Here is a 56,453-nt window from a genome sequence, read left to right as displayed (position 1 = left end):
AGGCGCAGATTGTGTTTATTGATACACCAGGAATTCATAAACCAAAGCATAAATTAGGCGACTTTATGATGAAGGTAGCGCAAAATACGCTTAAAGAAGTAGATTTAATTTTATTTATGATTAACGCAACAGAAGGCTTAGGTCGAGGCGATGAATTTATTATCGAGCGTTTAAAGGACACAAAAACGCCTGTTTTCCTTGTGATTAATAAAATTGATGAAATTCATCCAGACGAATTGTTTTCAATTATCACGAATTATAAAGACTTATATCCTTTTGCTGAAATTGTGCCAATTTCAGCTTTACAAGGAAATAACGTGGAGCGTTTGCTTGATCAAATTAAGCAGCGATTGCCGGAAGGTCCGCAATATTATCCGGCAGATCAAGTAACTGATCACCCCGAGCGCTTTATTATTACGGAATTAATTCGTGAAAAAGTACTGCATGCAACGAGGGAAGAAATACCTCATTCTATTGCCGTTGTGATGGATTCTATGCAAAGACGAGATAATGGAGCGGTTTACGTAGGCGCTACAATTATCGTCGAAAGAGATTCACAAAAAGGCATCGTAATTGGAAAGCAAGGAAAGATGTTAAAAGAGGTAGGAAGAAAAGCAAGAGCAGACATTGAAGCCCTTTTAGGTTCAAAAGTATTTTTAGAACTATGGGTAAAAGTGCAAAAAGATTGGCGAAACCGAGCTTCGCATCTCCGTGACTTTGGATTTAGAGAAGACGAATATTAATCATTTGAGTTCTTGTTTGCGTCGATTTATATCCCTTCATAAAAGAAGGTAATTTGTAAAAAATTGTGTTACATGATTTTACGTCGGAAGGCTATTCTAAACATAAGGAATTGAAATATGTATCTGATCTTTATGGTTAGAAAGGTGGGAGTTCTATGTTGAATTTTACTTGGAACATTTTTTCACAAACAGGTAGCATTGATACTTATCTCATTTTTAAGGAACTTGAAAATGAAGTGAAAGAAAGACCCGAAACATATGAGGACAACAGCGAAAGTCTCAATTCTCCCTTGTCTTAGCCTTCTGTAAGATGGCGGTGATGATGATTGTTTAAAAAGTGTGAAGGAATTGTGATTCGAACGAATGATTACGGTGAATCAAATAAAATTGTCACCATTTATTCACGTGAACTCGGAAAAGTGGGTCTCATGGCAAGAGGGGCAAAAAAGCCCAGTAGTCGCTTAGCTTCCGTCACACAATTATTTACGTATGGATACTTTTTTATACAAGCAGGTTCAGGAATGGGTACTCTCCATCAAGGAGAAGTTATCTCATCTATGAGAAGCATACGCGAAGATATCTTCACAACAGCGTATGCTTCTTATATTCTTGAATTAACGGATAAAGCTACTGAGAACAATAAGCCAAATCCATTTCTATTTGAACTGCTGCACCAAACCATTCATTATATGAACGAAGAGTATGATGCAGAGATCTTAACATTTATTTATGAAATGAAAATGTTAAACGTTCTAGGTCTTCATCCTACATTAAATGAATGTGCAGTCTGCCACCAAGGTGAAGGAACTTTTCATTTTTCCATTCGAGAAGGTGGGTTTATTTGTCATCGATGCTTAGAAAAAGATCCTTATCATTTGAAAATTAGTCCGATGACGGTTAAACTATTAAGGCTATTTTATTACATTGATTTAAAGCGGTTAGGTTCTATTTCTGTTAAGCCCGAAACAAAAAAACAATTAAAGTTCGTAATTGATCAATATTACGAAGAATATTCAGGATTGTTTTTAAAAACAAAGCGGTTTTTGAATCAGATGGAGTCTTTAAAACAATCGCTCTCTGATGAGAAGTAGAAAAGATAATCAGTGATATGCAAGGAATTGCTGTCGCTAGGGTGCCTCGTAGTGTGTAGGGGACACCCTTTTTACTGTGGAGCGAAGGTGTAGTTTCGCTTATTGTAAGCGTAATGCCTGCTTTTTTTGAGAAGCCGTGGTAAAATAAACGGCATTCTAAAAAGATAAAATGCTAAAATTAATAAGTTATAGCTTTTACTTTTGCTTAAAAAGTATATAATGTTTTATAAATAGTATGTCACATTTAATGATTAGGTGGTGAGTACAATCGAACTGAACAAACGACAAGAACAAATTTTGCAAATTGTCAAAGACGAAGGCCCTATTACAGGTGAGCATATTGCAGATCAGCTTAGCCTTACGAGGGCAACGCTAAGACCGGACTTGGCTATTTTAACAATGGCCGGTTATTTAGAAGCGCGACCGCGCGTAGGTTACTTTTACACAGGTAAAACAGGAGCACAGCTTCTTACAGATAAAATAAAAAAAATACAGGTGCAAGAATATCAGTCTATCCCGGTAGTCGTGAACGAAAATGTGTCGGTATATGATGCTATTTGTACAATGTTTCTAGAAGACGTGGGGACCCTTTTTGTAGTGGATGAGAAATCCCAGCTAGTGGGAGTACTGTCGCGTAAAGATTTATTGCGCGCGAGTATCGGAAAGCAAGAGCTCACATCTATTCCTGTTCATATTATCATGACGAGAATGCCCAACATTACATATTGCTATCGCGAAGATTTGTTGATTGATATTGCTAAGATCTTAATTGAAAAACAGATTGATGCTATGCCCGTTATTAAAGAGGGAGACGGCAATTTTGAAGTGGTGGGACGCATTACCAAAACAAATATTACAAAATTACTAGTAGCATTAGCAAATGATGAAGTATTATAAGTGAAAAAGGATTAAAAAGGGGATGCACAAAATATGAACAACCCATGTCTTTATGTCATTTCGGATTCTGTAGGTGAGACAGCTGAACTAGTTGTAAAGGCTGCATCAAGTCAGTTCAATATGACGGACTTTGTAATTAAAAGAGTACCTTACGTAGAGGACATCGCAACACTTTCAGAAGTGGTTTCAGTAGCGAAGATGAACAACGCTATTATTGGTTTTACGCTAGTAAAGCCTGAAATGAGAGAATTTTTAATTCAAGAAGCGTCCAAGAATGGGGTAGAGGTATTTGATATTATTGGACCTTTAATTGATAAAATTCAATCTTCTTATCAACTTTCTCCTCGCTATGAGCCAGGAATGGCTAGAAAATTAGACGAAGATTATTTTAAGAAAGTAGAAGCGATTGAATTTGCAGTAAAATATGATGATGGGCGTGATCCGAGAGGCATTCTTAGAGCGGATATCGTATTAATCGGTGTATCAAGAACATCTAAAACACCTCTTTCTCAATTTTTAGCACACAAGCGTTTGAAAGTAGCCAATGTTCCGATTGTACCTGAGGTTGATCCACCAGAAGAGCTTTTTCACGTATCACCTGAGAAGTGTATAGGGCTTACTATTAGTCCTGAAAAACTAAACGATATTCGTAAAGAGCGTTTAAAGTCTCTTGGGCTAAATGATAAAGCAATTTATGCTAATATTGGCCGTATTAAAGAAGAACTTGAATTTTTCCAAGGGATTGTAGATAAGATTGGCTGTGAAGTGGTGGACGTATCCAACAGAGCCGTAGAAGAAACAGCAGGTATCATTCTCAATGCCATCAAAAAGAAATAAACGATAGATCTCCTCTGTGCGTGACAGAAAGGAGATTGCTTTCTTATGTTTGTATGCTGTAAGCCTAAGAAAATATCCCAAAGATGAATATGACAGAACTTTTAAAAACAAGTGACTTTGGTATAGAAAATATAGGTTGTTTATATTATAATAAAAAATTGTGATAAAAAAGAATAGTTTTAGGTTTAGACTTTGTTAAGAACGAATAAACTATTTATATAAAAGTCAAGTCAGAATCGAAAAAAGTATTCGACAAATGCCATCTACAGGAAATAACAAATTGTTAGAAGGAATCTCTGGAGGGATGTAGAATACAGAGTTATAGCAAAAGAAAAAGTAAAGTTTTTGTCGATGCTGATGCATGCCCTGTTAAAGCAGAAATCGTTGAACTTACACATACATATGACATCGATCTTGTGTTTGTTGCTTCCTATGCTCACATACAAACAAATCCTACACCAGGAAAATGGGTCTATGTGGATGCAGAAAAGGAAGCCGCAGATTTATATATTTTAAATCACGCAGTCAAGCAGGATATTGTCGTAACTCAAGATACTGGCTTAGCAAGCATGTTAGTAAGTCGAGGGGTTTACGCACTGTCTCCTCGTGGAAAGTACTATAATGACGACGAAATGAATACGGTGCTTTTCTTTCGCTATGTTTCTGCAAAAGAGCGACGGTCAGGCCGTCATACTAAAGGCCCAAAGGCATTTAGTGAAGAAGATCGCCAGCATTTCATTCAAGCTTTTGAAAAAATGTTGTCGAAACTTGCAGGAATTTAGCACTTAGTGAAGAATATTATATGAAATACGGAGCTGTTACTATGGCAAATCGAATTCCTGATGAAGTAATCGACCGTATTCGGCATTCAGTAGATATTGTCGACGTCATAAGCGATTATGTACAACTAAAAAAACAAGGGCGCAATTATTTTGGACTCTGTCCGTTTCATGGGGAAAGCACACCGTCTTTTTCAGTATCGCCTGATAAACAAATTTATCATTGCTTTGGATGTGGTGCAGGAGGGAATTCATTTTCATTCATAATGGAATTAGAAGGACTGTCCTTCACGGAAGCAGCTCAGCAGCTTGCTGAAAAAGGAGATATTCCTTTCGAACATGAGATACATCCTCATGAAGAAGATAATCAAAAGCCTAGCAATAAAATGATTGAAGCACACGAGCTTTTAAAGAAATTTTACCATCATTTATTGGTAAATACAAAAGAAGGCCAAGATGCTTATGATTATTTAATAAATCGAGGGTTTTCACGAGAAATTATCGATGAATTTGAGATAGGTTTTGCTTTAGATTCGTGGGAATTTGTAAGTAAGTTCTTAACAAAACGTGGGTTTAATCCGCAAGAGATGGAACATGCAGGTTTAATCATTAAACGCAACCAAGATGAAACGTACTTTGATCGTTTTCGTGATCGAATTATGTTTCCTATTGCTGACTTGCAAGGCAAAACAATTGCATTTTCAGGGCGCCTGCTAAAAGAGATAAAAGGGCAGCCTAAATATTTAAACAGTCCCGAAACTTCTATTTTTAACAAAAGTCGCACACTCTACAACTTTCACCGCGCTAAAAAACATATACGCAAAAATCAGCAGGTTATTTTATTTGAAGGATTTGCAGATGTTATTTCGGCTGTTAAAGCGGGTTGCCCGAACGCAATTGCAACAATGGGAACTGCCTTAACAGAAGAACAGGCCAAGATTATTCGCCGAAATGTAGAGTCCGTTATCATTTGCTACGATGCAGATTCTGCCGGAATTGAAGCAGCGCACAAAGCAACTGCTATCTTAACAAATGTGGGTTGTACCGTTAAGATTGCTGTGATGCCGGATGGTTATGACCCGGATGATTATATTAAAGAATACGGGGCAGAGAAGTTTCAAAATGATGTTATTAATAGCAGCTTGACCTTTATGGCATTTCAAATGAGGTATCTCCGCCGAAAACGAAATCTACAAAATGAATCTGAACGTATGCAATACATTGAAGACGTTTTGAAAGAAATAAGCCTCCTTACGAAAGCCGTAGAGCGAGATCATTATTTACGCCAATTGGCACAAGAGTTTTCCATTTCATTAGATGCGCTTAAAGAACAGCAGTATCAAGTGTATCGAACTGAAAAAAAGAAAAAGGATAATGATTCTCCAAATCGAAATAATATAAATAGACAACCAGTCGTAAAGAGAAGCTTATTACCGGCTTATCAAAATGCAGAACGTTTTTTAATCGCTCATATGTTGAAAGATAAGGATGTAGCATTTAGAATTCAAGACCGACTTCAAGGTCAGTTCAATGTCGAGGAACATCGTGCGCTTGTTCTATATTTGTATGCTTATTACGAGGAAGGACACGAGCCTAATCCGAGCGGATTTATCGAGCGGTTGCCCGAGTCTTCGTTGTCTAGTCTAGCTTCAGAATTGGCGATGATGTCAATCAATGATGAATTGTCGGAGCAAGCTTTGAATGATTATATCCAAACGATATTGATTTACCCACAAAGGGTAGCGATAGAAAAAAAAGAAGCAGAAAAGCAAGAAGCAGAGCGTCAAAAAGATTATTTAAAAGCTGCGACAATAGCAATGGAAATTTTACAGTTGAAAAAAACGTTAAAATAAACGATATTGCGTATTAGTCCCACTTTTAGAAGGTTTTCCTTAAAATTTTGGAAGGAGGGGATCTGATGGCTGAAAAATCAGCTCAATCAAAACAACTTGATTCAGATTTAACAATTGAACAAGTAAAAGATCAATTGACCGAAATCGGAAAAAAACGTGGTGTGCTCACATACGAAGAAATTGCAGAGCGTATGGCGAACTTCGAAATTGAATCCGATCAAATGGATGAATATTATGAATACCTTGGAGAACAAGGTGTTGAAGTAATGAGTGAATCTGAAGCAAATGATGACGAGGCCGATCCCGATATTCAAGAACTGTCAAAAGAAGAAGAGTTTGATTTAAATGATTTAAGTGTACCTCCTGGTGTAAAAATTAATGATCCAGTTCGTATGTACTTAAAAGAAATCGGACGCGTTGACTTATTGTCAGCAGAGGAAGAAATCAATTTAGCAAAACGTATTGAAGAAGGCGATGAAGAAGCGAAACGTCGTCTTGCTGAAGCAAACTTACGTCTTGTTGTAAGTATTGCAAAACGCTATGTTGGACGCGGAATGCTGTTTCTTGATTTAATTCAAGAAGGAAACATGGGTCTTATTAAAGCGGTAGAAAAATTTGATTATCGCAAAGGTTATAAATTCAGTACGTATGCGACATGGTGGATTCGTCAAGCTATTACTCGTGCAATTGCTGACCAAGCAAGAACGATTCGTATTCCCGTTCATATGGTTGAAACAATTAACAAGCTAATTCGTGTTCAACGTCAGCTTCTACAAGATTTAGGTCGCGAACCATCTCCTGAAGAAATTGCAGAAGATATGGACTTAACACCTGAAAAAGTTCGTGAAATCTTAAAAATTGCTCAAGAACCGGTTTCTCTTGAAACACCAATTGGTGAGGAAGATGATTCTCATTTAGGTGACTTCATTGAAGACCAGGATGCAACATCACCTTCTGAACATGCTGCATATGAATTATTAAAAGAGCAGTTAGAAGACGTCCTTGATACGTTAACAGATCGCGAAGAAAATGTTCTTAGACTCCGCTTTGGTCTGGACGATGGACGTACGCGTACGCTTGAAGAAGTAGGAAAAGTATTTGGCGTAACGCGTGAGCGTATTCGTCAAATTGAAGCTAAAGCGCTTCGTAAGCTTCGTCACCCTAGCCGAAGCAAACGTTTAAAAGATTTCTTAGAATAGATAAAAGCGTAAATAACGCTTATGAGATAGCTTCTTTCCTAGAGGAAAGGGGCTATCTATTTTTTTATGGAATAAATTTCATAAAAACGCATTTTGAAGAAGTATATTGATTTTTTTACCAACTTTTCTTCTTTCATATATTTTACTGAATTGTCCTGCGTTTTGCAAATGCTCCTTTGTATTCTTTTGTCACAGAGCGTAAGCTGTTCAAATTCCTTTTAAACATCCGAAAAATGGAATCGCTATCATTTTATTCATGCTTTGATTAGTACTCTTATATTATAACACGAAAAAATTAAAACGTTTTAAAAGTTGAGAAAATTTACAAAAATGAATTATAATTAAATAATGTAAGCGTATACATTTTTTTAGGGGGAATAAAAATGAATTTTGAATTAACCAATGAACAAAAGATGATTCAACGGACGCTCAGAGAGTTTTCAGAAGCGGAAGTAGCACCGAATGCACTAGAGCGCGATCGAAGTAAGCAATTTCCGCTTGATGTTTTTAAAAAGTTAAGTGAGCTTGGTGTAATGGGGCTTCCTTTTCCTGAAGAGTATGGAGGCGGAGGAGCAGATACGGTTAGTTTTGCTATTGTCGTAGAGGAATTAAGTAAAGCTTGTGGCTCTACAGGAATTACATACTCAGCTCATGTTTCGCTCGGGGGCGCACCTATTTATTTATTCGGAACAAAGGAGCAAAAAGAACAGTACCTACCTGCTTTATGCTCCGGGGAATCTTTTGGAGCGTTTGGTTTAACCGAACCGAACGCAGGAAGTGACGCGGGGGGAACGGAGACCGAAGCAGTGTTGAAGGATGGAACATTTAGGATTAATGGAAGTAAATGCTATATTACGAATGCCAGCTATGCAAAGTTTTTAGCTTTAACGGCTGTTACAAATCGTACAGAAGGGAAAAAAGAAATTTCAGCTATTATCGTGCCTACAGAAGCTCGAGGTTTTACTGTAATAGACAATTACGAGAAAATGGGTCTACATGCTTCAAATACAACTGAACTCGTTTTAGAGGATGTTGAAGTGCCTGAAGAGAATTTACTCGGTGTAAGAGGAGAAGGCTTTAAACAATTTCTAATGACGCTTGACGGGGGAAGAATTGGAATTGGAGCAATGGCCGTTGGAATCGCTCAAGCGGCTTATGAAAAAGCACTGTCATATGCGCAGGAAAGAAAGCAATTTGGGAAAGCTATTTCATCATTTCAAGCGATTCAGTTTAAATTAGCTGATATGGCGATGAAAATTGAGTTAGCAAGAAATATGGTGTATAAAGCAGCGTGGTTAAAAGACCAAGGAAAGCCATTTACGAAAGAAGCTGCTATGTGTAAACTGTATGCTTCTGAAATTTGTATGGAAGTAGCCAGTCAAGCTGTTCAGATTCATGGAGGATACGGCTACATGAAGGAGTATCACGTGGAGCGGTATTTACGAGATGCCAAGCTTTTAGAAATTGGAGAAGGAACTTCAGAAATTCAGCGCTCGGTTATTGCAAGACAAATTGGCTGTTAAGATACGCAATAAGAAATTAGTTAATTATGTAAATAAAACCCTTTCACTTATGAGCATTTTCAAGTAAAATAAAAGTGCTTATACTATTTTGTTATTTCTAGGGATGGGAATACATAAAGGGGGTATAGTGAGTGAAGCGAAATCCGCTAATACCATTTTTATTAATTGCGGTAATTGGGATTGCTTTAATGTTAACGCTTTCGTTCAACGGATTGAATAACGCAAAAGAAATCGCGGCTGAAAAAGAAGGCGGTGGCGCGGAACAGCAGGCTTCAGCTAAACCAGAAGAAATTTATCAAAAAACTTGTATTGGTTGCCACGGTGATCAGTATCAAGGTGGAGTAGGTCCTTCGTTAAAAGGAATTGGGAAAAAAGTTTCTCAAGACGAAATTGCAGATATTGTTGTAAACGGTAAAGGAAACATGCCGCCTGGGCTGGTTCCTCCGGAAAAAGCGAAGGAAATGGCTAAATGGGTATCAGAAATTAAATAGAGTTCAGAAACATGATTTTCTGGAAAGCCGCTCATTTATAAAGCAGGCTTTTTTTTTGTGATTTTTTATAAGCATTCAGCTAAAAGGAAAACATGAAGAGAAATAGGAATCATGCAGCTATCTATGTTAAAATAATGAACAGTAATCACATAGAGAATAGGTGACAAAATGAATGAATTAAACTTATCAATAAGACTTGAAGAAGTAGTAAAGTCGATTCCTTTGGGAGCAAAGATAGCAGACATTGGCTCAGATCATGCATACTTGCCGTGTTTTGCTTATTTAAATGGATATATTAGCGGTGCCGTAGCAGGAGAAATTACAGAAGGGCCTCTTCAATCTGCTATTCAGCAGGTGAAAAAAACAAGCTTAACGGACGTTATTGACGTTCGAAAAGGAAACGGCCTAGAAGTAATATCACCGAATGAAGTAGACTGTATTACAATCTGCGGAATGGGCGGAACGCTTATTACAATGATTTTAGAAGAAGGAAAAGCAAAGTTAGAAGGAGTAAAAAGGCTTGTACTTCAGCCGAATATTGGTTCACATCATATTCGCAGCTGGCTGATTGAACACAGCTGGGAAATCATTGATGAAAAAATCATCGAAGAAGACGGTCGTATGTATGAAGTCATCGTCGCTGAACCTGGAAACGCCTTAGCTCCTTATAACGGTGAAGTGGAAGCCGGTGTGTTAATGGGCCCTATTTTAAAAGAAAAGCGCTCTTCTGCTTTTATGACAAAGTGGACGCATGAACTAAATCATCTTAAACAAATTGTCAGCCAAATGGAGCTGGCTCAGTCCGAGGAAAGCAAAGCAAAACTTCAAAAACTTACCCAAGACATCTCATTAATTGAGGAGGCGTTAAAATGAGTAAAATCCCTAACGGATTTCAAGTAATTGAAGCATTTGAATCATTTTCTCCCAAGCATTTAGCGGTTGAAGGAGATAAAATTGGTTTGCAGATTGGAACGTTAAACAAGCCTGTAAAAAAAGTAATGGTAACGTTAGATGTTCTTGAAACGGTCGTAGACGAAGCTATTGAAAAACAAGTGGATTTGATTATTGCTCATCATCCTCCTATTTTTAGACCTCTAAAACAAGTGGTTACAGATCGTCCTGAAGGGCGTATTTTAGAGAAATGCATCAAACATGATATTGCTGTATATGCTGCTCATACAAACTTAGATATAGCTAAAGGCGGAGTAAATGACCTGTTAGCCGAAGCATTGGGGCTACAAGAGACAAAAGTGCTGGTTCCAACAACGTCTATTCAGCTGAAAAAGCTTGCTGTATTTGTTCCTTCAAATCATGCTGAAGCAGTGCGCACAGCTATTTGTGATGCGGGAGCTGGACATGTGGGTCTTTACAGCGACTGTACGTTTTCAACTGAAGGGGAAGGCACGTTTAAACCTTCTTCAGAAGCCAATCCATACATTGGCTCAAAAGAAGAGTTAGAACGTGTAAATGAAGCAAAAGTTGAAACTATTTTTGAAGCGGGTCAACAAAATAAAATTATTCGTGCCATGCTCAGTGCTCATCCTTACGAAGAAGTAGCCTATGACATTTATCCAGTGGAACAAACGGGCGAGACGCTTGGACTTGGACGAATTGGTAAGTTAAAAGAAGAGATGACGTTAAAACAGTTTGCCGCTCATGTTAAACAAGTATTGGATGTGGATGGTGTTAGAGTAGTAGGGTCTATGGATGCCACAGTGAAAAAAGTAGCTGTTCTTGGCGGAGATGGAAACAAATATATTACAAACGCAAAATTTAGCGGAGCAGATGCCTATGTAACAGGTGATTTGTATTTCCACGTTGCGCATGATGCAATGGTAATGGGATTAAACGTTGTAGATCCTGGTCATCATGTTGAAAAAGTTATGAGACAAGGTGTAACGCGTGTATTAACCAGTCTTTTTGATGCGAAAAACTTTGAGTGTGAAGTATTTGATTCAAAAGTAGACACAAACCCATTTACGTTTATGTAACAAAGAAAGAAGGTGTTGACGAATGTCAACACCTTCTTTTGCGTCTATTAAGACGATTTTTTTGTTCGAACTTTTGGTAAGATCTTTGAAAGAGGCACGCTTTTTTCACGTGTCCAAGTTGTTTCATCTTCCGGATCGAACTGATCTAGAAAATTGATGACCTCTTTTGTGATTGGAGTAGGGGTAGATGCTCCTGCCGTAACAGCTACGGTTTTCGCGTTCATCAACCATTCGATCTGCAGCTCTGAGATGTCACCGATACGATATGCCTCAGTGCCGGCAATCTCCATTGATACTTGAGCTAAACGGTTTGAGTTGTTACTTTTAGGATCTCCTACTACAATTGTAACATCTGCTTCACCTGCTTGCTCGGCTACAGCTTCTTGGCGAACTTGTGTAGCTAAACAAATTTCCTTGTGAACTTCAGCGTGCGGATATTTTTCTTTTACCTTTTCCATTACTTCTGCAACGTCCCACTGACTCATTGTTGTCTGATTTGTTACAATGATTTTTTCACGTTGAATATTTAAATGGGCTACGTCTTCTGCTTTTTCAATTAAATGAACGATATCTGGCGCGATACCAAGTGCACCTTCTGGCTCAGGATGATTTCGTTTTCCGATATAAATAACGTCATAACCTTCTTTTTCTTTTTGGCGAATAAGGTCATGGGTTTTTGTAACATCCGGACATGTAGCATCGATTGTTGTTAAGCCTTTTTCTTTTGCTCGTTCTTTTACTTCTGGAGATACTCCGTGCGCAGTAAAAATAACGGTTCCTTCATTTATTTGGTCTAAGATTTCTAGGCGATTAGCACCGTCCAGTGTGATAATGCCGTCCTCTTCAAACGCATCTGTAACGTGTTTATTATGAACAATCATTCCTAAGATATAGATTGGTCGAGGCAATGATTTATCTAAAGCGGCGTTTCGTGCAATGACCATTGCGTCTACTACACCATAACAATAGCCGCGCGGTGCAATTTTAATAACTTTCATTTCAATTTCCTCCTCATCATAATCCTGACGAGCAATTCAACTCGCTTCTATTATATAAAAGAGGAAGGAAGAATACAAAGATATTCTTTTTTTGCTCACTGTATTTCCTTAAGGAATCAGCAGATTTATCAAATATAAAGTTTTGGTTTAGACACCCGATCTCTGGATGAATGTTCAATTTCTTCTTCAAAGAAATCCAGCTCATCATCGGATGAATCCGTGCTTTCTGCGCCTGCTGATAAAACCTTACTGTCTTTACTTTCATCAGTTTCAGAAACCTCTGTTCCTTCTGCTTCGAGTACTTCATCTGTGTCATCACTTGAGCGCAAGGCCTGATAGATTTTCCATAGAGAAGGAGCATTTTTGACAAGAGGTCCGTATTGTTGAATCATAGGTCCCATCGTTTCCGCTGCTTTTAGTACTCGCTGAACATTCCCCATCATGGAGCTCAAGTTAGCAGGGTTCGTTAATCCTTGCAAACCTCCAAGCAGGGAAGAAGAGTTAGTCGCTCCTGCAGCACCTTGGGCTCCTGAAAGTCCAGAAAACAAAGAACCTCGAGGAGCAGCCGCAGCCGCTTGTTGAAATGGTATGTTTCTATTTCCGCCTCTTCGGAATAGGCGAGTTAAGAAGTTACCTCCTCCACGGTTCAGGCCTTGCTGATTCGGGTAAAATGATTGTTGAGCATTTGTTTGCTGGGCAAAGTTACGAAACTGCTGTAATGGATTAAATTGGCCAAAGTTACCAGGTTGTTGCCCAAAGCCGTTTTGTGTTGGCATTCCTGGCATCATTCTTCTTTGCATACCGGGTGGAAATGGTGGTCTTCGCTGTAGCAAAGGACGCACCTCCTTTAGTAAAGTAGATTTTCTTTTACTATCGTATGCAACTCGCGATAAAATGTTTTTGAAACAGGTAATAAGTTTTAGTAATATGAATGAGAAGTAGTCACAGAAGGAAAAATCGATTATAATCATATATTGTGCCTTAAAAGATGAACGTGAATGTAAAAAAGGAGACTATTATGGAAAAAACAAACTTTGAACGTTTTGAGTTTCAACCATTTTTAATAGAAGCAATTAAACAATTAGGTTTTTATCAGCCTACAGAGATTCAGGAGCGCTTAATTCCTTCCGTTTTAAAAGGGGAAAGTGTAATTGGTCAGTCGCAAACAGGGACCGGCAAAACACACGCTTATTTATTGCCTTTACTTGAAAAGGTAGACCCTAAAAAAGAAGAAGTACAAGTTGTAATCACCGCTCCAACTCGTGAGCTTGCTTCTCAAATTTATCAAGAAGTATTAAAGCTAACAAAACACAGCGCTGAAGGAGAAGAAATTTCAGCAAAATGTTTTATCGGCGGTACAGATAAGCAGCGTACAATCGACAAATTAAAGAAGCAGCCTCAAGTTGTTGTAGGAACACCGGCTCGTTTGTTTGATTTAGTAAATGAAAAAGCGTTAGTTGTGTATACAACAAAGGCGTTAGTAGTAGACGAAGCTGATTTAATGCTTGATATGGGATTTTTAGAAGATGTGGACCGTTTGGCAAGCAATATGCCTGAAAAATTACAGATGCTTGTTTTTTCAGCAACTATTCCTGAAAAATTAAAGCCATTCTTAAAAAAATACATGGAAAATCCAAAATTCACGCATGTTTCGCCGAAGCAAGCAGCAGCAGCTAAATTAGAGCATGTATTAGTTCCACTGCGTCATCGCAACAAGTTTAAGCTCCTGCATGATATGCTTATTTCTTATAATCCTTATTTAGCTATCGTCTTTACAAATACAAAGAAAATGGCGGACGAAGTAGCAGATGATCTACTGTCTAAAGGATTAAAAGTAGGAAGAATTCACGGAGACTTATCTCCTCGTGACCGTAAGAAAATGATGAAGCAAATTAATAATTTAGAATTTCAATACGTAGTAGCGACAGATTTAGCAGCTCGCGGTATTGATATTGAAGGAATTTCACACGTCATTAACTTTGAGCTTCCTTCAGATCTAGATTTCTACATTCACCGAGTAGGACGTACAGCTCGTGCTGGTCATTCTGGAATTGCTGCTACAATCTTCGATGTGGAAGATGAAGATGCAGTAAATAAGCTGGAGAAAATGGGGATCGAGTTTGTAAACAAAGATCTTCAAAAGCAAGAATGGGTTTCCATCGATGACCGTAACCGCCGTAAAAAGCGTGTAAAGAAAGCGGATGAAGTGGGAGAAGAGGCACATCGCTTTATTCAAAAGCCGAAGAAAGTAAAGCCTGGCTACAAGAAAAAACGTGCTCGTGAAATTACAAAGTATGTGCAAAAGAAAAAGCGTAGTGAAAGACGCAACAATCGTTAATCGCAATAGGTTAGAGGTGTAAAAAGTAATGTTGAAAATTGGTTCTCACGTATCAATGAGCGGCAAAAAGATGCTTTTAGGAGCAAGTGAAGAGGCAGCTTCTTACGGAGCAAATACGTTTATGATCTATACAGGCGCTCCACAAAATACTCGTCGCAAAAAGATTGAAGAGCTTAATATTGAAGCTGGTCTTTTGCATATGAAAGAGCATGGAATGACAGATATTGTTGTACATGCTCCCTATATCATTAATCTAGGAAATACAACAAAGCCCGAAACATTTGAGCTTGGAGTAGATTTCTTAACGTCTGAAATTCAGCGCACCCATGCTCTTGGTGCAAAGCAAATTGTTCTTCACCCAGGAGCTCATGTGGGCGCTGGAGCAGATGCCGGTATTCAGCAAATTATCAAAGGTCTAAACGAAGTGTTGACAGCTGATCAAGAAGTTCAAATTGCGCTTGAGACAATGGCTGGAAAAGGAACAGAGTGTGGAAGAAGTTTTGAAGAAATTGCCCAAATTATTGATGGCGTGACGCACAATGAAAAGCTCTCTGTTTGTTTTGATACATGTCACGTACATGATGCTGGTTATGATATCGTTCAAGACTTTGACGGTGTATTAAATGAATTTGACAAAACCGTAGGCATACAGCGAATTAAAGTGCTTCACATCAATGATAGTAAAAATGTATGCGGTGCTCGAAAAGACCGCCATGAAAATATTGGATTTGGTGAAATCGGATTTGGTGCACTGAATTATATTGTTCATCACCCAGCGTTTACAGAAGTTCCTAAAATTCTAGAAACTCCTTATGTAGGAGAAGATAAGAAAAATAAAAAAGCGCCATATCAGTTGGAAATTGATATGGTTCGTGCACAAAGCTTTGATTCAGAGCTAAAACAAAAGCTTATGTAATTTCATATGTAAAAGAAGAGGTCATGTCTATAGACATGACCTCTTCTTTTACATCAACTGCTGAAATAATTCGTTCACTCGTCTGGCAGTTTCACGATCTGTTACTTGAGCAATTTGTTTGATTAAATTTCGGCGCTCTTCAAGGTTATAAATATTTACGGGCTGCTGTCTAATGACGGATACAAGTGTGTGTGCCTGCTGATCTGTAATGGGGATGTTGTATTGTTTGCTATACTTTAAAAGCTCTTTCGGGGTAATGTTGTTTACTTTCTTATTGACAATCTGCTGTACAATTTTCATATGATTACCTCCTCGTCATATACAGTTTATGAATAAAAAAGAAAGATGTGACTATATTGTGTAATAAAACAACATTTCGAGTCGGATGAACTTACGGAGATAAGAAAGCAAAGGAGTGAACCGGCTTAGTTTACAAATAAAAGACAATCCTGTATACTACATTAATGACTAAATCGTAATGATTCTGAGAAAGTAAATGGGTAACGGAGTATACGATAGAAACCGTGCCCTCTTTTGTATGGAGAAATATAAAAAAAGAATGGTGAGGCGCATATGAATACACCTGATATCATTGAAATTGATCATTTATCATTTCAATATGATGGAGTGAATGTATTAGAAGATATAAGTTTTTCAATTCCAAAAGGAGCTTTTTTGGGTCTCGTTGGTCCAAATGGCTCTGGGAAATCAACGCTAATCAAATGTTTGCTTGGTTTGCAAAAACCATCTCAAGGTGCAATTCGTTTATTTGGAAAAGATCAGAGAAGGTTTAAAGAACGAAGTAAAATTGGATATGTATCGCAAAAAGCGAATAGTTTCAACAGCGGCTTTCCTGCTACCGTTTTTGAAGTGGTTTCCACGGGTCTTACTTCAAAATTAGGTTTGTTTCGCTTTATGAATGCTTCTCATAAACAAAAAGTAAAAGAAGCGGTAGAAGCAGTGGGGATGAGCGAATTTTTAAATCGAAACATAGGAGAACTGTCCGGTGGCCAGCAGCAGCGAATTTTTATTGCGCGCGCGCTTGTAAGTGAACCCGAGCTGTTAATTTTAGATGAGCCAACAGTCGGAGTGGATGCACAAAATGTGTACACTTTTTATGAGCTTCTCGAAAAGTTAAATAAAGAAAAAGGAATTACGCTTGTGCTTGTTACTCACGATATTGGCACTGTCTCAGAAAAAGTAACCCACGTTGCTTGTTTAAATAAATTTCTACACTTTCATGGGAATGCTAAAGAATTCGAACAGCTTTGTGAACATGACGTATCTATGTTTTATGGTCATAATGTTCATGTGTTAACCCATGATCATCATCATGGAGGGCAGCACGTATGATAAGCAGTTTATTTCAATTTGAGTTTTTACGAAATGCATTTTTAACCGGTATGATTATTGGCGTCTTAGCTCCTTTATTGGGCACATTCATCGTAGTAAGACGTCTTTCTTTAATTGCAGATGCGTTAAGTCACGTGACGCTAGCAGGGATTTCTGCGAGCTTGCTTCTTAGTCAGAAAATAGGGTTTATGCAAGGAGTGAACCCCGTCTATTTAGGGATGGTATCTTCCGTTACAGGCGCTCTTTTTATTGAAAAACTTCGAAGCGTCTACAAGCATTACCAAGAGCTGGCCATTCCGATTATTTTATCGGGCGGAATTGGGATTAGTGCAATTTGTATCTCGCTAGCGGACGGTTTTAATAATGATTTAATGAACTATTTGTTTGGAAGCGTAAGTGCGGTGAGTCGTTCGGATCTTTGGACAGTTGTTGTCATAGCCGTGTTTGTTATAGCTATTGTCTTTTTCTTATATAAAGAATTGTTTATTTTATCTTTTGACGAGGAGCACGCTTCTGCTTCTGGGATTAAATCGAAGTGGATGCACTTTTTATTTATTGTGATGGTTGCTCTTGTCATTGCTGTATCGATGCGTATCGTTGGTATCTTATTAGTGTCATCTCTTATGACTCTTCCTGTAGCAGCAAGCATTCGCTTAGCTAGAGGCTTTAAACAAACGATTCTGCTTTCGGTGATTTTTGGCGAAATATCTGTTTTAGGCGGATTATTTTCAGCGTACTACTTGGATTTAGCACCAGGCGGTACAATTGTTGTCATTGCTGTTGTTATTTTAATCATATCTATTATGATTAATAAAGGACGGAAGGGGAAACAAAAATGAATTTAACTGAAGCCATTCATTTATTAAAAGATCAAGGATATAAACATACAGGAAAGCGTGAAGAAATGCTTGCCCTGTTTTCAAAATCAAATAAGTACTTAACGGCAAAAGATGTATTAGAGTACATGAAGCCTGATTATCCTGGTCTGAGTTTTGATACAATTTACCGTAATTTATCATTGTTTGTGGAGTTAGGCGTACTTGAAATGACGGAGCTTTCGAGCGAAAAGCACTTTCGATTTAAATGTGCGACCGCCCATCATCATCACCACTTCATTTGTTTAGATTGTGGAAAAACAAAAGAAATTGAAGCTTGTCCGATGGAGTATGTAGACGAGGATTTGCGTGGGTACAATATTACAGGCCATAAATTTGAAATTTACGGTCAATGTATAGAATGTAATCAATAAAAAAGAGAGGGCGTTATGCACCTCTCTTTTTTATTTTTGCTGTTCTTTTAACCAGCTGGCTACCCACTGATCTGCTTCTAGCCAATTGTATACGCGAACCACTCCTTTTGGAACAGGTAAGCGATTATAAGGAGTATCAAATAAGATAACAGGGATATTGCATTCTTCACTGATTTCACAAGCATTATCATGTTTGTCTTCAAAAAAGATATCAACATCATATCGTTTTGCTGTCTCAACTTTAAAATGAGAACCCACTAACTCAATGTGATGAAACGATAGTTCATTTTTTTGAAACCATTCTTCCGTGACGTCCAATAGCTTATCGTGCCTTGCACTAATAAAGAATAATTCGTGCTTTTGATGCCATTTTTGCAAAACCGCTTTTGCATCGTCTGCAAGTGGAGAGGTTTCGTAAATAGAGCGTTCATTTGCTTTAAACCATTTCCCGAGTTCAGCAGGTGATACATTTACAAAAGGGCTGAAATCATATTCTGTAATGTCTTCAAGTGTTAAATTTAAGTTAAAGGCTTTATTTAAATGAGGAACAAAAGTTTCAGGAGAAGTAACAGTTCCATCAATGTCAATTCCAAACTTTTTCGTCAACTACGTGCACTCCTTTAATACGTTTATTCTACTCAGGTGCTTGATTATTCTTGTCTAGTGTAACATAAAGCCTAAAGAGAAACAGTAATACTTTTTATACGCCTTTAGCAAAACGTAATGATCACTGCACGGCCTGGTGATTGCGTCTGTACCTATTTCTTATAAGGGAGCGAGCGGCTGTATAAGATTAACACTTATAATTTTTCCCCGCATTCAGATACTATAAATGCTCCTTATTTACGAAAGCGAGGGATTAAGCATGGAGAATGAAGAACAAAGGCGTAGAAAAGATGTATATGAAGCTGATTTCATGGAAGAAACTGCAGCTGAAGTGGGCGTTCCTTACCGAGTAGGAGAGCCTCATGCAGAGCGTGAAGTTATAGATATTGATCGCAATCGCAATCATGAAGTCGCTGGACGAGGAGAAGGAACGGGATACGGTCGTTTCGCACTCGTGCTTTCGATTCTTTCACTATTCTTTTTACCAATTATTCTTGGTGCCGCTGGGATTATTCTAGGGTTTATCGCACGCAGAAAAGGAGCACTTACGCTAGGAGCATGGGCAATAGGGATCGGAGTTGTATCGATTATTGTCGGTACGTTTATATTACCGTTCTTTTCATAAAAAAAGCGAGGCGCATATGCGCCTCGCTTTTTTTAGTTATGATTTAGCTGCAGCTTTTTCAGCTTCTTGCTTTGCGTGATATTCAGCAGCAATTTTATCAATTTCTTTTTTTAGTTCCTCAACCATTGTTTCTTCAGGAACTTTGCGTACGATTTCGCCTTTGCGGAATAGTAGACCTTCACCGCGTGCTCCTGCAATCCCGATATCAGCTTCACGAGCTTCACCAGGACCGTTTACAGCGCAGCCAAGTACCGCTACTTTAATCGGTGCTTTTACAGTTGAAATATACTCTTCAACTTCATTAGCAATGCTAATTAAATCAATTTCAATACGTCCGCAAGTTGGGCAAGAAATAAGAGTTGCCGCATTGGAAGCTAAACCGAATGATTTTAGCAATTCGCGCGCAACCTTTACTTCTTCTACAGGATCCGCACTTAAAGAAATACGTAATGTATTTCCGATTCCTTTAGATAAAATAGCGCCAAGACCTGCTGCACTTTTTACAGTTCCTGCAAATAATGTACCCGATTCTGTAATTCCTAAGTGAAGAGGGTAGTCAAATGCTTGAGCAGCTTTTTCATAAGCTTCAATTGCCAAGTTAACATCCGATGCTTTCATTGAAACGATGATGTCATGGAAATCAAGGTCTTCTAAAATTTTAATGTGATGAAGTGCACTTTCTACCATGCCATCTGCTGTCGGATAGCCGTATTTATCTAAAATACGTTTTTCAAGTGAACCAGCGTTAACTCCAATACGAATTGGAATATTTTTAGCTTTTGCAGCATTTACAACAGCTTCCACTTTTTCACGGCGACCGATATTACCAGGGTTGATACGGATTTTATCCGCTCCGCCTTCAATAGCTTTTAATGCTAAGCGATAGTCAAAATGAATATCCACAACTAATGGAATGTTAATGCGTTTTTTAATTTCAGGGATTGCATCTGCTGCGCGCTCGTCTGGACAAGCAACACGAACAACTTGGCATCCTGCTTCTTCTAAACGTTTAATTTCTGCAACCGTTGCTTCAACATCATGTGTCTTAGTGGTTGTCATACTTTGAATAACTAACTCGTTGCTGCCTCCGATTGTTAAATCTCCAACTTTAACCGGGCGTGTTTTTGTACGATGTATAATTTCACTCACGTGATAATCTCTCCTTCAAAATGAAATCAAGAATTTGAATTCATTAATAGAATAACTCTTTATGAACAAAATAACTAGTAGAAAGTACTACCTTAGCTATTTTAACAATGACTATCCCATCTTGACAAGAAGAATGCTGTCATTACTTGTAAATAGGGAACTTATACGTTTTTCCAATTTGAATATCCTCAGGCGCTGTACCGTTATTTAACTTTTTGAAGTCTGTAATCATTTGGTTCATAGAAACCGGTATCGATTTTTTTGTAAGCTCCTCAATGACGGATAAAACTGTATCGCCTGGCTTAATTTTTATTTTTGTATAGGTGGAAGAAGAGCTGGCGGCTTTTGTTTCTGCAGGCTGCGCTTTGCTGACTTGAACTGCTTCAGTAGCAGTGGGAATGGTCCCGTATTTAATGTCGTAGTGACAAATATATCCGATAAAAGCGAAAGCGGCTAATGCACATAGCTTTTTCATTATGCTCCTCCTTCATTCTTTTGCTTATGTGTAAAGCCTATGCTTGTCTTACTTAAATATGATTGGAGAACGAAAATTGAAAGGAAAATTAATGATTGTTTCATTAGGCTTATTGCCTTTAATCATGGTGCTGGGAAATTCCATGCTCATTCCTCTGCTGCCAAGCATTCAAAAGTCACTTCACTTAAGCGGAGTTCAAACCAGTTTGATACTGAGTGCATTTTCGATTCCAGCCGCATTGTGTATTCCTGCTGTAGGAATTTTATCAGACCGGTATGGGCGTAAAAAGTTAATCATATATTCACTCGTCATGATGATAATAGGCAGTGTCATCGCTGCTGGTAGTGCTTTATTCTCTTCTGGAAGCTTTGCTGTGTTGATGGCAGGCAGAGTCATTCAAGGGATTGGAGCTGCAGGTACTACAACGTTGGCAATGGCATTAACTGGAGATGTATTTACAGGGGAAAAAAGAGCAAAAGTCCTCGGGATTTTAGAAGTGTATAATGGAGTTGGAAAAGTGGTTGCGCCGATAATTGGAGCATCGGCAGCACTCGTCGTATGGTATGCCGCATTTTTTGTCTATCCTTTAGCTGCAGGTGCTGCTTTAGTAGGTATAGTGATGTATGTGAGAGAAGGGAAAACAGGCTCGGATTTAGTATCTGTTCAAGAATATTTAAAGAGAGCCATTGGGATTGTCTATGATAAAAGAAAATCGCTTTTTCCTTTATTCTTTGTGGGGGGATTGGGGTTATTTTTATTATTTGGCATTTTATATTACTTATCTTTTCTAATAGAGGAAACGTATCATATAGACGGTTTTTTTAAAGGAACCGCTTTTTTATTTCCTCTTGGTGCGATGACGCTCGTTTCTTATTGGACGGGTCAACGCATCAAAACAGATGTAGAGCTCATGAAAAAATTAATGATAGTAGGGATAACTCTTTTATTCCTGATGTTTGGAGTATTAACGATTATTTATACGCTTCCTGTGCTGATGTTTTGTTTGACAGTCGCCTTTGGCGGCTTAGGATTTGTTCTTCCGTGTATTAATATGATGATTACTTCAGCGGCTTCAGACGAAGAAAGAGGGTTTATTGTATCCATTTATGGAACGGTGAGATTTTTAGGAGTAGCGTTGGGACCTGTTGTTTTTGAAGTGTGGATGCACACTGAAAGGCTGATGTTTGTTTATAGCTTTATTCTGCTTACAGCAGGAGGTTTGTGGGTTTTGTATCAGTTGAAAATTCTTCCTTGTGCAATGGGAAGAAGAAAAGTTGTACCGAAATAAAGAGGCTGAGACTTAACTACATCACTCCAATCACCAGCTAGAAGCAGCCGCATACATGAAACCTGCGTTCACCATATCAATAAAAAAATCCAAAAGAGGTGGATTCTCTATCAAGAATCTAGATTCCTCGTTTGGATGTTCCTTCAACTAAGATACGTTTGTCCCAGCATCTTTATTAGTTTTTACTTTTTTTCTTATAGGAACCCTTGTGACGAGCAACAAGTAAATGAAGAATGTTCCTATCCAGTAAAGAGAGCTATGTAGTGCTAGAGACAAAGAAAAAGCTTCAAAAAGCGTATACAGCAGCGTGAAGGCTACTGTACTATAAGCGCTCAGTGCCCATAGCTGCTTGAAAGGAAGCTGCTTTTTAGTAATGAGTCCAATCAGTTTCCCAAGATAAGCAAGGCAGGTAATAGAAAGGAAGTTTAGTCCAGATGTTAATACGTACAGTAAAAGCATAGCGATAGGGACAAGTATGTATAAAGAAAATTTTTGTTCGTGCAGCAAGTTTAGCAGTTCATTTTTATCTTTATGATGCCAGTTTAGCAACTCATATGAATACGTTTGTGTTTGTGAATTAGTCGTGATGTAAATTCCATCCTTTAAAAAACCAATGGCATGAGCAGGGGAATGAAACCGTTCAATAGACTGTGAGGGGTTTAAGATAAAAGCGGTACCATTTACTTTTTTTGTGAAAGGTTGACTTGACGTAAGCTGTGAGTTTGAAATAGAAAAAGAAGAAACAGATTTCGGAAGATCTGTAGTAGCGATATGATAGCCATTTACAATCGTCAAAGTCATAAAGAAAAATGTAGGCAGCAAAGAAATAAATGTTAAAAACAGCACAAAGCCAATTGTTTTATTCGTATGCTCAAAGCGAAGCGACCTTATTTTTTTGAAGGAAGTAAAACTCCATGCCATCTTTTTCAGCATGCTCATTGTAAAGCCTCCTCTTATTGAAGATTCTGGTTATATCTTATTTTATAGCGAAAATTTAAGGTTTACAATAGATTTTAGAAACCGTTACCAATTACAATGATGCGGTGGAGCGTTTTGTCACAAGCACATCTTATGCGTATATGTACAGGTTTCCCTGTCATTGTTTTTGGGGGATATTACGGGCAGCTTGAGGACCGTGCTGTTAATATTGCAGAGGTACACTCAAAAATCGTATTCGAAAGTAAAATAAAGGAAGGACTCGTCGTGCAAGGTCTTTCTTTATGGGAGTGGTTATTGTATGATAAATAGTAATAATAAAAAGGATAGGTGCGGGCATGGCTATTTTATGTTGGGCATTAATTATCATTAGCTTTGTTGTATCGTTTGTTGGGTTGGTTTATCCCATCATCCCAAGCGTGCTATTTGTAGCTCTGGGATTTGTTATATACGGTTTATTTTATGATTTTAGCTCCTATAGCTGGTTATTTTGGGTGATACAAGGATTGTTAGTTGTCGCACTTTTTTTAGCAGACTATATAGCTAATATTATTGGTGTGAAAAAATTCGGAGGCACTAAAGCAGGTGTTTGGGGAAGTACAGTTGGGCTGCTTGTGGGTCCGTTTGTCATTCCGGGATTTGGAATTATTTTAGGGCCATTTATCGGAGCGATTGTAGGAGAACTGATTGTTCATCGGACCACAATTAGCAACGCAGTAAAAATTGGAGTAGGTTCGGTTATTGGCTTTTTTAGTGGCGCTATTTCAAAAGGATTTATTCAACTGCTGATGATTGCCTATTTTTTATACGCTGTTTTAAAATAATATATTGACTTTAGGCTAGAAACATGTTAAATTTTTAATGTCGCTAGTAAATGTTATATTGTTCCACAGTAGCTCAGTGGTAGAGCTATCGGCTGTTAACCGATCGGTCGTAGGTTCGAGTCCTACCTGTGGAGCCATGGCGGTGTAGCTCAGCTGGCTAGAGCGTACGGTTCATACCCGTGAGGTCGGGGGTTCGATCCCCTCCGCCGCTATTTTCCAATTTGCGTTTGTGACATACATAATTCATATTGTTCCACAGTAGCTCAGTGGTAGAGCTATCGGCTGTTAACCGATCGGTCGTAGGTTCGAGTCCTACCTGTGGAGCCATGTGGACCCTTAGCTCAGCTGGTTAGAGCAGACGGCTCATAACCGTCCGGTCGCAGGTTCGAGTCCTGCAGGGTCCACCATTTATAGGGTTGGAGGAATACCCAAGTCCGGCTGAAGGGATCGGTCTTGAAAACCGACAGGGGTGTTAAAGCCCGCGGGGGTTCGAATCCCTCTTCCTCCGCCATACTATTGTCTATTCAAAGCTTCTTTTGAGAAAAAGAAGCTTTTTTTATGTTTAAAAGAATAGCGAATGGGAATTAGGTAAATATAAATCATGGATTAGGAACTTTTTATTTGAAACAGTAGGGTAAATTTGCTAATCTAAACGTATATGGTGCTTTTGCGCCAAAATGCTTACATATTTTGAAGGAGGAATTATTCATGGCTTACAAATTACCAGAACTACCTTATGCATACGATGCACTGGAACCACATATCGACAAAGAAACAATGAATATTCACCACACAAAACATCACAACACATATGTTACAAATCTAAACGCTGCTGTTGAAGGCAAAGCGGATTTAGAAAGCAAAAGTATTGAAGAGTTAATTTCAAACTTAGATGCTATTCCTGAAGATATCCGTACAGCAGTACGCAATAACGGTGGCGGTCATGCGAACCACTCATTATTTTGGACAATCCTTTGCCCTAACGGCGGCGGTGCTCCAACTGGTGAATTAGCAGACGCTATCGCTAGCAAATTCGGCAGCTTTGATCAATTCAAAGAAGAATTTGCAAATGCAGCTAAAACTCGCTTCGGTTCTGGCTGGGCTTGGTTAGTTGTAAACAACGGCGAATTAGAAGTAACAAGCACACCAAACCAAGATAGCCCATTAATGGAAGGCAAAACGCCAATTCTTGGTCTAGACGTTTGGGAGCACGCTTACTACCTAAATTACCAAAACCGCCGTCCAGATTACATTTCAGCATTCTTTAATGTTGTAAAATGGGACGAAGTTGCTAAACGTTACGACGCTGCAAAATAAGCTGAAGACGTATTTAAGAGCCAGTAAAGTAATTATTACCTTTACTGGCTTTTTTGTTTTCCAATTCTTTTACATATCTCCTTTTCTTTTTCACACACTAGGTGTAGAAGAGAAAAGGAGTTTTTTGATATGCCTTTATTAAAAAAAGTAGTTGGAGATGTAGAAGTTAGTAAAGATTTACTTTTGCTTTTAATTATAGGCGGTCTTTATGCCTTGGCTATTTCAATTTCCAATTCGTTTGTTAACATTTATCTGTGGAAACAATCAGGCGAATTTTCGGATCTCGCTATTTATAATTTAGCGGTAGTGGTGCTTCAGCCGCTTACGTTTATTTTAGCAGGTAAATGGGCCAAACGAATTGACCGGGTTGTGGTTTTAAGATTAGGTGTATCTTTTTTAGCTGTTTTTTATATCGCTGTATTAATCAGTGGAGCTAACGCAGCCCAGTATTTAGTATTGCTTGGTGGACTTCTGGGTATAGGATACGGCTTTTATTGGCTAGCTTTTAATGTGCTAACTTTTGAAATTACAGAACCTGATACAAGAGACTTTTTTAACGGATTTTTAGGGATCTTAAACTCTTTTGCAGGGATGATTGGTCCTTTAGGAGCGGGCTTTGTTATTTCCGCTTTGTATGAATCACTTGGGTATAAAATTGTGTTTGGTGTATCGCTGCTATTGTTTATCGGTGCCGTTGTGCTTAGTTTTTTTATTACAAGACGCGCAGCGGAAGGAGTATACAAATTTAAAGAAGTATGGGCTGAACGAAAAGTCAATAAAGACTGGAATCGAATATTGCAGGCTCATTTCTTTCAAGGGTTGCGTGAAGGTACGTTCATTTTTGTTGTATCCGTCATGGTATTTATTACGACGGGAAGTGAACTAGCTTTAGGAACATATGGACTGGTGAATTCAGCAGTTGCGTTTGTAGGATACTATGTTGCCTCAAGGTTTATTAAGCAAAAAAATCGCCTTCGATTTATCTTCGCAGGGGGCCTCCTTCTCTATGGAGCAGTCTTTTTGCTTATCTTTAACTTATCGTATCCAAAGTTAATTATATATGCTGTTTGTATTGCCATTGCTTATCCTATTTTGTTGGTTCCATTCATTTCTCTAACGTACGATGTGATTGGGCGAGCAAAAGACGTTGTTTCAAAAAGAATTGAATACATTGTTGTCAGAGAAGTATTTCTGAATATTGGACGCGTCGCTTCCATATCTTTATTTTTAATAGCTGTACTATTTTTTGATGAAGCAAAAAGTATTCCCATTTTATTAGCTATTGTTGGAGCAGGGCATACGATCATTTATTTTTGTGTGAGACATATCTCACAGCCTCTGCACAAAAAAGAAACGACTGTTACTCCTCCGGTATTAAATGAAGGAGACGGAGAGTCTCCAGCTTAGAGTATTGTGAGTTCCTTCATTTGTACTATGGAAAATGCTTCGCTTTTCTTTTAGAATAAATACGTTGTGTAAATAGGCACCTGCCAGGTGTCTATTTATTTGCTAAATAGCTGATTTTATGGTGTTATGGTATATATGTTTTATAAAGTGTAGGTGTTGGTATGAAAAAGAAAAAAAGAAGAAAAAGTCACGTGCCTTTTCGTGTGAACTTACTTTTCTTGACCGTATTTGCCCTATTTTCCGTATTAATTTTGCGGTTGGGACTTGTTCAAATTGTATACGGTGAGAATTACGAACGAGAAGTCGAAAAAACACAGGACGTTACGGTCAGTACGCCTGTTCCTCGAGGGAAAATGTACGATCGTTATAACCGCGTAATTGTAGATAATACCTCTTTAAATACAATTACATATACTCGTTTTCAAGGAAATACAGCTGAAGAAAGGCTGCGCATCGCTAAAAAGTTAGCCACTATGATCGATGTTCCTTACACCACAAATGTGATTGATATTCCGGAAAATAAAAAGAATAAAGATGCTAAAAATGTGGTAAAAATTACAGAACGCGATATGAAGGATTATTGGATTATGCTTCACCCTAAAGAAGCGGAACAGAAAATTACGCAAGCTGATCGCAAAAAAGTTCAAGATGGTGAAATGACTGATGACGAACTGTATCAACGTCAGTTAGACCGCATCTCTAAAAAAGATTTAGAAAGTCTAAAGAGTGATTTAGAAGTTCTCGCTATTAAGCGCCAAATGGAGGCAGGTTACTCTAACACCCCGCAAATTGTTAAGAGCGGTGTGACAAATGAAGAGTATGCCGTTGTAAGTGAGCACTTAGATGAACTTCCAGGTGTTGATACAACAACGTATTGGGATCGCTCATACCCAGAAAACAGTACTCTTCGCACTTTGCTTGGAAATGTATCATCTGCCAACGAAGGACTGCCTAAAGATAAAGTACAGTATTACTTGTCAAGAGGCTATAGCCGAAATGACCAAGTTGGGACGAGCTATTTAGAGAAGCAATACGAAGCTCAGCTCAGCGGTCAAAAAGAAAAAGTCCAATATGTAACAGATAAAAAAGGAAATCTCCTTGATACAATTCAAGTGTCTAAAGGTGAACGCGGCAGTGATTTGGTTTTAACTATTGATATGGAGCTTCAAAAAGCGGTAGAAAAACAAATTACCGACCAGCTTTTAGCCAAAAAGCAAATGAAAGGAACGCAATTTTTAGACCGTGCTTTTGTTATTATGATGGATCCTCACACAGGAGAAATTTTAACAATGGCAGGTAAAAAATACACCATTGATAAGAAGACTGGAGCGCCTAAAATAGAAGATTTTGCATTAGGAAATATTTCAACATCTTATACAATGGGCTCTGTTGTAAAAGGAGCAACGGTTTTAGCCGGCTTAGATTCAGGAGCTATTAAGCCAAACACAGTGTTCGTTGATGAACCGTTAAAAATTAAAGGAACACCGGTTAAAAAATCAGCTGAGGCTGAAGGGCTAGGACCCTTAACGTATTCATCTGCGTTAAAATATTCATCCAACGTATTTATGTTTAAAACGGTAATGGCTATGGCTGGGTTACAGTATCATAAAAACATGACTTTACCGATTAAACCTGATACATTCAGCGAACTGCGTTCTTACTACAGTCAGTTCGGCTTAGGCGTATCAACAGGCATAAACCTTGATAACGAATCAACAGGTGTCCAAGGCGGAAGCGATGTTCCAGGTACGGCGCTTGATTTAGGAATTGGTCAGTATGATACGTACACGCCGCTGCAGCTTGTTCAATATACTTCTGCAATAGCTAATGGAGGGTATCGCATTAAGCCGCAGCTAGTAAAAGAAATCCGAAAACCAACGATTAAAACCGATGAAATTGGCGGTACGCAGCATTCATTTGAACCTGATGTGTTAAATCGTATCACGATGAAAGAAGAATACATTAAAGATGTTCAAAGTGGCTTTAAGCGCGTTACTCAAGAACAAGGCGGTACAGGGTATGCAGCTTTCCATACAGCGAACTATAATCCTGCTGGTAAATCAGGAACGGCACAAGCCTATGAGAAAAACCCAAGCGGAGGGGATCCGATTAAAGTTAATAATTCAAACTTTGTGGCCTTTGCTCCGGCGAATGATCCTGAAATTGCAGTAGCTGTAGTGGTACCATCGGCATTTGTGCCAAGTGCACCAAATACCATTACAAAAGAGCTTGCTCGTTCTGCGCTGGATACGTATTTTGATTTAAAGAAAAAAGGTGAACAAGAAGTAAAAGACCAAGAAGAGAATCAACAGGCTGTCATTGCAAACGACGCCAATTAAAGAGGCTGGAATAAAAGCATATTAGTTAAAGTAAGATCCGAACGAAGTTGATTAAGAATCAGCTTCGTTCGGATTTTTTTATTGGTAGAGTGAACGTAGATTTCGTGTAGGTAGGCCCTTTTAGCGATTGATTGGAGGGCAAGGTGAAGACTTCTGCAGGGAAAGCGAAGCGACGAGGAGGCTCACCGGCTGTCCGTGAAACGAAAATCAACAGCGGTATCGGAAGTAATTCATACTGGCTTATTAATCCAATCCACCCACCTTTAGATTGAATTAATTTAGTTATGTCTCTACCTCTTCTTTTTTTGTTAAAAATCTTTACATATATGGTTTTTTATTGAATTTAAGGGTCGTAAGAACTAGTTTTTTACCTAAAAAACACGCAGATAGACCTTCGTTTACAAAAGCTTTACATTGAGTTAAAACACAATTAATAGTCGGCTATTATTCTGTAAGTGTAAGGGTTAATAGAAATGATCAAAATAAGGGGAAGCGTTTCGGCTTCTCGTATTTATTTACACTGATAGTAAACAATAGATATTAAATAGACATAGAGAGACTTTTATTGTGCTCAAAACGGTTAAAGACGATGAAGGAGGATTATCCAATGGCAATAACAATGGAATTGACTAACAAAGAAAAAGTAGATACTCCGCAAACAAAAGAAATTGTATATAAAACAAAAGGTTTGAATTTATGGTATGGCAACACACATGCCTTAAAAAATATTGATTTAGACATTCATGCTAACGAAGTTACCGCGATCATCGGTCCATCAGGCTGCGGAAAATCAACATATATTAAAACGTTAAATCGTATGGTAGAAATGACTCCAATTGTCCGTACATCAGGTGAAATTGAGTATAGAGGGAAAAATATTTTTGATAAATCGTACCACGTGGAAGAGCTGCGCACGCAAGTAGGAATGGTTTTCCAAAAGCCAAATCCGTTCCCAAAATCTATTTATGATAATATTGCCTACGGCCCAAGAATTCATGGCGTTCGCAATAAGAAAAAACTAGATGAAATTGTTGAAAAAAGTTTACGAGGAGCAGCTATTTGGGACGAAGTTAAAGATCGTTTGAATCAAAATGCGAATGGGTTGTCAGGTGGACAACAGCAGCGTATCTGTATTGCGCGCTGCTTGGCTATTGAACCCGACGTTATTTTAATGGATGAGCCTACTTCTGCACTCGATCCAATTTCAACATTAAAAGTAGAAGAGTTAGTACAAGAATTAAAGAAAGACTTCAGCATTATTATTGTTACACATAATATGCAGCAAGCGGCACGTATTTCAGATAAAACAGCATTTTTCTTAAATGGAGAAGTGGTAGAGTACGCAGAAACAGATAAAATCTTCTCAATGCCATCTGATAAACGCACAGAAGATTATATTACAGGTCGTTTCGGTTAAGACATACAAGGAGATGGGATGAGTGGTTGTACGCGAAAAGTTTCATGGTGATTTAAAGATATTACGTGAAAAATTATTAGAAATAGGGCGTTTAACGCATGAGGCGCTATCAAAATCAATTGAAGCGTTGCAAACAAGCAATGTTGAGCTGGCGCTAGAAATTATCGACGGCGATTCATACGTAGATGACTTAGAAGAAGAAATTAATGACCTAGCTATCTTACTGATTGCAAAGCAGCAGCCCGTGGCTATCGATTTAAGACGTATCATTGTGGCAATTAAAATTGCTTCGGATGTTGAGCGTATGGCAGATTTTGCGGTTAACGTAGCAAAATCAGCTATACGAATTGGAAACGAAGAATTAATTAAGCCGTTAGAACATGTAAAGAAAATGCACGATATTTCGATTGAAATGTTGAGCCTTTCGTTAAAAGCTTATCACGAGGAAGATCTTGTGCTGGCTAAAAAAGTAGCGGAAATGGACGATCAAGTGGATGAGCTTTACGGAATAACAATCAAAGAACTTTTAAGTCTTGCTAAAGAAAAGCAGGAGGCTATGAACCAAATTACGCAGCTTTTATTTGTAGCCCGCTATTTAGAGCGTATGGCTGATCATACCACTAACGTAGCAGAAAGCGTATTTTACCTTGTAAAAGGCAAACGCTACGACTTAAACGAATAGTAGAAAAACCTCTTCTAATAAGCGAAGAGGTTTTTTTGTTAGTAAATTATAATTACTACGTTAACCTGAATTTTTAACACAAATCGACAAATTGCGTTTATTGTGGCAACTTTTTCTGAATGGTAAGATGTTAATAAGTTTATACGGCATTTATATGTAGAAAAAACATTCTAAGAAACGAAGTGATAAAACAGTGGCTGCTAATCTTATTCAAAACTTAAATGTGTGTATAGCTACTCAGCTTGACTCATCTCGTATTTATGTTCATTGGTCGTTTTCTGAGCATATTCGAGAGATGGTAGAAAGTATGTTTTCGACACGATGGGAAGAATTGAATCTAGCTATGTGTACGTATGATATAACAGGTCTTCATTTTAACGGGCATGAATCAAACCGCTATTATATGAAAGGCCTTACTCCTAAGCAAGACTTCATGTTTATGAACAGCTTGGAAAGTGAGCGCACGTATGTAATAGATATTGGCATTCAAGATAAAGAAGGAAGTTTTTTTTCCCTTCTTCGTTCGAATCCGGTTTATTTGATGAAAGAACAACATGAACAAGTGAATGTAACTTCGTTGAGCTGGATGTACGAACCTGTAAAAGTTCACCAGGGTGTTCAAAATGAATTTAGCACATATTCCTTATATTCAAATGACTTGGAGCAGGTGAAAAAGCAATATGAATAGTGATGACTGTATTCTTTTAACTTATATGCATTATCCCTTGCTACATGTATTTCAAGCAGAGAGCGAGTATCCGCTGTTTGAACAAGTAACGAACGAGTTCATCCCTTTTTTAGATCAAATTGAGTCTAAGAAATTGATAGGTGCAACAGCTGTGATGTCTTGTGTATTTTTGAACGCATTAAACGACGAGGCGTTTAACACTCGTTACGCGCGGTATTTACACCAGTTTTCAAGCCGGCAGCATCAGAGAGCACTCACTTTTTTAAAAAAGTGGAAAGGGAGCTTGTTCTCAGCCTGCAAATATTTCTTTCAACATGACATGATGGAATGTATTCCTACTACCGTAACGAACGCGTTCGTTTCCATCCTTAAAACCGAACAAACATTAAATCTCCAAATTACAGAAGCAATACGTGTTTTTCAACAGTTTTTTGAAAAAAAGCCCGTCGGTTTTTTTATACAGCAAGGAGAATATACTCATCAAGTAGATATGCTCCTAAAATCTCATGAAATACGCTATACCTTTGTGAAGTCATCAACAGATGAACTAAAAAAGTCGCCTGCTGGCATTATCTTGTTTCCATATCCTAAGCAAGGAAAACAAATTGAGGAAGGAACCATGAATAAAGCGAGCGCTGTTTTGGATTTGAAAGCTAAGGACACGCTTGGCTTTCAGCGAATGCAAGCAGCAAGGGGTACATTTCAATATCCTTTAGACTACGCGAGGGATATACAGTTTCACCAAAACGAAACTCTTGCACTCTACGGTGCAACAAAAAGCGCCGAATTTGTCAGTCAGAACAATCAATTGTTTATTTCAACTGTACAGAAGTCAGAGGCAATGCTAGATGTTATCGATTCTAAACATCCTAGCGTGGTGAATGCTATCTACCGACAGTGGCTTCTTTTAAGCAGCAGCGATTGGCTTTATAACTTTGAAAAAGTCAGAGATGAATACGAAAGGCAAGTAAAACTATTTGATTTTCTTTGTCACGAAAAGAATCCAAGGATGGATAGCGAAAACAGTTTTCTTTCAGTCAGTTCTTTTTTATACCCTACAAAAGAGATAGAGCCGGCAGCTTTATCAGTAAATCAATATAAAGGCGGTCTCTCCATTTTAATGCTTGCATGGGAATTCCCTCCTCTAGTTATCGGAGGACTTGCACGACATGTATTTGATTTATCCAGAGCGTTAGCAAAGGCGGGCCATCACGTTAGTGTATTAACAACATATGTAGAGGGGCTGCCGGAATATGAGCGGTTATACGGTGTTCATGTTTACCGAGTTAAAAGCCTGCAGCCTCATCATCCGGATTTTTTGACATGGGTAAACAGTTTGAACGTGGCTATGGCTCTTAGAGGACTGCAATTAGGCTACAAGCTGTCTTTTGACGTTATTCATGCTCATGACTGGCTTGTTGCCTCCGCTGCAAAATGTTTAGCGGATAAAACGGATAGACCGCTAATTACGACCATTCATGCGACAGAACATGGGCGCAATAATGGTATTCATAATGACATGCAGCAGAAAATTCACTTGCAAGAAGAGGAGCTGATTCGACAATCAAGCTCAATTATTGTCTGCAGTGACTATATGAAGAAAGAATTAATCACTTTATTTCACGTAGAACAAGATAAAATTGCTATATTTCCAAATGGAATTGACAAGCAGCTGGTAGTCGACGCAGTAAATGAGCGGTTAAAAGAAAGTTTACAAAAGAAATATAATTTTAGAAAGGCCCCTATTATTTTTTCAATTGGACGAATTGTATATGAAAAAGGATTTCAGCTATTTATTGAAGCAGCGGAACTATTTAAGAAAAAACAAATAGATGTTCAATTCGTTGTGGCGGGAAAAGGACCTTTACTTCATGAGTTTCGAACACAGGTAAGTGAAAAGCAATTGGACAAATACGTGTATTTTATTGGATACATTACCGATAACGAACGAAATCAGCTTCTTCAAGCTTGCAAAATGGTTGTTTTTCCAAGTCTATATGAACCTTTTGGAATTGTGGCTTTAGAGGGGATGGTAGCCAAGAAGCCAACTATCGTTGCCGATACAGGAGGTCTAAGCGATATTGTTTCACATTTCGACACGGGCCTGACGTTTGCCCGAGGAGATACGCTCGAATTAATTAACTGTATTGAATTTTTGTTAAAAAATGAAAAAACGGCTGCGAAAATCAGCGAAAATGGGTATAGAAAAGCAACAACTATGTTTAGCTGGGAAAAAATCGCTATTGATACAAGTAAGCTGTTTCAACATCACATTTGCCAGGATAAAAAAAGGAGGGAGGCAAAAAATTGAAAGCCATTATACTTGCTGGCGGTAAAGGAACAAGACTGCAGCCCTTGACCTATACGATTCCAAAGCCTATGCTGCCGCTTTACGATAAACCTGTGATGGAATATAGCATTGAGCTGCTTAAGAAACATGGAATTACAGAGATTGGGATTACGCTGCAGTATAGGCATGAACAAATTATTGAATACTTTGGGGATGGCTCTCAGTGGGGAGTGACGCTTACTTATTTTATCGAAAAAGAGCCTCTTGGAACGGCGGGCGGAATTAAGCGAGCAGAGGCCTTTATTGAGGAAGACTGTATTATTATTAGTGGAGATGCCTTAACAGAAATTAATCTTCAAGACGTTATTCATTTTCATTATGAACAAAAAAGCGAAATGACCATTGTTACAAAAGAAGTAAACGACGTGCGGGGTTATGGAGTGGTGACGATAGATGAAGGGCATCGAGTCACCGAGTTTGTAGAGAAACCGACCTACGAACAGGCCAATAGCCGATTGATTAATACGGGAGTGTATGTGATCAAAAAATCCGTTTTTAATTACGTGAATTCTTATGGTCCTACAGATTTTAGCTTTGACATTATCCCGCTTCTTTTGGAATATAATCATACTGTGTGCAGTTTTGTAACGGAAGATTATTGGATTGATATTGGGCAAATCCACCATTATCGTCAAGCACACTATGATTTGTGGAGCAAGTGGTTTGGCAATAGACAGGAAAGTATTATCTCAGATGACGCGCTCATAGAAGAAGGGGTGACTGTTTACGATCCGGTTTACGTAGGAGAAAATGTGGTGATTAAAAAAGGTGCTTCAATTGGTCCTTACACGATTATTGGAACCAATAGCATCATAGAAGCACATGCTGCAATCGATAAAACGATTTTGCTTCAAAACGTAACGGTGGGGGCAGAATCGTTTTTATACAACGCTACGATAGGTCCCTATGTAAATGTTCAAGCAATGACTACGTATGTCCAAGATACAGTAGCTGAAAATCAAGTGCTACCCCAACTTTCTGTAAAGCCAGATGTTTCTATCTTCAAAAACGGTCGCTTGTATGTACATTCATCTGTTGATCGAGAAAGACTATACAATGCGTTATTACTTGTATGCAAACATCAAGGGTCGTTCTGTCTAGCAAGCGATGATGAAGGAGAAGCCACTCAGCTTCGCAAAGAATGCTTTTCTTTTTTACGAAGTAATCATTCAGCTGTGTATGATATTAAAAAAGAAGCTCTTCCGGTATTTCGATATTACATGATGACTTCACAAGCGAGCATTGGTATTTATATTGGTGTGGATAGCAAAAACAGCAGCCTGTTTTTAGAAATATATGATGATAAAGGGCAATTAGTTAATCAGCTTATTGAAAAAAAGATTGAGCGGATGTACCTTCAAGCTAAAAAAGCAAGCGTAACGACTTCTGTTTCATTTAAAGAAACAAGCATAGGAAATATCAGGAGAGAATATTGTGATGCTTTAGTAAAATCAATTAATCAGCATGCTTTATTAGAAGACAATATGCGGATTGGCGTGATCTGTTCGCCGTTTATACAGGAAGTTGTCGAATTATTATGTAAGCGTCTTCGTGTCCACGTTTTATTTTTAAACAAATGGGAGAAAACAGAAGAACCGAAACGAATAATTAAACGAAATAAGCTGTCTTTTTGTATTCAGATTAAAGAAGATGGAGAAACATTTGCTCTATATGATGAAAAAGGCTGCAGCGTAAATGACTCAGAAATTATGTCGCTTTATATTTATAGCGTATACATGACAAAAAAAGTAGCATTCGTTCCTATTCCTATACACTATTCATCCACACTAGAAACATTTGCTCAATCTCTCAATCAATCATTTATGAGGACAAAAGCAAAAAAACGTGATTTGCTTAGTCTTTTAGGGCCTGTTCAATTTCAGTTGGATGCCATGTACGCTTTATGCCAGCTGATCGAATTAATTATGGTGCAACAGCGGAAAATTTCTGAAATGATTCAATATGTCCCGCACGCTTATATGAACTGGCGGTATATTTCATGTCCGCTAGAAATTCAAGAACAAGTGATGAAGAAACTATTAGAAGAAGCAATCGGTAAACAAGTGTATGTCATTGATGGCTTGAAAATTTATCATGATCCTCATGAATGGACGCTTATTTTGCCCGATGGTCACTTGCCTGTATTAAATATTTATTCCGAGGCGTTAAACACTCAGACTGCCAAGAAGCTGTCGGCATATTTTGTAGAAAAAATACAAGAGTATCAAAGAGTGTAAATAATGGATTTTATTTAAAAGAAAGGAAGTGCGCCTCTCGTAAAAAGAGTTCCGTTTATTTCAAGAAACTTCATATATAAGGTGCAGCAGAGAAGGAACTCAGGGCTCTAAGAGGAAAGAAAAAGTGAAGAAATGAAATTAAATGACTTTCTTCAAAAAAACAGACTGGCATTTCCTTTCGAAAAATGATATTATATTAAAGTCTGATTTATGTTTATAATGTTTGGAGGGAAAATAGATGCGCGTAAACGTTACATTAGCTTGCACTGAAACTGGTGACCGTAATTACATTACAACTAAAAACAAGCGTAATAACCCAGATCGTCTTGAGTTAAAAAAATACAGCCCAAGACTTAAAAAAGTTACACTTCATCGTGAAACAAAGTAAGCAGTAGGAGTACAATCCTGCTGTTTTTTTTATAGGGGGAATTAAAATGAAATCTCATCTGCGCAAAGAGATGAAGGGCGTTCTTAATTTAATTTCTGAAGAGCAGCACGAGGCACATTCAACAAGCATAGCAAATGCACTGTATGAAACTTGTTTATGGAAAGAAGCTAGAGTCATTGCAGCTACAGTTTCAAGAAATAAAGAAGTTAATACGAAAGCCATCATTGAACGTGCTTGGAAAGATGGAAAGAAAGTAGCTGTTCCAAAATGCAACCCCACAACATCTCAAATGGTTTTCTACGAGATTACGAATTTTTCACAGCTTGAAACAGTGTACTACGGGTTAGCCGAACCAATTGTTGAAGAAACTGTTCCCGTTTCAAAATCTTCAATTGATTTACTCCTTGTGCCTGGCGTGGTATATAGCAAAAATGGATATCGTATCGGCTATGGAGGCGGCTATTACGATCGTTATCTAACAGATTATACCGGACAGAAGCTAAGCCTCGCGTTTGATTGTCAAGTCGTTTCAGAGGTCCCATATGAATCTCATGATATTCCCGTTGAATATATTTTGACAGAGAAGGAGCTTATTTGCTGTGAATCCGTTTGATGCTGTCATGATAATTGTAATATTACTCATGGCAGGAGCAGGCTACATAGCAAAAGCACTGACAGTATCGGGAGCCTGCATGTCTTTCATCGTAGGAGCGAGCGTTTATATTGGTTTTTCGCTTCAAGGTTTTTTACTCTTACTCTTATTTTTTAGCACTTCTACGTTGTGTAGTAAGTACAAAAAAGAAAAAAAACGCGCACTAGAAGAAAAGCTAGAGAAACACGACAGGCGAGATTATATTCAAGTCCTTGCTAATGGAGGTGTAGCTGCTGCTTGCGGTTTGTTATATGCTGCAACAGCTTTTCCTGTTTACATGTGGATGTTTATGATCAGTATCTCAGCTGCTAATGCGGACACATGGGCATCTGAAATAGGATCTCTTAGTAAGAAGCCGCCGTTTTACCTTTGGACATTAAAGAGAGTAGAAGCGGGTACCTCAGGAGCCGTTTCACTTTTAGGTACAGCAGCCGGAGCAGCCGGAGCTTTTCTTATCGCTGCCGCTTGTTATTTTGCTTTTCCATCCGCATCGCTGAGTAGTATATTGCTAGTCGGGTGCTTTGGTTTTATTGGAAACGCTATAGACACTCTTCTTGGAGCAAGTGTGCAAGTTCGCTTTCGCTGTCAAAGCTGCGGTATTGAAACGGAACGGAAAGATCATTGCCGTAAGCCAACGATAAAAGAGAAAGGAATAACTTTCTTTAACAATGATGTTGTAAATCTTGCCGCTATTTTGCTTGCTGCTTTTACAGGCGGAATCCTTATCCTGCTTTTACCTATATAAGAGCATAAAATGTTCGTCATAGGAGCAAAGTAAACATAAGGAGGCTTGAAAATGAGACATATTGTATTAGTACTTACGCTTTTAGTTGTTGGAACGCTGGGCTATCAAATGAGATACCGTGTTTTAAATTCGCTGTTTGGAAATTCATTTATCCGCAGTCTAGCTGTTCGTTCATTTTTTAATTTGCCGTTTGTTCGGGATCGTTTAATGAAGCAGGTCTTCCGCTAAGAGCGAAAGATACATAAAAAACACCTTACCGACCTGTAAGGTGTTTTTTTGTAGAAAAAGAAAAAGGGAAAATCGTTGCTTTTTTCCTGGCTTTCTGCCATCTTTACATATAGAGAGTATGAGGAGGTGACTATTTGTCTAGGCAAGATTTTTATTATTTGCAGCTGGCACAGCAATTGCTTGGCCATTCTTCATATGAGCTGATTTCGATGAAAGCTGATGCTTCTGAGCTATGGTTTCAATCGTCGCATCGTAAAGATAAGTCAATTGTCCGCATAGTCCGCCGGAATTTTAAATCAGCCGTTGAGCAGCAAAAAGATGTATTGTATGCATTACAAAGAGCTGAGAATGTGCGAAAGCAGAGAGGTAAATCAACGCTTACTCTTAACACGATTTACTTTGCTGATTTTGATCCTTTTTATATAGAGCAGTCCTTAGAAAGTGCGCCGAGTCCCTCTAAAGTGAATAGTTACGTTGAACAACTAACGGCAGAGAAAGCAAGCGCTTATGAACCTTTATTCGAACGGCTAGGTCTTACATTAGAAAGCGCAGACAATTTCTCTTCCGAAGAAGAAGCACAGCGAATAGAGAAGTGGAAACATAAAATTGTGCTTTTTGTACAGAAAAAACAAAGCGAAGAACAGCAAATAGCTGGATACGGGAAGCCTATTTTTACATATATATTTTTAGCGCTGCAAATCTTAATGTTTCTATTTCTGGAGTGGAAGAGCAGTACACAAAATACGCTCACTCTGATTCAATACGGAGCTAAATACAACCCCTTAATTATGGAAGGCGAATGGTGGCGTTTTTTTACACCTATAATTTTGCATATAGGACTTCTGCATTTGCTTATGAATAGTGTAGCCCTTTATTATTTAGGAACGCTTGTAGAGAGGATATATGGCAGCGGACGTTTTGTCTTTATTTATATATTTGCCGGGTTTGCAGGATCTCTAGGAAGTTTTATATGGAATACGTCCATTTCCGCAGGAGCCTCAGGGGCTATTTTCGGTTGCTTTGGAGCTTTACTGTTTATAGCAAGAACAAATCCACGCTTCTTTTTTCGAACAATGGGGTCGAGTTTTATTGTCATCATTGTGATTAACTTGATTTTTGGATTTGTTGCGCCGAACGTCGATAATGCAGGACATATTGGCGGTTTGGTTGGCGGATTTTTAGCTGCGAGCATCGTCAGTTTACCGAAACAAAAAAAGCTGTATATTCAGATTCCGGCTTTCATTTGCACGCTTTTATTAGTAGGAAGTCTGCTTTTTTATGGATATCATGAGCGTTCTGTTTATCAAGATGAGCCCTATGCACTCAGCGTAGCGGCTACGTATCTTCAACAGAAGCAGTATGAAGAAGCAAAAGATGCCATTAAGCTTTTTGTTGAAAAAGGAACAGCAAATAGTAACGTGTATTTCGTCAGTGCTAACGCAGAATTTTATCTTGAAAATTATAAAAAAGCTAAACAGCAATTAAATCAGGCTGTAAAGTATGATTCAACTTTTCATGAGGCGTATTACAATTTAGCTCTGGTGAATATGAAACTGAATGATATTCCAGCGGCCACACAAAATATCGATAAAGCAATTGCGCTGGAACCGCAAAATGAAAAATACGAAAAGCTGAAGCAAGAGATAGGAAATTAAAACTGTTGAATGACGAATTTAATATTTTATACTTTACTATTGTGAGAACGTTTACTAGAATATTAATATGTAGACCTAGCAGTGGGCGTTAAATACGGCCGCTGTTTATGACTGAATGACTGTTGAGTTATCTCAAAATAAATGAATCATATCACCTAGAAAATAGGATAAAGGTGACAGAATGAATACGTTATATGATGTACAACAATTATTAAAGTCCTTCGGCATTTTTATATACGTGGGCGATCGTATTGCTGATTTAGAGCTGATGGAAGCGGAAGTAAAAGAGTTATATCAGTCTAACTTGATTGATGTACGTGATTACCAAATGGCAATTCTTTTGCTTCGTCGAGAGTTAAAACAACAAAAAGAGAAAAAGGATGAATGAACATGGATGACAAATGGTTAGTTGGAGTTGATTTAGGCGGTACAACAATAAAAATGGCCTTTATTAATCATTATGGAGAAATCATTCACAAGTGGGAAATTAATACGGATGTGAGCGAGCAAGGCCGTAAAATTCCAACGGATATTGCAAAAGCAATTGATAAAAAGTTAAACGATCTTGGAGAAGTAAAATCAAGGTTAGTAGGAATTGGTATTGGTGCACCGGGGCCTGTCAACTTTGCAAACGGTTCGATTGAAGTAGCTGTCAATTTAGGTTGGGAAAAATTCCCTATTAAAGATATCTTGGAAGTAGAAACTTCTCTTCCTGTTGTAGTAGACAATGATGCAAACATTGCAGCGATTGGAGAAATGTGGAAGGGTGCTGGAGACGGAGCAAAAGATTTACTTTGCGTTACGCTTGGCACAGGCGTTGGCGGTGGCGTCATTGCAAACGGTGAAATTGTACAAGGCGTAAATGGAGCCGCTGGTGAGATCGGGCACATTACTTCTATTCCTGAAGGCGGGGCACCGTGTAACTGCGGCAAAACCGGCTGTTTAGAAACCATTGCTTCAGCAACTGGAATTGTACGTTTAACAATGGAAGAATTAACGGAAACGGACAAACCAAGTGAGCTTCGCACAGTGTTAGAACAAAATGGACAAGTTACATCTAAAGATGTATTTGATGCAGCTCGTTCAAAAGACGAGTTAGCTATGCATGTTGTAGATAAAGTTGCTTTTCATTTAGGTCTAGCACTAGCAAACTCTGCTAATGCATTAAACCCTGAGAAGATCGTTCTAGGCGGCGGTGTGTCTCGTGCAGGCGAGGTATTACTTGCACCGGTAAGAGATTATTTCAAACGTTTTGCATTTCCTCGCGTAGCGCAAGGTGCTGAACTAGCAATCGCTACTTTAGGAAACGATGCGGGAATCATTGGAGGAGCTTGGTTAGTTAAATCTTATTTTGAATAATAAGCAAGAATCTAACTGAGATAAAAAAGCGCTTTGACATTTAGTCAAAGCGCTTTTTTATCATGCATCTTTTCAATCTTTACATATACATAGTGTAAAGGAGTGAAGATTATGCAAATTGTAGATATCCAAAAGCCCTACGATTACACGCGAACAATACAAGATATCCAAACACTTTTAACGTACTATCCCTATGGTGCTCTTGAATGGATAGGGTGCAGCGTGCTTGGAAAGCCGATTCCTCATATTTTAATTGGAAACGGAGAAAGAAAAGTTCATATTAATGCGTCTTTTCATGCCAATGAATGGATTACGACAAATGTTCTTCTACAGTTTGTTGAAGATTATTTAGCTGCTCTTCATTATGATCAGGCGTTGAATGGTCAGGAAGCAAGAACTCTTTTTAATCAAATTACGCTTTCTGCGGTTCCAATTGTTAATCCAGACGGAGTAGATCTGGTCTTAAAAGGTCCTGCTGTAAGTGAACCTTATGCGTCTTTTCTTTCTAAAATAGGGAGAGATTTTCCTGATTTTCAAAGCTGGAAAGCAAATATCCGAGGGGTAGACTTAAACAATCAGTTTCCAGCTTATTGGGAAATTGAAAAAAAGCGCAAAGAACCTAAAGCTCCGCATTATCGGGACTTTCCAGGCTATGAATCTCTGTCTGAACCTGAAGCGCAGGCAATGGTAAAACTCGTTGAGCGTCATGATTTTGATTGTGTGATCGCTTTACATACCCAAGGAGAAGAATTTTACTGGGGGTATATGAATGAAGAGCCGAAGGAAGCGGAGGAAATAGCCAGTTATTTTGAAAGGGTAAGCGGTTATAAAGCAGTCAAAACGATTGATAGTCACGCTGGATTTAAGGATTGGTTTATTTTAGAAAAGAAAAAGCTAGGGTTCACTTTAGAACTGGGGAAAGGAATTAATCCGCTGCCTTTATCTCAAATATCGCGCGTATATAATCCGACCAAGGCTATTTTAGTTGCGGCAATGGAATATCTATCTATTTGAAAAGCCACGCAAAGCATATGCTTTGCGTGGCTTTTTTAATGATGTACCGCCGGATAACCGTGATGTATAATGGTCATCACGGTAAACCATCCGAACACACCGAATGTTAGTACCGAAAAACCAATGCCTAATATGTTTTTATTTCTAAAAGATGAAATAGCTGCAAATACGCCTAGCAATGTTGTTAGTGCAAAAATAATCATAAGACCCACTCGAAGAAACCTCCTTTAGGCAACTTAAAATTAAAGCGCTATCATTAGCTTATCCCTTTAATTGTAAAACTTTTCTAACCGTTTGTCGAGATGAAAACCAATCTTTCTTTCGCCTTATTAGCTTAGAAAGGTCCTTACTTTCATTTATAAGATGATGTGTGTATGATAATGCATATAACGAAAATAAATTTTACAAGGAGGATACATTATGAACTATCATCGTATACCGCTAGGACCGATTCAAACGAATTGTTATGTCGTGGCTAACGAAAAAAAAGAGTGTTTAGTTTTTGACCCGGGAGCTCAGGGAAAACAGCTTGTTGAATTTCTAGAAAAACAAACGTATAAACCGTTGGCTATTTTGCTGACACACGCTCATTTTGATCACATTGGAGGAGTAGATGAAGTGATGAATCACTACTCTATCCCGCTTTATGTACATAAAAATGAAAAAGAATGGCTTCATAATAGTGATTTAAACGGTTCGAAATTTTTTGATTTAGGAGAAATTACGGCTCCAGATGCAACCGATATTATTTCAGTCGAAGGCAATTTAACAATTGGCTCATTCCAATTTGAGGTGTATGAAACGCCTGGCCATTCTCCTGGCAGCGTTTCATATTATTTCAAACCGGGTAACTTCGTAGTATCTGGTGATGCGCTTTTTGCAGGCGGCATTGGACGCACAGATTTACCTGGAGGCAATCAAGCTCAGCTGTTAGAAAGCATCGAATCAAAATTGCTGTCCCTTCCAGAAGATACGCTTGTACTAAGCGGTCACGGACCTGAAACAACTGTGGGACACGAAATGGATCAAAATCCTTTTCTAAATGGTTTTTAAGAATACAAAAAGCGATGGAAGCCCATCGCTTTTCTCTTTACTGTCCTGGTGTCATCATAAAAGTTGACCAGTACGTGAACCCCACAAAAAAGACCGTCAAATATGCTCCGAAAACGTAAATGTACATTCTTTCAGACAGCTTTAAATAACTAAGAATTACAAAAAAGCCTGTTTGAGCTAAAAAGAGTAAAGAAGTCTTATGCATGTGACCGAGGTAAAACATTACAGTGAAAATTGCTGTCCAGAACCCCATTACACGGTACATTCGTTCCACGTCCATTTCCTCCTTTATCAAACTTAGTTAGTGTCATGATGAATGTCATCGCTGTGTAAGCACTAGAAAGCACTTATGAAACTATATCGATACTTTTCCATTATAATACATCCTTTCTTTCCTGAAAACGCTATCTTTTCCTTGAAATACGACAGAAGAAAAAAAGTTATACAAAACATGTGCAAAATACTATACAAAAGTTATACAAAACGTGTACAATGTATATAAACAACCTACAACTAAAAAACGGGAGGGTTTCATATGGAAGAAATTAAATTTTATACGTATCCGAGCTGTACATCTTGTCGTAAAACGAAAAAATGGCTAGTGAAGGAAGATGTAAATTTTAAAGAGCGTCATTTATTTAGAGAAACACCTACTCATAAAGAAATGCTTGAACTTCTTTCTATGACAACAGAAGGGATGGATGAACTTCTTGCTAAAAGAAGTCAAGAATATAAAAAGTTAAATGTTGATGTGGATAGCATGACGCTATCAGAAGTAGTCAATCTATTAATTGAACATCCTCGTTTGCTTCGCCGACCAATTTTAACAGATGGCAAAAAGCTTGTAGTAGGCTATAACGAATCTGCTCTTAAAAATTTAGTCAAGAAAAAAACAAGTCTTGCTTCTCTAGTTGTGTAAGCGTACATGATGAAGAAGTTCAATTCAGTAAATAACGAATAAAACGACAGCGTAGAGTTTTACATCACGTTGTCTTTTTTATGTAATCGTTTAGAGGTGTACAGAAGTTGTACATCTTGTACAAGGATTGAAGCGAAGAAAAGAAGCGTATACCAAAAAAATTATAAAAAATGAAAAAAAAAGGAGGGAAATCTCGAAAAAGGTCGAAATTACTGTTTCTAGATGTTTTACCAATCATCTTGATTACAAATAAAGGAGTGATGATCGTTTGACCGAAATTGAACAGTTTGCAACTTACATTATACGAGATGCATGTGAGTGCCGAAGTTCTGATGTGCATATTGTGCCCCGAAAGAAAGATGCTGTGATTCAGCTGCGAATTGACCAAGAGCTTATTTTAAAGAGGGTTATTTCAAAGGAAATGTCTGAACGGCTCATTTCGCATTTTAAATTTTTAGGGGGAATGGATATTGGAGAACGAAGAAAACCTCAAAATGGTGCATTGACCACTTCCATTGATCACTATCAAGTAAATTTACGTTTATCAACTCTTCCTACTTCTCATGATGAAAGTCTTGTTATTCGGCTTTTGCCTCATCAACAATCTACATCTCTCAAACATTTATCTCTTTTTCCTGAACATACTAAAAAGCTTATTTCTCTCTTGAAATTCTCTCATGGATTAATTATTTTTACCGGTCCTACAGGATCAGGTAAAACCACTACTCTATATACTCTTTTACACGAAGTAAAGCATTTTTTTAATCGAAATGTTATTACACTAGAAGACCCTATTGAAAAACCGAGTGAAACCGTGCTTCAAGTACAGGTAAATGAACGGGCGGGGATTACGTACACGACTGGTTTAAAAGCTATATTGCGCCATGACCCAGACATTATCATGGTGGGAGAAATAAGAGATAGTGAGACTGCCAAAATTGCTGTGAGAGCAGCGCTTACCGGACACTTGGTTTTGACAACGATGCATACTAAAGATACAAAAGGATCTTTGTACAGGCTGCTTGAATTTGGCGTTAGCTTTCAAGAAATGGAACAGACTCTTGTAGCAGTAGCTGCACAGCGCCTTGTAGAAATTCGCTGTCCGCTGTGTTCCGGAAAATGCCATCCCGCTTGTAAAAAAATGAGAAAGCATCGTCAGTCCAGCATATACGAATTGCTTTATGGCAAGGAGCTTAGCGCAGTGATGAGAGAAGTGAAAGGAGAAAATGCGGATTATGATTATAAGACGCTCCGAGATGTTATTCTAAAAGGAATCGCGCTAGGCTATTTATATCCGCATTCGCTAGACGGATGGGGGTAAAGACAAATAGACAAAAAAGGTGGTCTCTTGCTCAGCAAGCGAAAATTCTTAAGCAGGTCTCTAAGCTCTTAGAAAAAGGCTACACTCTTTCTCAAGCTCTTTCGTTTTTGACGTTTCAAGTATCTAACAAAGAAAAAACGGATATTGAAAAATGTCTTGAGCAGTTAAAACGAGGAGAATCTTTGCACGATGCTTTTGTTAAACTTCAGTTTCACCGTGATATTTTAAGCTATTTATATTTTGCGGAGCAGCATGGAAACCTTCAATTTGCTTTAAAAGAAAGCAGCTCAATGATTGAAGAAAAAGTCAGGCATCGTAAAAAATTTCAAAAGCTTGTTCAATATCCCGTATTGCTACTGCTGTTTATTCTGTCCATTTTATTTGTTTTAAGTACGGTTTTACTTCCACAGTTTGAAGCTCTGTACTTATCCTTTGGAAACAAGCAGTCTTCGTTTATCCTCTTATTTATGCAGGCGATGTCGTTCTTTCCTTTTGTGTTACCTGCAGTCATCAGTATGCCAATCATCCTGTATTTGTTTTATGTGATTTACATTAAAAAATTGCCTCCAGTAGTTCAAATGCAGCTCTTTATGAGAGTTCCCGTTATCCGAACGTTCACACGGCTATTTAACTCGTACTTTTTTTCTGTTCATATGAGCAATTTACTAAATGGTGGTTTATCTATTTATGAATGCTTTGCTCTTTTTCAAAAGCAAGAGCATCATCCGTTTTTTCAAGTGGAAGCTTTTGCTTTTACAGATCAACTTTCCTCAGGAATGCGATTAGATCATATCGTTTCAGGTAAATCTCATTATGAAAAAGACTTGGCTCATGTTATTGTTCATGGCCAGCAGAACGGTGAGCTTTCTCAAGAACTGTATGATTACAGTCTATTTATGATGGAAAGAATGGAACAGTTTATTTTTCGTATTTTAAAATATGTACAGCCGCTTACATTCTTATTCATCGGAATTGTCATTCTGCTTATGTATATGTCCGTTATGCTTCCGATGTTAGAAGTGATGTCGAGCTTGTAGAAAGGTGAAAGAATATGATTCTAAAAGGTAATAAAGGATTTACCCTTATTGAAATGCTCATTGTTATGCTCGTTATTACCGTGCTTTTGCTCATTATGATTCCAAATGTATTAAAGCATAATACGGTTATTAACAACAAAGGCTGCTCAGCTCTTGTCAAAACCGTAGAGGCTGAGGTACAAGTATACGAACTTGAAAATGGCGAAAAACCAAGTCTAGAAGAGCTTGAAGCAGGGGGCTACTTAAAAGAAGGCACCGTGTGTCCAAATGGCCAAGCTATTCAAATTGACGGTACCGGAAAGGTTACAGCTAGTGGTTCTTCTTAAGCAAAAAGGATTTACCCTCATTGAGATGCTGATGGTTTTATTTATTGTGCAAGTGATGATGTTTTCCGTTATCGTAGCCATTCGGCCGCTTGTGGAATATTACAAAATCACATTATTCTTGCGACAGCTGCAAAGCGACACGTTTTATGTGCAGCAGACAGCCATGAACAGAGAATCTCCAATTAAAATTAACTTCGCACCGAAGGGAACAGAATATATTATTTCTGATTCTCGTGCCGTTCTTTATAAGCGCGCCTATGACTCCACCATTCATATCACGTTTGGAAGCGGCAATTCCACGATACAATACAACAAAAACGGCAATATTTCTCAAGCGAAGACCATTTTTATCAGCAATCAAAAATTTAAATATAAAGTTACTTTTCAAATAGGCAGAGGGCGTTTTTATGTGGACAAGATGTAAGGGTCAGCAGGGCTACACCTTGTTAGAAATGCTTGTTTCATTTAGTATGCTTTTACTCCTAACCGGTACAATTATTCCTTTGTATGTTCAGATGAAGGAAGCAGAAAAGAAGCAATATGTTTCGTATCAAGCTGATGCTATCTTGCACGAAGAGCTATTGAAATATAAATATGAAGCAGGATATAAACGGCGAGAAAAAATCGTAAAAGAAAACGTTGCATTTTATCTGAAGTGGGACGGAGAAAGTGCTCAAAAGCTTTGTGTAGAATGGACAGATTCCGCTGAGAAAATGAAAAAGAAGTGTGATGTGATGTTGAAGTGAAAAGGGAAAAAGGTTTTACGCTTGTAGAGATGCTAGTCAGTTTTACTCTTTTTTTGATCATTGTTTCCTTTTTCCCCATTATCATTCCGCTAGCTAAGCAAACATATAATCCGGACTTTAGTATGAATGAAATGGAGTGGGAAATCTTTGTAAACCAACTTGCTATGGAATATCGAGAAGCAAAAGAAGTGGGAATTCATGGGACTACGCTTACGTTGAAAATGGAAAATAATCAGATCATCACTTATGAACGCTACGAAGACAAGATAAGAAGACGAGTGGATGAAAGCGGTCATGAAGTTGTGCTGCAGCACATTAAGAATATTATGTACGAACAGCAGAAAGAAAGGCTGTTGATTCGTTCAACAGACGGTGTTAACAAAGTTAGAGAAGAAACCATTACGACGTTTTTGATGCTTGCTCATGAAACATAATGAGCAAGGATTTATTCTCCCGGTTGTTTTGGCATTTTGTGCGCTTTTTCTTCTGTTAGTAGCTCAGCAAACCACTTATTTTGTGACGAAAAGTTCATTTTATCAAGAAGTAGAGCAGAAAAATCGTCTGCAGCATCTTTTAGAAAACGCGGTTGTACATGTAAAAAAAGAAATAAAAGAACATAATAAATCTCCATTTGCACCTTTAGTATTAGAAACTGGTACGGTTTCATACGAAGTAGTAAGTGAAGATGAACAGATGATTATCCTAAAAATAAAGTGTCAAACATTGCAAGGAAGAGCATTGACGGAAACGGCATATATTCAAAAAAAGGATCAGCACATTGTGAAGTGGACGGATTAAGTCTCTTTCTCTCCGGATATAATAGTGCTGAGGAGATGATTATATGAAAACGAATGATTATGTAAAATATATGACTCAGCAATTTGTACAATATATGGATCAGCCAAAAGAAGAGAGGAAAACGAAAAAGATTCAAAAAAAAGAAGAGCGAGCACCTTTTGCAAACAGATGGTTTGGAATGATTCCGCTGTCGTTTATGCTGTGGTATCGAAAGAAAAAAGAAAGATGAGCATATCATATGCTCATCTTTTTTTAACCGGCTTGTGTTTTATTAAATTGACGAGACATCGTTTCAGGCGATATGTAAAATAAGCCACCGTTTATAAATTTAAATAAGATAGTCGGCTCGTACAATTCTTGAAGCGCTGTTTTTTCGGTCATATATATTTCTGGCAGCTCTTCTGCTGTTTCGTAAAAATGATCAAGAAGCGCTAAGTCTTCATACCATCTCTCCTGCGCTTTTTCAGCCCATTCAGTTGGCTGAGTTTTAACATAGTCAGTCACATATGATGTGAGTCGTGCGATGGCACTTTTCGGTTTAATAAAAGGTGAGAGAGTAAAGCAATAGTCTGAGATTTTAGATGATAAATTTTGATTAATGATTAATTCGTGAAATGATTCAATAATTTGTCCATTGATTAAATTAATGCCAAGCGACAAGAGCTCATCTTTTTTACGATCGCATTTGTACGAGACTTTAATATTTAATGCAAGCCAAGGGTGTAAAGGCTGATTTGTTGGCTGAGCTGATGCAACTTGTTCATACAAGTGAATAAACCCGCCAAGTTTTTGAGTAGAAGCGAAAATTTGGTGCAGCCTAGGTGAACCGAAATGAATTCGTTCTCCTTGAACGGAATCGTCTTCAAATGCTGGGTCTGTAATGAAAGTGAGCGAAGCAGGAGTTGCTTCTCCTCCCGTCTTTTCGATATAGTGCCAATAAAATGGACGATTCATCAATTCTTTATCGAGTTCAATCGTTAATTGAACCGTCAGGTAAGACGATGTTTCTGTGACAATAGAACAATTATTAGCTAGAAAATAACGCTTTAAAAATTGATGAATATCAGTTTGCTGCATGCTGATCCTCCTCGCTGTCTTCGTATTGAATAATAGACGTCAAGTTCTCCATTTTGATTTTTATTTCTCCTTCACTCCGTGAATGAAATAAAATATCTTGAATATGCTCTTCGATATTTTTTAAATCAAGCTTTGTTAAAATATCATCTAGCTCTCCAACAACCCGTTCAAAAAGGTTTATTTTTTCGTACAGTAATTTTAAAATATGTTCTTCGACCGTATGTTGAATGGCTAAATTGTAAATGTGAACATCATGTTTTTGACCTAAACGATGGACCCTTCCAATTCGCTGTTCTAGACGCATTGGATTCCACGGCAGATCATAGTTAATGATATGATGACAAAACTGAAGGTTGATTCCTTCTCCGCCTGCTTCAGTGGCAATAAATACTTGCGCGTGGCTTTCAAAAAGCTGCTTCATCCAGTCTTTTTTACCTCGCTTAAATCCGCCTCTAAAGGGTACAGAGGTAATTCCATGCTGTTTTAAATACCACTGTAAATACAGTTGAGTTGCCCTGTACTCAGTAAAAATAATGACTTTATCATCAATTTTCTGAACGAGCTCTAGCACTTTTTCTGCTTTTGCATTTTGCGGCACTTGCTGAAGTAGTTCCATTAACGGCGTAATCATATGTTCCGTTAATGCGCTGTTTTGATCTTCCTGACGTTCCAGCATGTTTTTTAATGTCATATACACCGCTTCACGGCTGCTGCAGGCCTCTCGCTGCAGAGTTAAAATTGAAAAAGCGCTTGAAGGGTGGAGTCCGTTTCCTTTAAAAGATGTAATTGCATCGTACAGCTCCCGTTCTTTTGGCGAGAATTCAACAGGAATGGTTTGAACAATTCGCTTCGTCCATTCGATACCCGTATCGTGGCGGCGATTTCGAATCATAACTTTGTTAACAAGCTCTTTTAAGTGTTCATCGTTTTGCAAAGAGCGTTTTTTAGCGGAAAATAATTCTTCGAAATAGTCTTTATTGCCGAGATGGCCAGGCTTTAAAAGAGAGACTAAGTTAAAAATTTCTTCAATTCGATTTTGAATCGGTGTTGCGGTTAGCAACAGACAAAATTTCTTTTTTAGACTTTGCACAAATTCATAGTTTTTTGTTTTGTTGTTTTTAAGTTTGTGAGCTTCATCAATGATGATGAGATCGTAGTCTTGTTCAAGCACAATTTCTCGATGAGGAGAACGTTTTGCTGTATCAATTGAAGATACAACGATGTCACACTGATCCCACACATATGATTTTCTTTGAGGAACTGCGGGAATATAAAATTTTTGATTCAATTCCATAGCCCACTGTGAAACAAGCGAAGCTGGAACTAAAATGAGAACTTTTTTAACAAGTCCGCGAATCATATATTCCTTCAAAATTAGCCCTGCTTCAATCGTTTTCCCCAGTCCTACTTCATCTGCTAAAATGGCTTTCCCATTCATTGTTTCAACTACTTGTTTGGCTACTTCGAGCTGATGAGGAAGCGGCGTTAAATCAGCTAGATGTTTTGGGCTTTGCAGTCCTTCAAATTCTGAGATAAGCGTTTGGTCTTCTATTTCATAGGCAAGTTTATACAAATCCCATGCAGACCAAGGGCCATCTTGCTCCAATTTAGTTGAGAAGGCTGCTTCCCATGTTTCATCGATGTTTAATTTCACTTTCATGATAAAAATGCTCCTTTGTAAAAAATTTTTATTGAACAAATGATAAGAATCAGGTAGGATAAAAATATATTTAGAAAATTTGAAAAAGAAAATAGATTAGCACTTTACAAATGATTGTGTGAATAAAGATAGATACATCTTTCAGTAGTATGCCCAACTTTACCAACTTTATAGAAGCGAATGACGACACGGGGAGAGACTACTTGAATGTAGCGCCGAAGGAGCAAGCAATAAAATTGTGAATCTCTCAGGCAAAAAGACTCTTGTTTGACGCAGCTCTGGAGAGTGTCTATGCGTTTATAGACCACCCACGAGGCAAACCTATTCGTTTATAGGTAAACTTTCAGGTGAAAAGGACAGAGACTTCCTACTAAATACAGTAGGGGGTTTTCTGTCCTTTTTTGTTTGGATACATAGTGATCCCCACACTATTTGAAAACTCCCCGTTATGAAAAGTTTCACGTGAAAAAGAGGAGGACATAAATATGACAACAGAATTACACAAAACGCCGCTTTATGATACCTATCAAAAATATGGTGCCAAAACAATTGATTTTGGCGGATGGGCTCTTCCCGTTCAATTTTCTTCTATTAAAGAAGAGCATGAAGCTGTACGTACAAAGGCAGGGCTTTTTGATGTCTCTCATATGGGAGAAATTCTTGTAACAGGAGCTGATAGCTTAGCTTTTCTTCAGCACACGATGACAAATGACGTTTCTACCCTCGTAGATGGAAAAGCGCAGTATACGGCTATGTGTTATGAAGACGGAGGCACGGTAGATGATTTGCTGATTTATAAAAAAGCAGATCAAGAGTATTTGCTAGTCGTAAACGCTGCTAATATTCAAAAAGACTATGAGTGGCTGGTGTCTCACAAACAAGGAGATGTAACGCTCGTTAATCAATCTGATGAAACTGCGCAGTTAGCTTTACAAGGTCCTGTAGCAGAAAAAGTTTTACAAACGTTAACGAACGAAAATTTAGCTCTATTAAAGCCATTTACATTTGCTGATGATGTAGAAGTAGCGAATATAAAAGCTCTCGTTTCACGTACTGGGTACACCGGGGAAGACGGCTTTGAAATTTATTGTTCTTCAACTGACGCCGCTCACTTGTGGACGGCTATTTTAGAAGCAGGCAGTGATGAAGGTGTGCTGCCTTGCGGATTAGGAGCTCGCGATACGCTTCGTTTTGAAGCCACTTTGGCTTTATATGGCCAAGAGCTTTCAAAAGATATTACGCCCATTGAAGCTCGAATTGGATTTGCAGTAAAAACGTACAAAGACAGCTTTATTGGAAAAGAAGTGTTAAAAGAACAGCGTGAAAGCGGGGCACCTCGTAAGCTGGTAGGAATTGAAATGATTGATAAAGGTATACCAAGACACGGTTACGAAGTATTTGCAGATGAAGAACAAATTGGATTTGTGACAACAGGTACACAGTCACCGACATTAAAGAAAAACATCGGTCTAGCACTATTGTCAGCAGAGTATACAGAGCTTGGTCAAGAAGTGGAAGTGCAGGTTCGGAAAAAACGCTTAAAAGCAAAAGTGGTTTCAACACCTTTTTATAAACGTTCAAAGTAAGCTTTGGGGAGGAATTTAACATGTTACATCGCTATTTACCAATGACAGAACAAGATCAGCAGCAAATGTTAGCAGCAATTGGTGTTTCATCTGTTGATGATTTATTTTCAGATATTCCGCAGCGCGTTCGTTTTCAAGGAGAATACAATATTAAAAAAGCGGCCTCAGAGCCTCAGTTGTTAAAAGAATTAAATAGTATGGCTGCTAAAAATGCTCATTTAAAAGACTATGCTTCTTTTTTAGGAGCAGGAGTTTACGATCATTACATGCCGGTTATTGTTGATCATGTTATTTCTCGTTCGGAATTTTATACGGCCTATACTCCGTATCAACCAGAAATTTCTCAAGGAGAACTTCAGGCCATCTTTGAATTTCAAACAATGATTTGTGAGTTAACGGGGATGGACGTGGCTAATTCTTCTATGTATGACGGAGGAACTGCTTTAGCAGAAGCCGCTATGCTCAGTGCGGGTCAAACAAAAAAGAAAAAAGTACTTGTCTCTGCGGCTGTTCACCCTGAGTCAAAAGATGTGTTAAAAACGTATGCGAAGGGTCAATACATTGAAGTGGTAGAAATCCCTGCAGCAGACGGAGTAACAGATATGATTGCATTAGAAAAAGAGATGGGGAGTGACGTGGCAGCTGTTATTGTCCAGTATCCAAATTTCTACGGACAAATCGAGCCGTTAAAAGAAATTGAAGAAATTACCCATCAAGAAAAATGCATGTTTGTGGTTTCAAGCAATCCGTTATCATTAGGTTTACTTACGCCTCCTGGAGAGTTCGGAGCTGATATTGTCATTGGAGATGCACAGCCATTTGGTATTCCAAGTCAATTTGGAGGCCCGCACTGCGGATACTTTGCAACTACGTCTAAGCTTATGCGGAAAATCCCAGGACGTTTAGTAGGGCAAACGGTAGATGAAAACGGTAAGCGAGGGTTTGTTTTAACCCTTCAAGCACGTGAACAGCATATACGCCGCGATAAAGCGACGTCTAACATTTGTTCAAATCAAGCGTTAAATGCTTTAGCGGCATCAGTTGCCATGACAGCTTTAGGCAAGCAAGGTGTAAAAGAAATGGCGCTGCAAAATTTATCAAAAGCACATTATGCATATGAAGCGTTAAAGGCAAAAGGGGTAAATGTAGCATTTGAAGGACCGTTTTTTAATGAATTAGTCGTGAAGCTTCCTGTTTCGGTAACAGAAGCAAACAGTCAGTTATTAGCTTCAAAAATAATTGGCGGTTATGATCTTAGCCGTGATAACCAAGCGCTTGAAAATCACATGCTGCTTGCTTTTACAGAGCTCCGTACAAAAGAGGAAATTGACCAACTTGTAAATGAATTGGGGGATCTTCATGCTTAATCAAAATCAATCACTTATTTTTGAAAGCAGTAAAGAAGGGCGAATCGGCTATTCATTGCCAGAGTTAGATGTGCCAAAAGTTAATGCTGAAGAACTGCTTGGAAAAGCGTATGTGCGTACCAAAGCTCCTGAGCTTCCTGAAGTATCAGAACTCGATATTATGCGTCATTACACCGCGCTTTCAAAACGAAATCACGGAGTAGATTCAGGGTTTTATCCGCTTGGTTCATGTACGATGAAATATAATCCAAAAGTGAACGAACAAGCAGCACGCATTGCTGGGTTTGCGCATATTCATCCGCTTCAGGATGAGCAAACGGTTCAAGGTGCTCTCGAACTTTTATATGATTTACAAGAGCATTTAACAGAAATCACAGGAATGGATGAAGTAACGCTTCAACCAGCAGCAGGTGCTCACGGCGAGTGGACCGGGCTTATGATGATTCGTGCCTATCACGAAGCAAATGGTGAGACGCAGCGAACAAAAGTCATTGTTCCAGACTCAGCCCACGGAACGAACCCAGCTTCGGCAACAGTTGCGGGATTTGAAACGGTAACGGTAAAATCAAACGAACATGGTTTAGTGGACTTAGAGGATTTACGCCGCGTAGTAGGAGAAGATACAGCCGCTTTAATGTTAACAAATCCAAATACGCTGGGGTTATTTGAAGAAGATATTTTAGAAATGGCTGAAATTGTTCACGCAGCAGGTGGAAAGCTTTATTATGACGGTGCAAATTTAAACGCAGTATTAAGTAAAGCCCGTCCTGGAGATATGGGGTTTGACGTGGTTCATTTAAACCTTCACAAAACGTTTACAGGTCCTCATGGAGGAGGCGGTCCTGGTTCTGGTCCGGTAGGGGTAAAAGCAGATTTAATTCCGTATTTGCCTAAACCAGTGCTTGTGAAAACAGAACAAGGCTATCACTTTGACTATAACCGTCCTCAGTCAATTGGACGCGTAAAGCCGTTTTACGGCAACTTCGGCATCAACGTTCGCGCTTATACGTATATTCGTTCAATGGGTCCAGACGGCTTAAAAGCCGTGACGGAAAACGCTGTGCTAAACGCCAACTATATGATGCGTCGTTTAGCAGAGCACTATGAGCTGCCGTTTGACCGTCACTGTAAGCACGAATTTGTTTTATCAGGAAAACGTCAGAAAAAGCTTGGGGTACGCACATTGGATATCGCGAAACGACTGCTTGATTTTGGCTATCATCCGCCGACTATCTACTTCCCGCTTATCGTAGAAGAGTGCATGATGATCGAACCAACGGAAACGGAGTCGAAAGAAACGCTAGATGCGTTTATCGATGCGATGATTCAAATTGCAAAAGAAGCAGAAGAAACGCCTGAAGTCGTACAGGAAGCTCCGCATACAACGGTTGTGAAGCGCCTTGACGAAACGCTCGCAGCGAGAAAGCCAGTTCTTCGCTATCAGAAAGAACAGGCTGTTCAAAACGTCTAACAAAAAACCTCGCCCAAAGGCGAGGTTTTTCTATATACATACCATTATTTTTTCTTTTTCACTTTACCGTTCCACATTTTGAAGCCGCCTTTTAAATCATAGATTTCTTGAACACCGTGGCGACGAAGCATTTGTGCTGCGCGTCCTGTGCGCATTCCGCTTTGACAATAGATGTAGACAGGCTGATCTGGACGGAATTCTTTAATGCGCATACGGAACTGTGAAAGAGGAATATTTCGTGCGCCTAAAATATGTCCGTTTTCGAATTCATTCGGCTCACGGATATCAACTAGCTGTGCCTTGCGGTAGCCGCTGCGGAATTCTTCTTCAGTTAACGTTTTCATAATGCGACGTTGGACAAAGAACATAACGACAGAGTATATGATGATTACTCCAAGTAAAATGAGTACTGCTGTAATTGGTGACATGCTGATTCTTCCTTTCTTCGACAAA

At 38.4% G+C, this 56,453-nt stretch carries 63 protein-coding genes, 5 tRNA genes and 1 riboswitch (1 of these 69 running past the window's edge); of the genes, 56 read left to right on the top strand and 12 right to left on the bottom strand.

Annotation, left to right across the window (positions count from 1 at the left end; genetic code table 11):
- The 12 genes from era to AC1D0Y_RS03840 all read left to right on the top strand — a co-directional run.
- Positions 1-743: the 3' portion of a GTPase Era gene (era, locus tag AC1D0Y_RS03895; RefSeq protein ID WP_013059225.1), read on the top strand. Its footprint begins 163 nt before the window's first position; the window shows 743 of its 906 coding nt (coding positions 164-906); its start codon lies beyond the left edge, outside the window; its stop codon occupies positions 741-743.
- A 155-nt stretch (positions 744-898) separates the two neighbouring features.
- Positions 899-1,042, top strand: a complete 144-nt coding sequence (locus AC1D0Y_RS03890; protein ID WP_014458193.1) for a YqzL family protein — start codon at positions 899-901, stop codon at positions 1,040-1,042.
- 27 nt (positions 1,043-1,069) lie between these two features.
- Positions 1,070-1,834, top strand: a complete 765-nt coding sequence (gene recO / locus AC1D0Y_RS03885) for a DNA repair protein RecO (RefSeq protein ID WP_013059224.1) — start codon at positions 1,070-1,072, stop codon at positions 1,832-1,834.
- Positions 1,835-2,092: 258 nt separating this feature from the next.
- The gene (gene ccpN / locus AC1D0Y_RS03880) at positions 2,093-2,731 is read left to right on the top strand and encodes a transcriptional regulator CcpN (RefSeq protein WP_025750542.1); all 639 of its coding nucleotides are present in this window, start codon (positions 2,093-2,095) and stop codon (positions 2,729-2,731) included.
- A 33-nt stretch (positions 2,732-2,764) separates the two neighbouring features.
- Positions 2,765-3,568, top strand: a complete 804-nt coding sequence (locus AC1D0Y_RS03875) for a pyruvate, water dikinase regulatory protein (RefSeq protein WP_060746220.1) — start codon at positions 2,765-2,767, stop codon at positions 3,566-3,568.
- A 311-nt stretch (positions 3,569-3,879) separates the two neighbouring features.
- A complete protein-coding gene (locus AC1D0Y_RS03870) occupies positions 3,880-4,350 on the top strand; it encodes a YaiI/YqxD family protein (protein WP_477707370.1) in 471 nt (156 codons plus the stop codon).
- 41 nt (positions 4,351-4,391) lie between these two features.
- Positions 4,392-6,200, top strand: a complete 1,809-nt coding sequence (gene dnaG / locus AC1D0Y_RS03865; RefSeq protein WP_016765586.1) for a DNA primase — start codon at positions 4,392-4,394, stop codon at positions 6,198-6,200.
- A gap of 65 nt (positions 6,201-6,265) precedes the next feature.
- Positions 6,266-7,399, top strand: a complete 1,134-nt coding sequence (gene rpoD / locus AC1D0Y_RS03860) for an RNA polymerase sigma factor RpoD (RefSeq protein WP_477707345.1) — start codon at positions 6,266-6,268, stop codon at positions 7,397-7,399.
- A gap of 383 nt (positions 7,400-7,782) precedes the next feature.
- Entirely contained in the window at positions 7,783-8,922 is a 1,140-nt protein-coding gene (locus tag AC1D0Y_RS03855; protein WP_013059218.1) for an acyl-CoA dehydrogenase family protein, read from the top strand.
- Between the two features lie 131 nt (positions 8,923-9,053).
- The gene (gene cccA / locus AC1D0Y_RS03850; protein WP_013059217.1) at positions 9,054-9,413 is read left to right on the top strand and encodes a cytochrome c550; all 360 of its coding nucleotides are present in this window, start codon (positions 9,054-9,056) and stop codon (positions 9,411-9,413) included.
- Between the two features lie 168 nt (positions 9,414-9,581).
- Positions 9,582-10,286, top strand: coding sequence for a tRNA (adenine(22)-N(1))-methyltransferase (locus AC1D0Y_RS03845; protein ID WP_028410626.1), 705 nt, complete (start codon positions 9,582-9,584; stop codon positions 10,284-10,286).
- The gene (locus tag AC1D0Y_RS03840; RefSeq protein ID WP_477707344.1) at positions 10,283-11,404 is read left to right on the top strand and encodes a Nif3-like dinuclear metal center hexameric protein; all 1,122 of its coding nucleotides are present in this window, start codon (positions 10,283-10,285) and stop codon (positions 11,402-11,404) included. The genes AC1D0Y_RS03845 and AC1D0Y_RS03840 overlap by 4 nt, the downstream gene beginning before the upstream one ends.
- A 47-nt stretch (positions 11,405-11,451) precedes the next feature.
- On the opposite strand, the gene AC1D0Y_RS03835 is transcribed toward AC1D0Y_RS03840, so the two are convergent.
- Both AC1D0Y_RS03835 and AC1D0Y_RS03830 read right to left on the bottom strand, forming a co-directional pair.
- Complete coding sequence (locus AC1D0Y_RS03835; protein WP_013059214.1) at positions 11,452-12,402, bottom strand: 4-hydroxy-3-methylbut-2-enyl diphosphate reductase; 951 nt, start codon at positions 12,400-12,402, stop codon at positions 11,452-11,454.
- Positions 12,403-12,530: 128 nt separating this feature from the next.
- Complete coding sequence (locus AC1D0Y_RS03830) at positions 12,531-13,244, bottom strand: YqfQ family protein (RefSeq protein WP_286127753.1); 714 nt, start codon at positions 13,242-13,244, stop codon at positions 12,531-12,533.
- 176 nt (positions 13,245-13,420) lie between these two features.
- Here AC1D0Y_RS03830 and AC1D0Y_RS03825 point away from each other — a divergent pair, with 176 nt between their 5' ends.
- Positions 13,421-14,740, top strand: coding sequence for a DEAD/DEAH box helicase (locus AC1D0Y_RS03825; RefSeq protein WP_013059212.1), 1,320 nt, complete (start codon positions 13,421-13,423; stop codon positions 14,738-14,740).
- A gap of 28 nt (positions 14,741-14,768) precedes the next feature.
- Complete coding sequence (locus AC1D0Y_RS03820; protein WP_028410628.1) at positions 14,769-15,656, top strand: deoxyribonuclease IV; 888 nt, start codon at positions 14,769-14,771, stop codon at positions 15,654-15,656.
- A 48-nt stretch (positions 15,657-15,704) separates the two neighbouring features.
- Here the strand turns inward: AC1D0Y_RS03820 and AC1D0Y_RS03815 are convergent, their stop codons facing one another.
- Positions 15,705-15,956: a DUF2624 domain-containing protein gene (locus tag AC1D0Y_RS03815; RefSeq protein WP_013059210.1), complete on the bottom strand. Its 252-nt coding sequence runs from the start codon at positions 15,954-15,956 to the stop codon at positions 15,705-15,707.
- Between the two features lie 273 nt (positions 15,957-16,229).
- On the opposite strand from AC1D0Y_RS03815, the gene AC1D0Y_RS03810 reads away from it, so the two are divergent.
- Genes AC1D0Y_RS03810 through AC1D0Y_RS03800 form a run of 3 tightly spaced genes read left to right on the top strand, consistent with a single transcriptional unit; the run spans position 16,230 to position 18,258 of the window.
- Complete coding sequence (locus AC1D0Y_RS03810) at positions 16,230-17,009, top strand: metal ABC transporter ATP-binding protein (protein ID WP_013059209.1); 780 nt, start codon at positions 16,230-16,232, stop codon at positions 17,007-17,009.
- Positions 17,006-17,848 (top strand): metal ABC transporter permease, encoded by an 843-nt coding sequence (locus AC1D0Y_RS03805; RefSeq protein ID WP_013059208.1) that lies wholly within the window; start codon positions 17,006-17,008, stop codon positions 17,846-17,848. Before AC1D0Y_RS03810 ends, AC1D0Y_RS03805 begins: the two co-directional genes overlap by 4 nt.
- Complete coding sequence (locus tag AC1D0Y_RS03800; RefSeq protein WP_013059207.1) at positions 17,845-18,258, top strand: Fur family transcriptional regulator; 414 nt, start codon at positions 17,845-17,847, stop codon at positions 18,256-18,258. Before AC1D0Y_RS03805 ends, AC1D0Y_RS03800 begins: the two co-directional genes overlap by 4 nt.
- A gap of 30 nt (positions 18,259-18,288) precedes the next feature.
- Here the strand turns inward: AC1D0Y_RS03800 and AC1D0Y_RS03795 are convergent, their stop codons facing one another.
- A complete protein-coding gene (locus AC1D0Y_RS03795) occupies positions 18,289-18,864 on the bottom strand; it encodes a 5' nucleotidase, NT5C type (RefSeq protein ID WP_013085038.1) in 576 nt (191 codons plus the stop codon).
- Positions 18,865-19,123: 259 nt separating this feature from the next.
- On the opposite strand from AC1D0Y_RS03795, the gene AC1D0Y_RS03790 reads away from it, so the two are divergent.
- Complete coding sequence (locus tag AC1D0Y_RS03790) at positions 19,124-19,489, top strand: G protein-coupled receptor family protein (protein ID WP_013059205.1); 366 nt, start codon at positions 19,124-19,126, stop codon at positions 19,487-19,489.
- A 36-nt stretch (positions 19,490-19,525) separates the two neighbouring features.
- Here AC1D0Y_RS03790 and ispG read toward each other — a convergent pair whose 3' ends face one another.
- Both ispG and AC1D0Y_RS03780 read right to left on the bottom strand, forming a co-directional pair.
- Positions 19,526-20,629, bottom strand: coding sequence for a flavodoxin-dependent (E)-4-hydroxy-3-methylbut-2-enyl-diphosphate synthase (gene ispG / locus AC1D0Y_RS03785; RefSeq protein ID WP_201763664.1), 1,104 nt, complete (start codon positions 20,627-20,629; stop codon positions 19,526-19,528).
- A gap of 151 nt (positions 20,630-20,780) precedes the next feature.
- Positions 20,781-21,113: a hypothetical protein gene (locus AC1D0Y_RS03780; RefSeq protein ID WP_013059203.1), complete on the bottom strand. Its 333-nt coding sequence runs from the start codon at positions 21,111-21,113 to the stop codon at positions 20,781-20,783.
- 76 nt (positions 21,114-21,189) lie between these two features.
- Between AC1D0Y_RS03780 and AC1D0Y_RS03775 the strand changes: the two genes are divergently transcribed.
- Positions 21,190-22,401, top strand: coding sequence for an MFS transporter (locus AC1D0Y_RS03775; RefSeq protein WP_028410630.1), 1,212 nt, complete (start codon positions 21,190-21,192; stop codon positions 22,399-22,401).
- Between the two features lie 147 nt (positions 22,402-22,548).
- On the opposite strand, the gene AC1D0Y_RS03770 is transcribed toward AC1D0Y_RS03775, so the two are convergent.
- Entirely contained in the window at positions 22,549-23,340 is a 792-nt protein-coding gene (locus AC1D0Y_RS03770) for a DUF1189 domain-containing protein (RefSeq protein ID WP_477707343.1), read from the bottom strand.
- 114 nt (positions 23,341-23,454) lie between these two features.
- On the opposite strand from AC1D0Y_RS03770, the gene AC1D0Y_RS03765 reads away from it, so the two are divergent.
- The 24 genes from AC1D0Y_RS03765 (at position 23,455) to AC1D0Y_RS03650 (ending at position 42,639) form a co-directional block, all read left to right on the top strand.
- Positions 23,455-23,649 carry a hypothetical protein gene (locus AC1D0Y_RS03765; protein WP_034276871.1) on the top strand — a complete coding sequence of 65 codons (195 nt, stop codon included), beginning with the start codon at positions 23,455-23,457 and terminating at the stop codon, positions 23,647-23,649.
- 26 nt (positions 23,650-23,675) lie between these two features.
- Positions 23,676-24,161 carry a DUF456 domain-containing protein gene (locus AC1D0Y_RS03760; protein ID WP_013059199.1) on the top strand — a complete coding sequence of 162 codons (486 nt, stop codon included), beginning with the start codon at positions 23,676-23,678 and terminating at the stop codon, positions 24,159-24,161.
- Between the two features lie 62 nt (positions 24,162-24,223).
- Positions 24,224-24,298 (top strand) — tRNA-Asn (locus tag AC1D0Y_RS03755).
- Position 24,299: 1 nt separating this feature from the next.
- A tRNA-Met gene (locus AC1D0Y_RS03750) sits at positions 24,300-24,373 on the top strand.
- A 40-nt stretch (positions 24,374-24,413) separates the two neighbouring features.
- Positions 24,414-24,488 (top strand) — tRNA-Asn (locus AC1D0Y_RS03745).
- 3 nt (positions 24,489-24,491) lie between these two features.
- Positions 24,492-24,568 (top strand) — tRNA-Ile (locus AC1D0Y_RS03740).
- Positions 24,569-24,579: 11 nt separating this feature from the next.
- Positions 24,580-24,672 (top strand) — tRNA-Ser (locus AC1D0Y_RS03735).
- A 197-nt stretch (positions 24,673-24,869) separates the two neighbouring features.
- Complete coding sequence (gene sodA, locus AC1D0Y_RS03730) at positions 24,870-25,478, top strand: superoxide dismutase SodA (protein ID WP_098965659.1); 609 nt, start codon at positions 24,870-24,872, stop codon at positions 25,476-25,478.
- Between the two features lie 129 nt (positions 25,479-25,607).
- On the top strand, positions 25,608-26,885 hold the full coding sequence (locus AC1D0Y_RS03725) for an MFS transporter (protein WP_028410632.1): 1,278 nt from the start codon (positions 25,608-25,610) through the stop codon (positions 26,883-26,885).
- A 161-nt stretch (positions 26,886-27,046) separates the two neighbouring features.
- Positions 27,047-29,224: a peptidoglycan D,D-transpeptidase FtsI family protein gene (locus AC1D0Y_RS03720; protein ID WP_098965661.1), complete on the top strand. Its 2,178-nt coding sequence runs from the start codon at positions 27,047-27,049 to the stop codon at positions 29,222-29,224.
- Positions 29,225-29,367: 143 nt separating this feature from the next.
- Positions 29,368-29,496 (top strand): hypothetical protein, encoded by a 129-nt coding sequence (locus tag AC1D0Y_RS03715; protein ID WP_255256606.1) that lies wholly within the window; start codon positions 29,368-29,370, stop codon positions 29,494-29,496.
- Between the two features lie 347 nt (positions 29,497-29,843).
- The gene (pstB, locus tag AC1D0Y_RS03710) at positions 29,844-30,641 is read left to right on the top strand and encodes a phosphate ABC transporter ATP-binding protein PstB (protein ID WP_371264484.1); all 798 of its coding nucleotides are present in this window, start codon (positions 29,844-29,846) and stop codon (positions 30,639-30,641) included.
- A 22-nt stretch (positions 30,642-30,663) separates the two neighbouring features.
- Positions 30,664-31,323, top strand: a complete 660-nt coding sequence (phoU, locus tag AC1D0Y_RS03705; protein WP_013059193.1) for a phosphate signaling complex protein PhoU — start codon at positions 30,664-30,666, stop codon at positions 31,321-31,323.
- A 193-nt stretch (positions 31,324-31,516) separates the two neighbouring features.
- Complete coding sequence (locus tag AC1D0Y_RS03700) at positions 31,517-32,011, top strand: DUF4912 domain-containing protein (RefSeq protein WP_028410635.1); 495 nt, start codon at positions 31,517-31,519, stop codon at positions 32,009-32,011.
- Complete coding sequence (locus AC1D0Y_RS03695) at positions 32,004-34,322, top strand: glycosyltransferase (protein ID WP_217598389.1); 2,319 nt, start codon at positions 32,004-32,006, stop codon at positions 34,320-34,322. The genes AC1D0Y_RS03700 and AC1D0Y_RS03695 overlap by 8 nt, the downstream gene beginning before the upstream one ends.
- On the top strand, positions 34,319-36,598 hold the full coding sequence (locus AC1D0Y_RS03690; protein ID WP_286127746.1) for a sugar phosphate nucleotidyltransferase: 2,280 nt from the start codon (positions 34,319-34,321) through the stop codon (positions 36,596-36,598). The genes AC1D0Y_RS03695 and AC1D0Y_RS03690 overlap by 4 nt, the downstream gene beginning before the upstream one ends.
- Before the next feature lie 238 nt (positions 36,599-36,836).
- Positions 36,837-36,986, top strand: a complete 150-nt coding sequence (gene rpmG, locus AC1D0Y_RS03685; RefSeq protein WP_013059189.1) for a 50S ribosomal protein L33 — start codon at positions 36,837-36,839, stop codon at positions 36,984-36,986.
- A gap of 46 nt (positions 36,987-37,032) precedes the next feature.
- Positions 37,033-37,599 carry a 5-formyltetrahydrofolate cyclo-ligase gene (locus AC1D0Y_RS03680; RefSeq protein ID WP_028410638.1) on the top strand — a complete coding sequence of 189 codons (567 nt, stop codon included), beginning with the start codon at positions 37,033-37,035 and terminating at the stop codon, positions 37,597-37,599.
- Positions 37,586-38,383 carry a DUF92 domain-containing protein gene (locus AC1D0Y_RS03675; RefSeq protein ID WP_028410639.1) on the top strand — a complete coding sequence of 266 codons (798 nt, stop codon included), beginning with the start codon at positions 37,586-37,588 and terminating at the stop codon, positions 38,381-38,383. Before AC1D0Y_RS03680 ends, AC1D0Y_RS03675 begins: the two co-directional genes overlap by 14 nt.
- A 51-nt stretch (positions 38,384-38,434) precedes the next feature.
- Positions 38,435-38,611 (top strand): hypothetical protein, encoded by a 177-nt coding sequence (locus tag AC1D0Y_RS03670; RefSeq protein WP_013059186.1) that lies wholly within the window; start codon positions 38,435-38,437, stop codon positions 38,609-38,611.
- A 134-nt stretch (positions 38,612-38,745) separates the two neighbouring features.
- Entirely contained in the window at positions 38,746-40,266 is a 1,521-nt protein-coding gene (locus AC1D0Y_RS03665; protein WP_477707342.1) for a rhomboid family intramembrane serine protease, read from the top strand.
- Positions 40,267-40,447: 181 nt separating this feature from the next.
- Entirely contained in the window at positions 40,448-40,654 is a 207-nt protein-coding gene (locus AC1D0Y_RS03660; RefSeq protein ID WP_013059184.1) for a YqgQ family protein, read from the top strand.
- Between the two features lie 2 nt (positions 40,655-40,656).
- Positions 40,657-41,625, top strand: a complete 969-nt coding sequence (locus tag AC1D0Y_RS03655) for an ROK family glucokinase (protein ID WP_013059183.1) — start codon at positions 40,657-40,659, stop codon at positions 41,623-41,625.
- Between the two features lie 111 nt (positions 41,626-41,736).
- Entirely contained in the window at positions 41,737-42,639 is a 903-nt protein-coding gene (locus AC1D0Y_RS03650; protein WP_028410641.1) for a M14 family metallopeptidase, read from the top strand.
- 35 nt (positions 42,640-42,674) lie between these two features.
- On the opposite strand, the gene AC1D0Y_RS03645 is transcribed toward AC1D0Y_RS03650, so the two are convergent.
- Positions 42,675-42,851, bottom strand: coding sequence for a DUF2759 domain-containing protein (locus AC1D0Y_RS03645; RefSeq protein ID WP_013059181.1), 177 nt, complete (start codon positions 42,849-42,851; stop codon positions 42,675-42,677).
- A gap of 208 nt (positions 42,852-43,059) precedes the next feature.
- On the opposite strand from AC1D0Y_RS03645, the gene AC1D0Y_RS03640 reads away from it, so the two are divergent.
- Positions 43,060-43,692 (top strand): MBL fold metallo-hydrolase, encoded by a 633-nt coding sequence (locus AC1D0Y_RS03640; protein WP_028410642.1) that lies wholly within the window; start codon positions 43,060-43,062, stop codon positions 43,690-43,692.
- Between the two features lie 37 nt (positions 43,693-43,729).
- Here AC1D0Y_RS03640 and AC1D0Y_RS03635 read toward each other — a convergent pair whose 3' ends face one another.
- Positions 43,730-43,966: a DUF2626 domain-containing protein gene (locus AC1D0Y_RS03635; protein WP_013059179.1), complete on the bottom strand. Its 237-nt coding sequence runs from the start codon at positions 43,964-43,966 to the stop codon at positions 43,730-43,732.
- A 261-nt stretch (positions 43,967-44,227) separates the two neighbouring features.
- On the opposite strand from AC1D0Y_RS03635, the gene AC1D0Y_RS03630 reads away from it, so the two are divergent.
- The 9 genes from AC1D0Y_RS03630 (at position 44,228) to AC1D0Y_RS03590 (ending at position 49,068) form a co-directional block, all read left to right on the top strand.
- Entirely contained in the window at positions 44,228-44,611 is a 384-nt protein-coding gene (locus tag AC1D0Y_RS03630; RefSeq protein WP_013059178.1) for a Spx/MgsR family RNA polymerase-binding regulatory protein, read from the top strand.
- Between the two features lie 268 nt (positions 44,612-44,879).
- The gene (gene comGA, locus AC1D0Y_RS03625; protein ID WP_477707341.1) at positions 44,880-45,932 is read left to right on the top strand and encodes a competence type IV pilus ATPase ComGA; all 1,053 of its coding nucleotides are present in this window, start codon (positions 44,880-44,882) and stop codon (positions 45,930-45,932) included.
- Positions 45,923-46,969, top strand: coding sequence for a competence type IV pilus assembly protein ComGB (comGB, locus tag AC1D0Y_RS03620; protein WP_028410643.1), 1,047 nt, complete (start codon positions 45,923-45,925; stop codon positions 46,967-46,969). The genes comGA and comGB overlap by 10 nt, the downstream gene beginning before the upstream one ends.
- Before the next feature lie 14 nt (positions 46,970-46,983).
- Positions 46,984-47,295 carry a competence type IV pilus major pilin ComGC gene (gene comGC / locus AC1D0Y_RS03615; protein ID WP_016765560.1) on the top strand — a complete coding sequence of 104 codons (312 nt, stop codon included), beginning with the start codon at positions 46,984-46,986 and terminating at the stop codon, positions 47,293-47,295.
- On the top strand, positions 47,237-47,719 hold the full coding sequence (gene comGD / locus AC1D0Y_RS03610; protein ID WP_225049506.1) for a competence type IV pilus minor pilin ComGD: 483 nt from the start codon (positions 47,237-47,239) through the stop codon (positions 47,717-47,719). The genes comGC and comGD overlap by 59 nt, the downstream gene beginning before the upstream one ends.
- Positions 47,703-48,041 (top strand): type II secretion system protein, encoded by a 339-nt coding sequence (locus AC1D0Y_RS03605; RefSeq protein ID WP_028410645.1) that lies wholly within the window; start codon positions 47,703-47,705, stop codon positions 48,039-48,041. The genes comGD and AC1D0Y_RS03605 overlap by 17 nt, the downstream gene beginning before the upstream one ends.
- Positions 48,038-48,475, top strand: a complete 438-nt coding sequence (comGF, locus tag AC1D0Y_RS03600; RefSeq protein ID WP_098433336.1) for a competence type IV pilus minor pilin ComGF — start codon at positions 48,038-48,040, stop codon at positions 48,473-48,475. The genes AC1D0Y_RS03605 and comGF overlap by 4 nt, the downstream gene beginning before the upstream one ends.
- On the top strand, positions 48,465-48,839 hold the full coding sequence (gene comGG / locus AC1D0Y_RS03595; protein WP_028410646.1) for a competence type IV pilus minor pilin ComGG: 375 nt from the start codon (positions 48,465-48,467) through the stop codon (positions 48,837-48,839). The genes comGF and comGG overlap by 11 nt, the downstream gene beginning before the upstream one ends.
- A gap of 43 nt (positions 48,840-48,882) precedes the next feature.
- Positions 48,883-49,068 carry a YqzE family protein gene (locus AC1D0Y_RS03590; protein WP_013059170.1) on the top strand — a complete coding sequence of 62 codons (186 nt, stop codon included), beginning with the start codon at positions 48,883-48,885 and terminating at the stop codon, positions 49,066-49,068.
- Positions 49,069-49,091: 23 nt separating this feature from the next.
- On the opposite strand, the gene AC1D0Y_RS03585 is transcribed toward AC1D0Y_RS03590, so the two are convergent.
- Positions 49,092-49,916 carry a YqhG family protein gene (locus AC1D0Y_RS03585; RefSeq protein ID WP_028410647.1) on the bottom strand — a complete coding sequence of 275 codons (825 nt, stop codon included), beginning with the start codon at positions 49,914-49,916 and terminating at the stop codon, positions 49,092-49,094.
- Positions 49,903-51,576: a DEAD/DEAH box helicase gene (locus AC1D0Y_RS03580; protein ID WP_014458233.1), complete on the bottom strand. Its 1,674-nt coding sequence runs from the start codon at positions 51,574-51,576 to the stop codon at positions 49,903-49,905. The genes AC1D0Y_RS03585 and AC1D0Y_RS03580 overlap by 14 nt, the downstream gene beginning before the upstream one ends.
- Positions 51,577-51,756: 180 nt before the next feature.
- Positions 51,757-51,849: riboswitch (glycine riboswitch) on the top strand.
- Between the two features lie 212 nt (positions 51,850-52,061).
- Here AC1D0Y_RS03580 and gcvT point away from each other — a divergent pair.
- Genes gcvT through gcvPB form a run of 3 tightly spaced genes read left to right on the top strand, consistent with a single transcriptional unit; the run spans position 52,062 to position 56,000 of the window.
- Complete coding sequence (gene gcvT / locus AC1D0Y_RS03575) at positions 52,062-53,162, top strand: glycine cleavage system aminomethyltransferase GcvT (RefSeq protein WP_263033734.1); 1,101 nt, start codon at positions 52,062-52,064, stop codon at positions 53,160-53,162.
- A 20-nt stretch (positions 53,163-53,182) separates the two neighbouring features.
- Entirely contained in the window at positions 53,183-54,529 is a 1,347-nt protein-coding gene (gene gcvPA / locus AC1D0Y_RS03570) for an aminomethyl-transferring glycine dehydrogenase subunit GcvPA (protein ID WP_028410649.1), read from the top strand.
- Positions 54,522-56,000: an aminomethyl-transferring glycine dehydrogenase subunit GcvPB gene (gene gcvPB, locus AC1D0Y_RS03565; RefSeq protein WP_028410650.1), complete on the top strand. Its 1,479-nt coding sequence runs from the start codon at positions 54,522-54,524 to the stop codon at positions 55,998-56,000. The genes gcvPA and gcvPB overlap by 8 nt, the downstream gene beginning before the upstream one ends.
- A gap of 44 nt (positions 56,001-56,044) precedes the next feature.
- On the opposite strand, the gene AC1D0Y_RS03560 is transcribed toward gcvPB, so the two are convergent.
- Positions 56,045-56,428: a rhodanese-like domain-containing protein gene (locus AC1D0Y_RS03560; RefSeq protein WP_034276876.1), complete on the bottom strand. Its 384-nt coding sequence runs from the start codon at positions 56,426-56,428 to the stop codon at positions 56,045-56,047.
- Positions 56,429-56,453: the final 25 nt, after the last annotated feature.

The organism is Priestia sp. P1_B12_1 (genome assembly GCF_056406695.1).
Note: the sequence above shows the minus strand (reverse complement) of the source record. Positions and strands in the feature narration are given on the sequence as shown.

Bases quoted from the DNA above. Each gene is read 5' to 3' on its own strand.
- AC1D0Y_RS03605 (WP_028410645.1), top strand. From the start codon at position 47,703: ATGTGGACAAGATGTAAGGGTCAGCAGGGCTACACCTTGTTAGAAATG.
- AC1D0Y_RS03835 (WP_013059214.1), bottom strand. From the start codon at position 12,402: ATGAAAGTTATTAAAATTGCACCGCGCGGCTATTGTTATGGTGTAGTA.
- AC1D0Y_RS03890 (WP_014458193.1), top strand. From the start codon at position 899: ATGTTGAATTTTACTTGGAACATTTTTTCACAAACAGGTAGCATTGAT.
- AC1D0Y_RS03670 (WP_013059186.1), top strand. From the start codon at position 38,435: ATGAGACATATTGTATTAGTACTTACGCTTTTAGTTGTTGGAACGCTG.
- AC1D0Y_RS03695 (WP_217598389.1), top strand. From the start codon at position 32,004: ATGAATAGTGATGACTGTATTCTTTTAACTTATATGCATTATCCCTTG.
- rpmG (WP_013059189.1), top strand. From the start codon at position 36,837: ATGCGCGTAAACGTTACATTAGCTTGCACTGAAACTGGTGACCGTAAT.
- AC1D0Y_RS03805 (WP_013059208.1), top strand. From the start codon at position 17,006: ATGATAAGCAGTTTATTTCAATTTGAGTTTTTACGAAATGCATTTTTA.
- AC1D0Y_RS03760 (WP_013059199.1), top strand. From the start codon at position 23,676: ATGGCTATTTTATGTTGGGCATTAATTATCATTAGCTTTGTTGTATCG.
- comGC (WP_016765560.1), top strand. From the start codon at position 46,984: ATGATTCTAAAAGGTAATAAAGGATTTACCCTTATTGAAATGCTCATT.
- AC1D0Y_RS03875 (WP_060746220.1), top strand. From the start codon at position 2,765: ATGAACAACCCATGTCTTTATGTCATTTCGGATTCTGTAGGTGAGACA.
- AC1D0Y_RS03810 (WP_013059209.1), top strand. From the start codon at position 16,230: ATGAATACACCTGATATCATTGAAATTGATCATTTATCATTTCAATAT.
- comGD (WP_225049506.1), top strand. From the start codon at position 47,237: ATGGCCAAGCTATTCAAATTGACGGTACCGGAAAGGTTACAGCTAGTG.
- comGG (WP_028410646.1), top strand. From the start codon at position 48,465: ATGAAACATAATGAGCAAGGATTTATTCTCCCGGTTGTTTTGGCATTT.
- pstB (WP_371264484.1), top strand. From the start codon at position 29,844: ATGGAATTGACTAACAAAGAAAAAGTAGATACTCCGCAAACAAAAGAA.
- AC1D0Y_RS03560 (WP_034276876.1), bottom strand. From the start codon at position 56,428: ATGTCACCAATTACAGCAGTACTCATTTTACTTGGAGTAATCATCATA.
- AC1D0Y_RS03640 (WP_028410642.1), top strand. From the start codon at position 43,060: ATGAACTATCATCGTATACCGCTAGGACCGATTCAAACGAATTGTTAT.
- AC1D0Y_RS03815 (WP_013059210.1), bottom strand. From the start codon at position 15,956: ATGAAAATTGTACAGCAGATTGTCAATAAGAAAGTAAACAACATTACC.
- AC1D0Y_RS03825 (WP_013059212.1), top strand. From the start codon at position 13,421: ATGGAAAAAACAAACTTTGAACGTTTTGAGTTTCAACCATTTTTAATA.
- AC1D0Y_RS03580 (WP_014458233.1), bottom strand. From the start codon at position 51,576: ATGAAAGTGAAATTAAACATCGATGAAACATGGGAAGCAGCCTTCTCA.
- gcvT (WP_263033734.1), top strand. From the start codon at position 52,062: ATGACAACAGAATTACACAAAACGCCGCTTTATGATACCTATCAAAAA.
- AC1D0Y_RS03680 (WP_028410638.1), top strand. From the start codon at position 37,033: ATGAAATCTCATCTGCGCAAAGAGATGAAGGGCGTTCTTAATTTAATT.
- AC1D0Y_RS03725 (WP_028410632.1), top strand. From the start codon at position 25,608: ATGCCTTTATTAAAAAAAGTAGTTGGAGATGTAGAAGTTAGTAAAGAT.
- AC1D0Y_RS03840 (WP_477707344.1), top strand. From the start codon at position 10,283: ATGAGTAAAATCCCTAACGGATTTCAAGTAATTGAAGCATTTGAATCA.
- AC1D0Y_RS03630 (WP_013059178.1), top strand. From the start codon at position 44,228: ATGGAAGAAATTAAATTTTATACGTATCCGAGCTGTACATCTTGTCGT.
- comGB (WP_028410643.1), top strand. From the start codon at position 45,923: ATGGGGGTAAAGACAAATAGACAAAAAAGGTGGTCTCTTGCTCAGCAA.
- AC1D0Y_RS03720 (WP_098965661.1), top strand. From the start codon at position 27,047: ATGAAAAAGAAAAAAAGAAGAAAAAGTCACGTGCCTTTTCGTGTGAAC.
- AC1D0Y_RS03655 (WP_013059183.1), top strand. From the start codon at position 40,657: ATGGATGACAAATGGTTAGTTGGAGTTGATTTAGGCGGTACAACAATA.
- AC1D0Y_RS03790 (WP_013059205.1), top strand. From the start codon at position 19,124: ATGGAGAATGAAGAACAAAGGCGTAGAAAAGATGTATATGAAGCTGAT.
- dnaG (WP_016765586.1), top strand. From the start codon at position 4,392: ATGGCAAATCGAATTCCTGATGAAGTAATCGACCGTATTCGGCATTCA.
- AC1D0Y_RS03855 (WP_013059218.1), top strand. From the start codon at position 7,783: ATGAATTTTGAATTAACCAATGAACAAAAGATGATTCAACGGACGCTC.
- AC1D0Y_RS03585 (WP_028410647.1), bottom strand. From the start codon at position 49,916: ATGCAGCAAACTGATATTCATCAATTTTTAAAGCGTTATTTTCTAGCT.
- gcvPB (WP_028410650.1), top strand. From the start codon at position 54,522: ATGCTTAATCAAAATCAATCACTTATTTTTGAAAGCAGTAAAGAAGGG.
- sodA (WP_098965659.1), top strand. From the start codon at position 24,870: ATGGCTTACAAATTACCAGAACTACCTTATGCATACGATGCACTGGAA.
- AC1D0Y_RS03820 (WP_028410628.1), top strand. From the start codon at position 14,769: ATGTTGAAAATTGGTTCTCACGTATCAATGAGCGGCAAAAAGATGCTT.
- AC1D0Y_RS03660 (WP_013059184.1), top strand. From the start codon at position 40,448: ATGAATACGTTATATGATGTACAACAATTATTAAAGTCCTTCGGCATT.
- rpoD (WP_477707345.1), top strand. From the start codon at position 6,266: ATGGCTGAAAAATCAGCTCAATCAAAACAACTTGATTCAGATTTAACA.
- AC1D0Y_RS03780 (WP_013059203.1), bottom strand. From the start codon at position 21,113: ATGAAAAAGCTATGTGCATTAGCCGCTTTCGCTTTTATCGGATATATT.
- AC1D0Y_RS03770 (WP_477707343.1), bottom strand. From the start codon at position 23,340: ATGAGCATGCTGAAAAAGATGGCATGGAGTTTTACTTCCTTCAAAAAA.
- AC1D0Y_RS03800 (WP_013059207.1), top strand. From the start codon at position 17,845: ATGAATTTAACTGAAGCCATTCATTTATTAAAAGATCAAGGATATAAA.
- AC1D0Y_RS03845 (WP_028410626.1), top strand. From the start codon at position 9,582: ATGAATGAATTAAACTTATCAATAAGACTTGAAGAAGTAGTAAAGTCG.
- gcvPA (WP_028410649.1), top strand. From the start codon at position 53,183: ATGTTACATCGCTATTTACCAATGACAGAACAAGATCAGCAGCAAATG.
- AC1D0Y_RS03590 (WP_013059170.1), top strand. From the start codon at position 48,883: ATGAAAACGAATGATTATGTAAAATATATGACTCAGCAATTTGTACAA.
- AC1D0Y_RS03650 (WP_028410641.1), top strand. From the start codon at position 41,737: ATGCAAATTGTAGATATCCAAAAGCCCTACGATTACACGCGAACAATA.